This is a genomic window from Azospirillum melinis, assembly GCF_013340935.1.
Classification (GTDB): Bacteria; Pseudomonadota; Alphaproteobacteria; order Azospirillales; family Azospirillaceae; genus Azospirillum; species Azospirillum melinis.
Window position 1 is genome coordinate 225,656 of the sequence record NZ_WHOS01000001.1, and the last position, 57,671, is coordinate 283,326.

The following is a 57,671-nucleotide window of genomic DNA, read 5'->3' on the forward strand; positions in this document are numbered from 1 at the left end:
TGGGCGCGGATTGCGGCGGGGTTGAAGCGCGCCTCCTGCGCCTCGAACCGTTCCACCGCCTCGATCAGGCCCTCCGGCGTCTGCTGGTCGAAGAACAGGCCGGACAGGCCGTCCCGCACCGTCTCGGTGGCGCCGCCACGGTTCAGCGCGATCACCGGACGTCCGGCGGCCATCGCCTCCACCGGGACGATGCCGAAATCCTCGTTGGCGGTGAAGATCAGCGCCCGGCAGGAGGCATAGTGGCGGTCGAGGTCGGCTGGGGAGCAGTGGCCGACCAGTTCCACCGTCGGTCCGGCCATCTGCTTCAGGCGCCGGAACTCCTCCCCCTCGCCGACGACGACCAGCTTGCGGCCCATGCGGTTGAACGCCTCGATGGCAACGTCGGCGCGCTTGTAGGAGACGAGCTGGCTGACGAACAGGTAATGGTCGCTCCTGTCGCCGCCGTTGGGAGTGGTGACGGTGGCGAAGCGCTGCGTTTCCACCGGCGGATGGATGACGGTGGCGTCGCGGCGATAGACCCGCCAGATGCGCTGGGCAACCGTGTGCGAATTGGCGATGAAGCGGTCGACCCGCGCCGCGGTCGCCAGATCCCATTGCCGCAGGCGGTGGATGGCATAGGGCATCAGCGGCCGGACGATCGGGCCGGCCGAGTGCAGGTAATCGTGATAGCCGCTCCACACATAGCGCATCGGCGTGTGGCAGTAGCAGACATGCAGCGCGTCGGGCCGCGTCAGCACGCCCTTGGCCGGTCCGGATTCGCTGCTGATGACCAGATCGTAAGCGCTGAGGTCAAGTTGCTCCAGCGCCAGCGGCATCAGCGGCAGGTATTTCTGGTACATCCGGTGGGCCATCGGCAGCCGGTCGATGAAGGTCGTGGTGACCCGGTGGCTGCGGATGATCGGCGACATGCGTTCCGGCCGGTAGACATGGGTGAAGATGTCTGCCTCCGGATACAGCTCGCACAGGGCTTCGACGACCTTCTCGCCCCCGCGCATCCCGACGAGCCAGTAATGGACGATCGCGACTTTCATGGTGGGTTCTCCAGAAAGGGACCGGCGCTTGCCTGAGCCCAAGGGTTCGACCTCAGGCGATGCGGCGCAGGCGATAGGAGCGGCCGCTGGGCGGGCGGGCGCCATATTCGAGATTCGCGTGTTCGCGGGCGTTGACCATCGACAGCACCGCTCCGCCGATCCGTCCGCCGACCTGCCGCACCTGCTTGATGCCGGCGCTGGCGAGGCTGGAGGCGGTGCGCGCCCAGCGCACGACGTAGAGGACGCGGTCGGCCAGCGGCGCCAGGATCAGCGCGTCCGACACCGACAGAACCGGCGGCGTGTCGAGGACGACGACGTCGTAGCGTTCGGCCAGCTCGACCAGCAGCGACAGCATGGCCTTGGAGCCGAGCAGAATCTGCGGGCGGTCGACCGGCCGTCCCGCGGCGATCACCGACACACGGCGGCGGTCGTCGATGTGCAGAACCTGATCGAGCGTCGCGTCGCCCTCCAGCAGGTCGGTCAGCCCCTTCGGTGGGCGCACGCCGCCGAGAAGCCGGTGCACCGCCGGACGGCGGGTGTCGCAATCGACGATGACGACGCGCCGGCCGGTGTCGGCGAGGAAGGCGGAGAGCGCCACGGCCAGCGTCGTCTTGCCCTCTCCCGCCACCGACGAGGTCAGCATCACCACCTCGCCGCCCTTGACGCTGGCGGGCTCGGCCCCGGTGCGGACCAGATGCAGCCGGGCGCAAAGCCGCCAGACCGCCTCGGCGAAATCGCCGCCGCCAGTGTTGGAATAGGGGTCGTCGTCGGCACGCGCGGACCGCTTGGCCCGGCCCAGCAGCGGCACGATGCCGACCGCGGGCAGGCCCAGCAGCGCCTCCACCTGATGGGAGCTGTAGACGCCGCGCTGCCGCATGGTCCGCACCAGGGCGATGCCGGTGGCGATGGCACCGCAGACGACCGCGGCCAGTCCGGCAAGCACCGCCTTGCCCGGCCCGACCGGGCCACCCGGCACGGCGGCGGCCGACACGATGCGCACGTCCGGCGTCATCTCCAGCGCCTGGAGCACCTGCGTCTCCTTCAGGCGGGTGACGGCGCGGCGGTAGTTGTCGTCCGACGCGTCGGCCTGCCGCTGAAGATCGCGCAGCTTCACATCGGCCTGGAGCGTGTCGAAGGATTCCGCCCGCAGGCCTTCCAACCGGCGGGACAGATCCTGGATTTTGGCGACCTGTTGTTCCACCTCGCCCCGCAGGCTGCGGACCACGCGGTCGACCTCGGTGGCGAGGGTGGCGTTCAGCTCGCGCAGTTCTGCGGTCGGCCGGTTCAGCGCCGGGTGGCGGTCGCCGTACTGGGCCCGCAGTTCCGCGAGCTGTGCGTTCAGCGCCGCCTGACGCTGGCGCAGGGTGGTGATCAGCGGATCACCGCCGATGTCGGCGCCGGTCAGCGATTCCGGGTTGCCGGGCCTGACCGACTGCAGCTGGCGCAGCCGGGACTGGGCATTGGCATGGGCGGTGCGCGCCTCCGCCAGCTGCCCGTTCAGGGCCGACATCTCCTCGTTCACCAGCGGGGCGTCGCGGCCCTTCACCATGCCGGTCTCGGACCGCATCGCCTCGACCGCGGCGCGGCCGGTGGTGGTCATGTCCTGGCGCAGCTCGTCCAGGCGGCTTTGCAGCCATTCGCTGGCGTTCTGGGTAGCCTTGCGCTTCGCCTCCACCTGGATGGCGAGATAGGCGTCGGCGACGGCGGTGGCGGCGCGGGCGGCAAGCTGCGGGTCCTTCGCCTCCACCGTGATGCGGATCGCGCGGGACTGCACGCCGGGGCTGATGCGCAGGTTCTTCTGGAACGCCTCGGTCAGGCGGTCGGCTTCCCTCTCCTGCGCGTTGCCGGTGGGCGCGGCCGGGCGCGGGGCCGGCGTTAGCAGGGCGGCCAGAGAATCAGGCAGCATCGCCGTCACTTCGGTCAACAGGGTACGGCCTTCCTCCATCAGCGGGCTGAACAGGCCCGGCTTGTTGGTGGGGGCGGCGTATTCCGGTTCCTGCCCCAGGTTCAGCGCCTCGACCACGCGGGCGGCGAGGTCACGGGAGCGCAGGATTTCCACCTCGGTGTTGACGGTGTCGAGATAGATCCCCATCGGCTCGGAGACGGAGGGGATGTTGATGACGCGGTTGGGATGCGGGTCGATCACCACGACGGTGGAGGAGCTGTAGAGCGGGGTCATGGCGTTGATCAGAAGCACCGCCGGCAGCCACAGCACCGCGGTCAACCCGAGGATCAGCCATTTCTGGCGCCACAGCATCTGCACCAGCCGGCTGACGTCGACCTTGTCGGCGCCCGTTCCGACCGGCGGTGCGACAAAGCCGGCGGCGAGACCGGACGTGCCTGACGGCAATCGGTGTTCCGGTGCGTCCATGGGCTCAACTCCTTCATAGCGGGCGAACGGTGCGCGGCGTTGCAAGACGGCTGTGGTGGCTCAGGCGACCTCTGCCGGGTCGCGGCTGGGCTGGCGGGTTTCCGGCGCTTCATCCTGTGCCCGCGTGCCGCCGACCTCCGGCGGGAGGGCAGGGTGCGCGGGGGCGCCATGTCCGGCCTTGGCCTCGGCCAGGATGCGGGCATAACGGGCGACGGTGTTGGGGGTGACGTTGACCAGCATTCCGGTCCCACCGCCATTGGCGACGAGTTGGGCGACCTGGAACAGCGCGCGTCCCTTTTCCAGAACTTCTCCGGGCAGCATCCACAGGATGGAATCGATGTTGGAGGCCAGCCATCCCGGTTTCCCGCTGCGCGTCAGGCGGCGTTCGGCCGACCGGACCTGCGCAGTGTTGCGGATGGTGTAGAAGGGCGACCAGCCGTCCCAGTCGCCGGCGGTGAAGGGCAGCGCCACGAAGCCGTCGCTACCGGCGCCGTCCATCACCACCGCCTCGGCGGCACCGAAACCGGACTTGGTCCACATGTAGTCGAAGCCGGCGGAGCGGACGGCGGCGGCGACCTCCGGCCGCAGCGGGCCGGGGCGGGCGCTATCGTAGGGCCGCCACGCCTCGTAGAAGCGGTCGAGCCGGTAGCGGCGCAGCGCATTCCCGATCAGGCGCCGGGCGTCCATCGCCGGCGCGCCGGTCTGCGGTGCCGTGCGCGGCGTGCCTTCCGGTGCCGCCTCGACGCTGGCTGCCGGAGTTTCTGTCGGGATTTCTGCTGGGCGCGGGCGCGGGGAGATGCGCAGGACGGGGCGGCCCTCCTCCCAGTGCAGGCGCGGGGTGTGTCCGGGCACCAGGGGTGAGTCGACCAGCGGCCACCAGCCGCGCGGCATCAGGCCGGGCGGCAGCATGGTGGCGATCTCCGCACGGGCGTCCGCCAGCAGGCGGGTCAGCTCGCCGCCCTGATTTTCGAGGCCCGGCATTTCCCCCTCGGCGCAGACGCCGCGGCCGGTGCTGCCCAGCAGAAGCTCCACCCGGCCCAGCACGCCGCCGCGCTCCTCCGGCACCGACAGCAGGGCGAGGTCGGCGGGGCTGGACTGGGTCAGGCTGTCGACGGTGACCACCAGCCCGCAGCGCAGGCCGGTCGCCGCCACCAGATCGAGAATGCGCGGGATGCAGTGCAGCTCGCGGATCATGCCGGACCACAGGACCAGCGTGGTCAGCACCCTCCCCTCCGCCGCCCAGCGGCGCAGGGTGGCATCGTCGGGCTCGAAGTCGGTGAAGGGCCGTGGCGGCTCGGCGATGCGCAGCGGCACCGCGGCAGTGCTGGCGAAGGGTGGGTCGGGGTCGACGATCTGCAAACCGCGGCCCAGACGGCCGAGCGCGAAGAAGTCGTGATCGTCGAACTGCCGGCCATAGACCGGGTCCGCTCCGGCCTGGATCAGGTCAGCGGCGCGCTCGATCACGTCGGTCTGCGGCCGGCCATAGAGCGGCAGGAGCCGCTTGGCCGCCGCCAGCGGCAGCTGCGCCGCGATCAGGTCGGGATCGCCCAGCAGGGTGCCGCGGCCCCAGCCGGCATGGCGGCGGGCCAGCGCCACGCTGAAGCTGGCATAGCTCTCCCCCGCCACCTTGCCCTCGACCGCATCGAGGCCGCCGGGAAAGGCGCGGGCACGCACCGGATCGACGCAGTGGCCGGTGAAGCGGCGGGCGCCCATCGCCTCCAGCCTCTGGCGCAGCCCGGCATCGGCACTGGCGTCGATGCCCAGGCAGGGCTCCGCCATCAGACGCGGATAGAGGAACGGCGCGGCGACGATGCCGAGCGGGGTCTGTGGCGCCATGTCCAGCACCGCGACCTCGTCCGGGATCGACTGCCCCAGCAGACGGAAGGCGGCGTCATACAGGGCGGCCGGATCGGTGCTGCGCAGGGCGCATTCGCCGCCCGCCTCCACCACCGGCCAAAGCGGAGAGGCCGGGTCGCCCAGCGCCACGACGCGGAAGCAGGTGGTCAGCCAGAGCGCATGGTCCAGATGCCGGCCGCCGGCCATCAGGCTGCCGGTGCCGGTCGCCTCGGTGCGGTTGCCGTCCTCCCAGCCGCCGAAATGGCGGCCGCTGCGGCGTCCGTCATAATAGAGGTCGAAGGTCCATCCGGCACGCTCCGCCGCGGCGGCCAGCACCGGCGCCATGGCGACGCGGTGTGGATCGCCGCCATGGGCGAGGAAGAGGAGAAGGGGCGGTTTGGTCACGATGTGCGGCCCTCCGTCCCGCCGCCGCGCCGGCACCACCACAGGTGCCATTTCGCCACCCCCGGCGGGCCGAAGTGATCGGTCTTCTGCAGGGTCAGTCCGGTGGCGGCGATGGCCTTGCGCATCTCCGGCGCCCAATGGTGGCGGACCAGCGCCTTCCACTCCGGCAGCACGCCATGGCAGCGCATGGTCGCCAGCAGCCGGTCGGGCCGCCAGCGGTAATAGCGGGGATAGGCGATCACCCACAGCGGGTTGGCGTTGGTGGTGTCGCAGACGATCCGGCCGCCGGGCTTGACCACCCGCTGCAACTCCCGAACGCCGGCCTCCAGATCCGGCAGGTGGCAGAGCAAGTCCATGGCGATGACGAGGTCGAAGCTGTCGTCGGGGAAGGGCAGCTTGCGGGCGTCGGCCTGCTGGACGGTCAGGGCGGGAAAGCGCTCCTTCGCCTCCGCCAGCATCTCGTGCGAGATGTCGACCAGTGTCACGTCGTGACGGCCGGCGAAGGGGCCGGTGATGCGGCCATATCCGCCGCCGACGTCGAGGATGCGCATCCGCGGCAGCCGTTCCAGCTCCGCCGCCACCGCGCGCCGCTTCTCGTCATAGATGCGGTAGAAGGGGGTGGTGGGGTGGTCGGGGCGGAAATGGCGGCGGTAACCGTTGTTATAGATGCCGGAGCCGGCGGCCTGCGTGCGTTCCGCCTTGGCATTCTCCAGCAGGACGGCGACCTGGGCGGCGACCGTGTCGACGTCGAAGCTCTTGGCATGCTCAAGCCCCGCCGCGGCGACCGTCTTCAGCCCCTCGCGGTCGGCCAGCCGGGCGATCAGCATGTCGCGCAGCGGTTCGGCTTCCCCCGGCGGGACCAGCCAGCCGGTGCGGCCATGCTCAATGATTTCCGGAAAACCTCCGCAATCGCTGGCGACCACCGGCACGCCCAGCGCCATCGCCTCCACCACCACGAAGCCGAAGCTTTCCCACAGCGAGGGGGCGACCGCCATCTCGGCCCGCGCCACCACGGCCAGCGCGTCGTTGCGCGGCAGGGCGCCGGTGAAATGGACGCGGTCGGCGACCGGAGCGACGTCGCGGCGGAACTGGTCGATGACTGCGGCGCTCGCCGAATCCTCGCCACCGATCATCATCAGATGCAGGTCGGGGTTGGCGGCCAGAACGCCCGGAATGGCACGGCCCAGTGTGGCGATGCCCTTGCGCCCCTCCAGCCTGCCGAAGAAGGCGATGAAGCGCTTCGGCAGCGCCATCGGCGGTTCGGCCGTCCGGTTCACTGCCACCGCGGCGATGTCGATGCTGTTGGGGATGACCTGGATCAGCTCCGGCGCGATGCGCCAGTAATCGGCCACCCGCCGGGCGATGGCGCGGGTGGAGGCGTAGATCGCGGCGCTGCGCCGGGTCTGGTCGCGCTCCAGCGCATTCAGCAGATGGGTGTGCGGCACCCAGGGCTGGGTGTTGGTGTCCATCACCAGCCCGGTCGGGGTCGCCAGCCGCGTCACCACCGGGATGGTGCTGAAGCGGGTCAGCCACCATGCGTCGGCATCGAACTCCGCCGCATGAACCACGTCGGGACGGAAGGAGCTGACGGCATCGGCCAGCCGGCGGTTGGTCCGGAAGCGGTCGACCACCGCATGCCTGTGCGGACCTGGATCGACGCGCTGCACCGTGACGCCGTCTTCGATGGTGGTTCCGGCCGGCAAGCCGCCGGTCTTCCACGGTGTCACCACCTGGACGGCATGGCCCAGCCGCGTCAGCGCGCGGGCCATCGTGTGGGTGTGCGTGGCGATACCGCCGAGCTTTTCGCCGGGTGGGTATTCGGGCGTCAAGAGCGACAGTCGCATTGCGGTTTCCTCGATTCCTAAAGAATGTCCGATGGGTTCGGTCACTTGCCTGCGGGGCCCGCCGGGCTGGCAGCCGGAGTGGCTGTCACCGGGGCCGGCTTGTCGAACAGGCGCCGCGGCAAGGCTGCGAGCATTGCCGGGTCGGGAAGGAAGACGCGCCAGGACAGTCCGGTCGCGCGGCGGTAGAGCGTCGCCGCGGTAGCGAACACCAGCGTGTAGGCGACGGTGGAAACGATGGCCGCAGCCAGGATCCCGCCGCTGCGCAGGAACAGCAGCAGCCCGGCCAGCGTGACCACCATGCCCAGCAGATTGGCCAGGGTGGCGGTGAAGGGCCGGTTCTCCGCATAGAGCCCGTTCAGCAGGATCGACGCGGCGGCATAGAGGATGGCGCCCGGCAGCAGCAGCCGCAGCGGCAGCGCGCTGTCGGCGAAGGACGGGCCATAAACCAGCCCGATGGCGATGTCGGCGAAGACGAACAGCCCGCCGCCCAGGAGGCCGCCGATGGCGAAGGTCGCCTGAAGGCTGTTCAGCACCAGCTCGCGCCCCGACTGTCCCCGCCGGGTGGCGGCGGGCATGACGACGGTGGCGAGCGCGCCGGACAGGCTGACGATCAGCCAGGACAGGCTGGTTGCCAGCGCATAGAGCCCGACCTGCGTCGCCGACAGGAAGGCCGGGATGATCAGCAGGTCCAGCCGTTGCGTGATGACGCCGCCCACCACGTCGCCGTGGGTGCGCAGGGCATACCAGACGGTCTGCCGGCCGAGCGCCGGATCGGGCCGGCCGATGCCGTGGCGGCGGACCAGCACAGCGGTCGCCACCACCAGCACCAGCGTGCTCATCGCCGCCTGGACGATGACGGCGGCCTCCACCGTGAAGCGGCCGGTGGCCCACAGCGCGGCATAGACGATGGCGACGCCGGCCGGCTGAAGGAAATTCAACGCGTTGAAGCTGCGGAAATCCTGATCGCCCAGGATCAGGCCCAGCATCAGTTCGGACAGCAGGGCCATGGCGATCATCGGCAGGTAGAGCCGCGCCAGCGCCAGCGTCTCCGCCGGCTGCGCCGCCAGCAGTGTCGGCAGCAGCAGATAGCCAACGCCGATCGCCACCGCTGCAACCGGCAGCAGGATCAGGGTCCAGGTGCTCAGCAGGCGGCCACCGGCGGCATGGTCCCGCGACAGCGCATAGGTGACCGCCTTGCCGCAGCCCATGCCGAACAGCCAGCCCAGCAACTGCACGGTGGTCAGCACAGCGGTCAGCGCCCCCCGGCCATCCGGACCGACGGTGCGGGCGACCAGGATCCCCGTCAGCAGTCCCAGCGCCATCGTCGCGGCGGTGACGAGCACCGTCGCCACGCCATGCCGGGCGAAGCTGTTCCGCTTTGCCGCCGCCTTCCGTCCGGTCAAACCCTTCAGCATCGCGCCGTCACCCCCGTTGATGGCCCTGAAACCCGCGCACTGCGTACCTGCCGTTCTGGAACTCCTGTTTTGATTGCAGCTCCATTCCCGATTTGAAGCGGCTTTCATTTCCTACTCTTGCGGGCGAAAATAGTTGGCCTTGCCAACATTGTCCGATGAATTCAAAAGTTATCGGGAAGAGGAACAATCGTAAAATGCGGCCGTTATTTGATCCGACGCGCATTTTTGTTGTGCGTTGCAAACAGGACGGTAGTGGGGTGTTGGTCCAGGGTCAACGCCGCTTTCGGAACTGTTCTTCCCACACACCAGGGGAGTATTTTTCTTTGAACATCCGTTGGCGGAGATTGTCAGACCTATCGTATCTTTCGGACACCGGTTATCGGCGAAGCCCATATTCCGGCATCGGGATTAGCCCGTTGCCGGGCCGGTCGCACACGGGAGGGGAGGGGGAGGCGCCATTGTGCCCCGCCGCATGGCGTCGTCGGACCGCCGCCTGACGCCATTGATGGGTGTCTTCAGTCGGCCGCGGCCATCCGCGCGGCGGTGGAGCCGCGCACGATGCAGGTGCCGCCGAGAATGAGGCGGCGGCTGGGGCGGTCCGGCGCCTCCAACCGTTCGAACAGCAGGGCCATGGCGGACTGGCCGATGTCCTGCACTGGCTGTTCGATGACGGTCAGGCCGGGACCGACCAGTTCCGTCCAGGGTTCGTTGTCGAAGCCGGCGACCGCCAACCCGTCCGGAATCGGCAGGCGCAACCGGCGGGCGGCCTTGACCACGCCCATCAGGAACAGGCTGTTGCTGACGATGAAGGCCTCCGGCCGGTCGCGCTCCGACATCCACGCCACCACCGCCTCTTCCGCCGCATCGGCATGGGGGACGAGAAAGCGGGCCGCCGGGGCGAGTCCGCGGGCGGTCATGGCGGCACGGTAGCCCTCATGGCGCTCCTGGCCGGTGGTGCTGGTGTTGCCGAACAGGCCGGCGATGCGGCGATAGCCCTGGGCATGCAGATGCTCCACCAGCATCGCCGCGGCACGCGGGTTGTCGAGGACCACGGCATCGTGACGGCCGGTCGGCGCGTTGCGGTCGATCAGCACGACGGGGAAATCGAGGTCCAGCCCGTCCAGCCGGTCGAGCGTCGCCCGGGTGGGGGCGAAGATCAGGCCGGTGATCCGCTCCTCCTGCATCAGGCGGAGGTACAGTTCCTCCCGTTCGGGATTCTCGTCGCTGTTGCACAGGATCACGCGCATGCCGGCACGGTAGGCCGCATCCTCCACCGCGCGGCTGACGGCCGTGAAGAAGGGGTTGCGGATGTCGGACACCACCAGCCCGATGGTCTGCGAATGCTGCGAGCGCAACCGCCGCGCCGACAGGTTGGGGCGGTAGCCGGTGGCGCGCACCGCATCCTCCACCCGCTTGCGCAGGGTGTCGCTGACCGGACCGTTGCTCAGCACGCGTGACACGGTGGCGACCGACACGCCGGCAGCCAGGGCCACGTCCTTGATGCCGGCGGTTTTTCCCGAGACGCTCATGTCCAGACCGATCGTGTGGAAGGATGCCCCGATTGGGGAAGCGACCTTAGCCGCATGGGCCGAAGATGACCAGGGCGGGGTATTTTCTGAAAACGTTTCCATCGACCTCGGCAAAACATCGTTTATTTTTGTCCGCCTGACAAGCCGTTCATCCATAAAAACCCATATGTTGCAACGCAACAAGCGTTGACAGCCGGACTGTAATCGTTTTCACTCCGTTTAACAGCACATACAAAAGCCCGCGGAGGAGACGGTCGCCATGCTCACCGACACGCACCCCTTGAGCCTTCCCCCCGATCTGATCCGCCTCGGCGCCGCTCCGGCGGGCAAGGAGGCGGCGATCCGCGAGGCGGCGCAGCTGCTGATCGCGGCGGGCTGCATCGATCCCGCCTATGCCGACAGCATGATCCGGCGCGAAACGGTGGCGAACACCTTCCTCGGCCATGGCGTCGCCATCCCGCACGGCATGGTGGACGACCGCAATCTGGTCCGCCGCAACGGCATCGCGATTCTACAGGTGCCGGACGGCGTGGTGTGGAACGACGGGCAGACCGCCCGGCTGATCGTCGCCATCGCTGCCCAGTCCGATGCCCACATCGCCATCCTGCGCCGCCTGACCCGCCTGATGCAGGACGAGGCGCGGCTGGCTGCCCTGTTCACCACCGGCAACCCTGCCGACCTCGTCGCCGCGCTGTCCGACGAGACCGCATCGCCGACACCCTCCGCCGCAGACGCCGGCGATCTTGCCGAGAGCTTCGAGTGGGTGGTCGATTATCCGACCGGCCTGCATGCCCGCCCCGCCGCCGCCTGGGTCGAGAGTGCCCGTGCCGCGTCCGGCCGGGTCCGTGTCCGCCACGGCGAAGAGAGCGCCGACGGCAAGACGCTGGTGGCGCTGCTGCAACTGGGCCTGCGTCCGGGCGACCGCGTCACCGTGTCCGCCGACGGGTCAGACGCCCGCGCGGTGCTGAACCGGCTGCGCGCCACCATCACCGGTCTCAGCGCGCGGGAAAAGGCGGATGCCGCCGCCGCGGCGCGCAAGGCGAAGGCCGTGGTGCAGGGCTGGACCCCGCCGGCTGCCGTCGCAAATGGCGGCCGCGAGATGCCCGTGATTGCCGGCATCGGCGCCAGCCCGGGCCTGACCATCGGCCCTGTCCATGTGATGCCGAAGGCCGACCTGACCGTTCCCGACCGTCCGGCCCCGCTGCTGGAGGGGGGCAACCGCCTGCATGAGGCGCTGAACCTGACGCGCCAGCAGCTGAAGGCGCTGGCCGACGACACCGCCCGCCGGCTGGGTCCGGCCGAAGCCGGCATCTTCGCCGCCCAGGCGGAGCTGCTGAACGACACAGACGTCATCACGCTGGCCTGCCAGCTGATGGTCGAAGGGCATGGTCCCGGCTGGTCGTGGAACGAGGCGGTGGAGCGCAGCGCCGCCAGGCTCGCCGCCAACCCGAACCCGGTGCTGGCCGGCCGCGCCGCCGACCTGCGCGATGTCGGCCGCCGGGTGCTGACCCGCATCGATCCGGACCTGCGCGGCGGCTCGATCCGCGACCTGCCTGACACCCCCTGCATCCTGGTCGCCGACGACCTGTCGCCGTCCGACACCGCCGCCCTCGACATGGGCCGCGTCATCGGCCTTGCGACGGCACAGGGCGGCCCGACCTCCCACACCGCCATCCTGGCGCGCACGCTCGGCCTGCCGGCGATGGTCGCCGGCGGTCCGGCGCTGACCGGGCTCGCCAACGGCACCACCGCCATTCTCGACGGCCAGTCCGGCCGCCTCTATCTGGAGCCCTCCGACGCCGACATCGCCGCCGCCCATGGCTGGATCGAGGAGCAGCGCATCAGGAAGGCCCAGCAGGAGGAGCGGCGCAGCCTGCCCGCCCGCACCCGCGACGGCCACACGGTGGAGATCGGTGCCAACGTCAACCGTCCCGATCAGGTGGCGATGGCCCTGTCGCAGGGCGGCGAGGGCGTCGGCCTGATGCGCACCGAGTTCCTGTTCCTGGAACGCGGCGATGCGCCGAGCGAGGAGGAGCAGTACCAGACCTACCGCGCCATGCTGGAGGCGCTGGACGGCCGTCCGCTGATCGTCCGCGCGCTCGACATCGGCGGCGATAAGCAGGTCCCGCATTTGCAACTGCCGCATGAAGAAAACCCCTTCCTCGGCGTGCGCGGTGCCCGCCTGCTGCTGCGCCATCCCGAACTGCTGGAGCCGCAGCTGCGCGCACTCTACCGCGCCGCGAAAGAAGCAAAGCCGGGCGCGCTGCTGATCATGTTCCCAATGATCACCACGCTGCGCGAGATCGAGACGCTGCGCGCCGTCTGCGACCGCATCCGGGCCGAGCTGGACGCTCCGGCCGTGCCGCTGGGCATCATGGTCGAGGTGCCGGCCGCCGCCATCCAGGCCGACATCCTGGCTCGCCATGTCGATTTCTTCTCCATCGGTACAAACGACCTGACGCAGTACGCGCTGGCAATCGACCGCCAGCACCCCGAACTGGCGGCGGAGGCCGACAGCCTGCACCCGTCGGTGCTGCGCCTGATCCGCCTGACGGTGGAAGGGGCGGAAAAGCACGGCCGTTGGGTCGGCGTCTGCGGCGGCATCGCCGGCGACCCGTTCGGCGCCGCTTTGCTGGCGGGTCTCGGCGTGCGCGAACTGTCGATGACCCCGCGCGACATCCCCGGCGTCAAGGACAAGCTGCGCGACAGCGACCTCGCCGGCCTGCGGGCGCTGGCCCAGCGCGCGCTGGATTGCGAGTCCTCCGACGAGGTGCGGGCGCTGGAAGGGGACGCGTCATGACGAAATCCGGCTTGAAATCAGTCGTCACCGTCACGCTGAACCCGGCCATCGACCAGACCATCACGGTCGAGGCGCTGAAGCCCGGCAGCGTCCATCGCGCCAAGGCGGTTCGCCACAATGCAGGCGGCAAGGGCGTGAACGTCGCCAGCTGCCTTGCCGACTGGGGAACGCCGGTGGCTGCCGCCGGCCTGCTCGGCACCGGCAACGCCGCGCCTTTCGAGGCGCTGTTCCAGGCCAAAGGCATCGCCGACGCCTTCCTGCGGTTGCCGGGCGAGACGCGCGTCAACATCAAGATCGCCGACCTCGCGGCCAATGACACGACCGACATCAACCTGCCGGGCCTGAGCGCCGATGCGGCCGCTGTCGACCGCGTCCGCGAGACCGTGCTGGGGCTGGTGGAGCCGGGCACGCCGGTGCTTCTGGCCGGCAGCCTGCCGGAAGGCTTGCCCGCCGACGCCTACGCCGCCCTGACCGCCGATCTGGCGGCGGCCGGCGCCCGTGTCGTGCTGGACAGCAGCGGGGCGCCGCTGGCGGCGGCGCTGGCCTCCACCGGTGCGCTGCCCCACTGTATCAAGCCCAACCGGCACGAGCTGGAGGATTGGGCTGGCCGGCCGCTGCCGACGAATGCCGACCTGCTCGATGCGGCTCGCGATCTGCATCGTCGCGGCGTGTCGGTGGTGGTGGTGTCGCTGGGGGCGGACGGCGCGTTGTTCGTCGATGGCGCCCGTGCCCTGCAAGGCCGGCTGCCGCCGGTCCAGGCGCTCAGCACCGTCGGGGCGGGCGACGCGATGGTGGCCGGGCTGATCGCCGCCTTTCAGCAGGATTGCGGACTGGAGGATGTCGCCCGGCTATCGGTGGCCTTCGCCGCCGCCAAGCTCGGCTGCTTCGGTCCCAACCTGCCCGATCCGGCGACGGTGCGGTCGCTCGTGGCACAGGTGGCCCTGACCCCAATCGACTGAGATTTCCGACACCATCGGACTGAAACCAACGCAGTGACAGGCGCGGGCTCGAACCCGCCAGGAGGAAACAATGGCAACCCTGTTGGCCGTGATCGCGGCGGGCGATCTTACCACCCAGGCCGTTCTGGCGGCCGAGGCCCTGCGCAAGGCGGCGGCTAAGGCCGGCCACCGCATCCAGGTGGAGATCCGCACCAGCCTCGGCATCCAGTCTCCGCTCGACGCCGCTGCGCCGTCCACGGCCGACGGGTTGATCCTGATCGGCAGCGGCGACTTCGACGACGGGCGCTTCGCCACGCTGAAGCGCAGCACCGCCTCGCTCGACGAGGTGCTGGGCAATCCCGCCGCCGTGCTGGAGAAAGCGCTGTCCTCCGCCGCGTCCGCCCTTTCCGCGGCCGCGTCCACGGCTGCGCCCACCGCGGCCGGTCCGCGCCGGATCGTCGCCATCACCTCCTGCCCGACGGGCATCGCCCACACCTTCATGGCGGCCGAGGGCATCCAGCAGGCGGCGACCGCGCTCGGCCACAAGGTCCGGGTGGAAACCCAGGGCTCCGTCGGTGCGCGCGACACCCTGACCGACGAGGAGATCCGCGAGGCGGACGTCGTGCTCATCGCCGCCGACACCCAGATCGACCTGTCCCGCTTCGCCGGCAAGCGCGTATTCCTCAGCGGCACCAAGCCCGCCATCAATGACGGCAAGGCCCTGGTTAACCGTGCCCTGGCCGAGGCGAAGACCCATGGCGCCGCCGGCGGTGCGGTTCCGCTGGCCGATGCCGTCGCCGCCGGCAAGGCCGAGCGTTCGGCCCAGCGCACCGGCCCCTACAAGCATCTGATGACCGGCGTGTCCTTCATGCTGCCCTTCGTGGTGACGGGCGGCCTGCTGATCGCTCTGGCATTCGCGCTGGGCGGCATCTACGTCTACGAGGAATCCAACGCCGGCACGCTGGGCTATGCCCTGTTCCAGATCGGTGCCAAGGGCGCCTTTGCCCTGATGGTGCCGGCGCTGGCCGGCTACATCGCCTATTCCATCGCCGACCGTCCCGGCATCGCCCCCGGCATGGTGGGCGGCATGCTGGCCGGCAGCATCGGTGCCGGCTTCCTGGGCGGCATCGTCGCCGGCTTCATCGCCGGATACGGCACCGCCTTCCTGAACCGCCACATCAAGCTGCACCGCAACCTGGAAGGGTTGAAACCGGTGCTGATCCTGCCGCTGCTGGGCTCGCTGCTGACCGGCCTGCTGATGATCTATGTCGTCGGCACCCCGGTCGCCGAGGCACTGGCCTGGATGAGCGCCTGGCTGAAGGGCATGCAGGGCAGCAGCGCCATCCTGCTCGGCCTGCTGATCGGGGCGATGATGGCCTTCGACATGGGCGGTCCGGTCAACAAGGCGGCCTACGCCTTCTCCACCGGCCTGATCGCGTCCCAGGTCTACACGCCGATGGCCGCCGCCATGGCTGCCGGCATGGTGCCGCCGCTGGGTCTGGCGCTCGCCACCAAACTGTTCGCCGACCGCTTCACCGCGGAGGAGCGCGAGGCCGGCAATGCCGCCGCGGTGCTGGGCATCGCCTTCATCACCGAAGGCGCCATTCCTTTCGCCGCCCGCGATCCGCTGCGCGTCATTCCGGCGCTGATGATCGGCGGTGCGCTGACCGGTGCGATGTCGATGGCCGTGGGGGCGGAGCTGAAGGTTCCCCATGGCGGCGTCTTCGTCCTGCCGATCCCCAACGCGGTGACGCATCTGCTCGGCTACGTTGTGGCCCTGGTGGTCGGCACGGTGGTGACCGCCGTCGCCCTGCGCATCCTGAAGAAGCCGGTCGCCGCCGCAGCCGCGGCGCCGAAGCCGGCGGTCCAGCAGGCCGGCGCGCACGCCTGACTGTCATCCCTTTCCTCTCGGGCGTCCTCCCGAAACTGGCCCCTCTCCGCTTCCGCGGGGAGGGGCCTTTCTTTTTCCATCTATTCAAAGAATCCGCGCCAGCTTTCGCCGCCCCGTCCGTGGATCGGTCATGACATCGCCCGGAGTGACCGATCCATGCTCGACGAAAAGCCCGACGTGATGCTGGGCAACATGCTGCTGCATGTGAACCTGCTGGCCCTTGGCACGCTGATGACCAAGATGATGGCGGAGATGTTCCGCAAGGACGAGGATCCGGCCGGCAAGGCCGATGAATGGCTGCGCCTGTTCGAGGCAACCGCCGCGCAGATGACCTTCGCCAACGAGACGCCGGAATGGAGCGACCTGACGGCGCAGGAATTCCGCGACGTTCTGATGCAGCATATCCACCGCGCCCGCGCCATGGCGCTGGGGGAGGAGTGCGACCCGCGCGCCTATCTGCGCCATCACGGCTGATTGAGGCTGGCCGGAGGACGAGCGTCCGCCGTCACCGGTACTCCTGCCGACGTGCCAGCCCGTCCTTCAGGTGCCGGATCGCCGCGTGCACCTTCGCCGGCACGTGGCGCTTCTGCGGATAGACCGCCCACACCGCCGTGTTGGGCGGCCGGTGGCGGTCCAGCAGGGAAACCAGCCGTCCCTCCGCCACCGGATCTTTCACATAATAGTCCGGCAACTGGCACAGCCCGAACCCGCGCAGCGCCGCGTCCAGCACCGAGAAGCCGCTGTTGCAGCGCCAGCGGCCCCGCGGACGGAACAGCCAGTCCTGGCCGCTGTCGTCGAACAGCCAGTGGTCGGAGGTGCCGACCAGACACTGGTGGGTGGCAAGGCTGGTCAGGCTGTCCGGACAGCCGTGGCGCTCCAGATAGGATGGGGCGGCGCACAGATGCATCACGCGCGGGGCGATGCGCGTCGCCACCAGGCTCGATTCGCTGAGGCGGCCGAGCCGGATCGCCAGATCGTACCCCTCCTGCACCAGATCGAGCTGCCGGTTGGTCAGTTCCACCTCGATGCTCAGCTGCGGATGGCGCTCCATCAGGTCATTGATCAGCGGCATGACGAACTGCTCGCCATAGGCGGTTGCGCAGGTCATGCGCAGCACGCCCTTCACATCGCTGTCACTGCCCCCCTGCAACGCGCCCACCGCCAGGAAGGCGTCGTCGCGCTGCTCCGCCAGCCGCCGACAGCGGGCCAGGAAGGCACGCCCGCTCTCGGTCAGGCTGACCTTGCGGGTTGTACGGTAGAACAGGCGGGCCTGAAGCCGGTCCTCCAGCCGCGCCACGCTGCGGCTGACATGGGAGGAGGAGACGCGCAGCCGCTCCGCCGCGCGGGAAAAGCTGCCGGTTTCCGCCACCGCCACGAATTCGTCGATGCCGTCCCAGCCGCTCACGGTCATTCTCCCAGGGCCATCCGGCCATTATCCCCGTACGGCAAAAATCTATTCCCGAAATCGCCGTTCTGGCAATGACCGGTCGCGGTCTACACTGCGGAAATCAAATGCCAATCCTCATTGGCAAACCCGCCGACGGGGCAAACCCGTTCTCGGGGCCAATCCGATTTGGGGAAGGAAACCCACATGGTTCTGTCGCGCGCCGCCGTCGCCTGGGAAGCCAACCGTCCGCTGGAGATCGAAGAGGTCGAGGTTGCGGCCCCCAAGGCCGGCGAGGTGATGGTTCGCATCGTCGCCACCGGCGTCTGCCACACCGACGCCTACACCCTGTCCGGCAAGGATTCCGAAGGCGTCTTCCCCTGCATCCTCGGCCATGAGGGCGGCGGCGTGGTGGTGGAGGTAGGTCCGGGCGTCACGTCGGTGGCGGTCGGCGACCACGTCATCCCGCTCTACACGCCGGAATGCGGCAAGTGCAAATTCTGCCTGTCCGGCAAGACCAACCTGTGCCAGGCGATCCGCGCCACCCAGGGCAAGGGCCTGATGCCGGACGGCACCAGCCGCTTCTCGCTGAAGGGCAAGGAGATCGCCCACTACATGGGCACCTCGACCTTCTCCGAATACACGGTGCTGCCGGAGATCGCGCTCGCCAAGATCAACAAGGCGGCGCCGCTGGAGAAGGTCTGCCTGCTGGGCTGCGGCGTCACCACCGGCATGGGTGCGGTGATGAACACCGCGAAGGTGGAGCCGGGCTCGACCGTCGCCATCTTCGGCCTGGGCGGCATCGGCCTGTCGGCCATCATCGGCGCCACCATGGCGAAGGCCAGCCGCATCATCGGCATCGACGTCAACCCGTCGAAGTTCGAGATCGCCAAGCAGCTCGGCGCCACCGACGTCGTCAACCCGATGGATTTCGACCGCCCGATCCAGGAAGTTCTGGTCGAGATGACCGACGGCGGCGTCGATTACAGCTTCGAGTGCATCGGCAACGTCAAGGTGATGCGGGCCGCCCTGGAATGCTGCCACAAGGGCTGGGGCGAGTCGGTCATCATCGGCGTCGCCGGCGCCGGCGAGGAGATTGCCACCCGTCCGTTCCAGCTGGTCACCGGCCGCGTCTGGCGCGGCTCCGCCTTCGGCGGCGTCAAGGGCCGGTCGGAACTGCCGGAGTATGTGGAGCGTTACCTGCGCGGCGAGTTCGAGCTGGACACCTTCATCACCCACACCATGGGTCTGGAGGACATCAACCACGCCTTCGACCTGATGCATGAGGGCAAGAGCATCCGCTCGGTTATCCTGTACAACCAGTGAGGTGACGGTGGCTCCCTCTGCCGTTCCCTTTACCGGGACCGGAGGGAGCCTTTCGGCCATCGTTTTTCAAAAGGCGTATCCATGACCGATCCCCTCACCACACTGTCGGAAACCCGCGTCTTCGGCGGCCGGCTGAAGCGGGTGCGGCACCTGTCCGCGGCGGTGGACTGCGAGATGACCTTCGCAATCTTCCTGCCGCCGCAGGTGGAGGCCGGCGCCACGGTGCCGGTCTTCTACTGGCTGTCGGGACTGACCTGCACCGACGAGAATTTCACCCAGAAGGCCGGCGCCTTCCGCGTCGCGGCGGAGCTTGGCCTCGCCATCGTCGCTCCCGACACCAGCCCGCGCGGGGAGGGGGTGCCCGGCGACCCCGACAATTCCTGGGATTTCGGGCTCGGCGCCGGATTCTACGTCGATGCGACCGAGGAACCGTGGGCGCGCCATTACCGGATGCACGACTATGTGACGCGGGAATTGCCGGCGCTGATCGAGGCCAACTATCCGGTCACAGACAGGCGGTCGGTCGCCGGCCACTCGATGGGCGGACATGGCGCGCTGGTCTGCGCGCTGAAGCATCCGGGCTTCTACAAGGCGGTGTCGGCCTTCGCCCCCATCGTCAACCCGGCGGCGGTGCCCTGGGGCGAGAAGGCCTTCGGCAGCTATCTAGGGCCCGACCGCGACCGCTGGCTGGAATGGGACGCCTGCGCGCTGATTACGACCGCGACCGAGCGGTTGCCGATCCTGATCGACCAGGGCGACCGCGACGGTTTCTTGGAGGCACAGCTGAAGCCGGAGGCGCTGGTCGCCGCGGCGGAGGCAGTCGGTCACCCGGTGACGCTGCGGATGCAGCCGGGCTACGACCACAGCTACTTCTTCATCAGCACCTTCATCGAGGACCATCTGCGCCACCATGCGGCGGCACTGCTGGGGTGATGGGCCCGATAGGGCAGGGGGCGAAGCGCCCGCTGCTTCGACGCTTCGCGTCAGGCCACCCGCCGCGTCAGGTGGTTGTCCCACCGGAAGGCCGGTGCCTTGCGCTCCGGACCCGCCTCGGCGTTCGTCGACACCGGCTCGATCACACCGAGCCCGCTGGTCGCCAGATAGCCCTCGCCGTTCGGTGCCAGACCGCAGCCGTCGGCCAGCGCGGTGGAGCCCAGCCATGCTCCGCTCGACGCATCCCACAGACCGATGATCCCGCCCATCGGCGAGCTGGCCGCCACCGTTCTGCCGTCCGACGCCACGCTGCCGATATAGCCCTGCATGCGCGACAGCACATCCTCCGGCGTGTCGAACAGGCGGATCGCGCCTCCACCGGGACGGTGGGCGCCGGTCAGCGGCTGAAGCTTGCCGATGGGCCGTTCGTCCTGCACGCCAAAGGCGATCCCGCCATCGTCCAGCAGGGCGATGTGGCGCATCCCGAGATTCGCGTGCTCTTCCGGCAACCGCACTTTGTCGAGCAGCTTGCCGGTCGCCGCCTCGACATAGGTCAGCGAACTGTCCATGCTGTCGAGATTCAGCTTGGCCCGGCCGGTGTCGGGGTGGGTGATGACGCCACCATTGGCGACCGCCAGCGTCGTGCCGTCGCGCATCAGGATCAGCTCGTGCGGCCCCAGCCCATGGGTGGGGATGGCGCCGATGCGGCGGTAATTGTCGGTGGCGTCATAGATGCCGATGGCACCCTCTTCGCGCGGAACGTCGTCCTCGGCGACGAAGAGGGTGCGTCCGTCGGCGGAATAGTCGCCATGGCCGGTGAAGCGGCGGTCATCCGGCGCCCGCACCACCGGGCCGGGGGTGCCGTCCGCCAGCGACAGCGTCTGGAACCAGCGGCCGGGCCGGCGGGCGAAGACGGCGGCCTCCGCCATGCCGGGCCGGGGCATGATGCCATGGGCGCGGCCGGGGGTGGCGGTGGTGAACAGCACCTTGCCGGTCCGGTCGAGCGCCGCAACGCCGAAGCTCGGCTCCGCCCCGGCGGTGGCATAGGCGTTGAGGTAGAGCGTGCCGGCATCGGCGGCATGGGCCTTGCCTGTCAGCACGGCCAGCAGCCCGCCCGACAGGCCGGCGCCCGACAGCACACGCCCCCCGAAAACCCTCCCGGCCAGCAGGCTCAGGATGTTCCTGCGGTCGACCGCCATCGTCAGTCTCCGTCCAGTTCGTTGAAGCCCAGCGTGATGTCCAGCAACGGCGCCAGCGTACCCAGCATCTCCACCCGCGCCGCCTTGACCAGACGCAGCGCGCTCTCGGTCTTCTTGCGGGTGGCGGGGTCGGTCACCGCCTTGTTCAGCGGGCCGGGGATTGCTTCCACCGCGCTGATCGCGGCGGCGAAACTTTCATCGATGGCTTGCTTGGCGGTGGCGCCGTCGTCGTTGGCGGGCAGCAGCGAAACGAAGCCCGGACCGCCATGCTCGCCCATCAGCAGGGCGCGCAGCCCCTCCAAATTCAGCACGACATTGCGCAGCGACCGGCCGCTGCGCAGCGCCTCCACCACCGTCGGCTTGGCATCCTCGATGCTCGCGCCGAGCGGGGCCATCAGCTTCTGATCAAGCACCACCTGCATCGCGGTGATGGCGGAGGCATAGAGCGTATTCACTGCTTCGGACGCGGTCGGACCGAGTACGGTCGCCTGACCGGCGGCGAGCGGCGCCTCCAGTTCCTTCCAGCCGTCGCGCGCATCGGTGGCGATGGCGGCGATGTTGCGGGCGGCGGCGGCGGCGAGCCTGGCGCGATACAGCTTGGCATCGCTACCGGTGAATCCGTCGGCGGCGACGCCCTCGTCGAACAGCAGCCGCTCCAGCACGGTCAGCCCCTGGACGGCCGCACTCTGGCGGGCCAGCGCGCCGGGCTCCAGCAGCTTGGGGTCATGGTCGCGCAGGATCTGGCCGATCTGGCGCTGGACCACGCCGGGCCGTTCCGGCCAGAACGACATGCGGTCGGCCCGCAGATTCATGGTCAGCGGACCGGGGCGCAGATGCTGCACAGCCGCCCAACCATCGGTCACCTTGAAATGGGCGGCGCGCGCCTCCTCAAGCCCGGCGGCGGTGGGGCCGGCGGCGAAGCGGTCGAGCGTATCGACATAGGCGGTGGCTGCCGCCACCAGCGCATCGAAGCGGGGCAGGGCATGGGTGCGGACCATGCCGCCCAGGAAGGCGGCATCCTTGTCCGACTGGCGGGCGGCGAAGGCCGGCGTCCGCGGCAGCAGGGCCGCCACGGCGGCGGCGGCCGACATCAGTCCCAGCACTATGCGGCGTCGCATACGATCAAATCCCTTCTGCCTTTGACGTGGAACGAACCCCCACCCTTCCTTTACAAACCCAGCACGTAACGCACCAGCCGTTTCCGGTCCTTGCCCGGCAGAGACTTGAAGCGGTCCTTGGCCGCTTCCGCCTCGCCGCCATGCCACAGGATCGCTTCGGCGACGCTGCGGGCGCGCCCGTCATGCAAAAGCGACAGCTGGCCATCCTTGGCCGCGAGCCGGTTCAGGCCCCACAGCGGCGTGGTGCGCCAGTCCGATCCGTTCGCCTCGCCCATCGGCAGCCGGTCGCCCAATCCGGGGCCGAGGTCGTGGAGAAGCATGTCGCTGTGCGGGAAGATGTCGCGGTTGGACAGCGACGGATGCTCGGCATCCTCCCCCGTGCGCCAGGACGGACGGTGGCAGGCGGCACAGCCGGTGTCGGCGAACAGCGCGGTGCCGGCCTTGTCCTTCGCCGCCTCCAGGCTGCCGTCGGGCGGCAGGTCGCGCAGGTAGCCGTCGATCAGGCCGATGACGGTGCTGGGGATCTCAAGCCCCTCGAACTGCTTGGAATCGCCGTGCGGCGCATTGCGGCAGGCGGTCTGTGCCGGGGTGCAGTCGCCCCAGGGCTCCGGAAAGGCCGGGGTCGACATGCCGATGTCGAGGCTGAAGGCCTCCGCATCCTGGTGGTCCAGGGTGGGGTGCATCGCCTTCCAGCCGAAGCGGCCGACCTGCCGCTTGCCGTCCACCGTCACGTAATTCACCCGCCCGGCGGCCGGACCGCCGGAGGCGGCCTGTCTGGCGGCTTCGGCTTCGATGGCGTCGGCCGGGATGCGGTCGAGCAGGCCCATGCCGTGGACGCGCGGCGGCACGCGGGCGGACATCACCGTCGCTTCGGCCAGCGGGCCATAGCCGAGATCCTCGATCACCGGCGTCGGGTGGCGCAGCCGGACGGTCTCGCCGTCGGGGAAGCGGACCGTCTTCTCGCGGTAGGTGACGCGGGGACGGCCTTCGACCAGCTGGCCCGGAATGGCGTTGGACTGGATCTGCCGGCCATAGACCGGGTCGGCGTTCAGCTTGATCGCATAGCCGACGCCCTGGTCGTCCTTCACCGCCGGATCGGGTGGCCGGCCGCCGGCGCCACGCGGATGGCAGGTGGCGCAGGAGCGGGCGTTGTAGAGCGGACCGAGCCCGTCCGCCGCTTGCGTCGCGGTGGGCGCCGCCACCCACATGCGGCGGAACAGCGCCTCGCCGATGCGGTTGTCGAGGCTGTCGGCAGCGTGAGCGGCAGTGGGGGCGGCGAGGAGCAGCAGGGCGGTCAGGCTGGCAGAACGGACTACACTCTTCCAACTCGAAATGTCATCCCCGCGAAGGCGGGGATCCAGGGTCTGCATGGCGACACTCGTGGAAAAATCTGGCTCCCCGCCTTCGCGGGGATGACGGGAACTGGATGCCGTCGGATCGAGTTCTGTTTTGCCTCGGAGCATCTCAAGCAACGCGGATGTATCCCATCATGCCGGTGTCCTGATGTTCGATGATGTGACAGTGGAACATCCAGTCGCCGGGGTTATCGGCCTTGATGGCGACGCGCAGACGTTCCTTCGGCTCCAGCAGCACCGTGTCGGCATGGTGGGGCACCACCTTGCGGGCATCGGAGGACAGCACCTTGAAGGTGTAGCCGTGGATGTGGATCGGATGCAGGTGCGGCGTCAGGTTGGCCAGTTCGAAGATGTAGCTCCGGCCTTTCTCCAGCGTGACCAGCGGCGGCGGCAGGCGTTCATGGCCGCCCTCCGGCCAGCTCTGCTGGTTGATCGCCCAGAAGGTCTTCGCCGACAGGCACAGCGCGTCGGCATAGGGCAGGCCGGGCAGAGCCGCCGCGTCGAAGCTCTGTGCCACCGCTGTGGCGGAGAAGGCCATCGGGATGATCGGCGCGTCCTTCAAGTCCGGCTCCGGGATGGCGGAAGCGGGCAGGGCGCGCGGCTTGAAGCGCTTGTTGGGCAGACTCGGTCCAACGGCGCGGAAGGTGGCGAGCGGCCGGGGTTCGGCCGAATAGACGTTGGTCAGCCGCAGGGTCTGGCCGGCCTTGGCCGGTGCACGGAACAGCACGTCGATGCGCATGGCCGGCCCCATCGGCCAGCCGTCCAGCGGGCGGGGCGGCAGCGGATTGCCGTCGACCGCGACGATCCAGGCCTCGGCTCCCTCCACCCGCAGATCGACCACGCGGGTGCTGTCGATGTTGTAGAGGCGGGCGCGGATGTCGCCGTTGGCGGGGACCTCGATCACCGGTTCGATGGCGCCGTTGACGGTCGACACGCTGCCGAAGGTGCCGGCGCGGGAAGCACCGCGGTCGGTCATGAAGGTGCCGAACGTGCCGGTCTTGTCCAGTTGCCAGTCCTTGACCAGGCAGACGACGTCGGCATCGACCTTCGGCGCGTCCGGCTCCTCGACGATCAGCACGCCGGCAAGGCCGCGGCCCAGCAGCTCCACCGTGTTGCAGTGGGGATGGAAGAAGAAGGACCCGGCATCAGGCGGGGTGAATTCATAGACGTGGCGCTCGCCCGGCTTGGTCGGCGGCTGGGTCAGATAGGGCACGCCGTCTTCCAGGTTCGGCAGGCGGATGCCGTGCCAGTGGATCGAGGTGTGCTCGTCCAGCCCGTTCACCAGGGTGGCGCGCAGCCGCTGGCCCTTGCGCATACGGATGATCGGGCCGGGAAAGCTGTCGGCATAGGTGATCAGCGGCGACGGCCCGGCCGGTTCCGGCAGGATGCGCAGCATCCGCTGCTTGGCGATCAGTTCGACCTCGACCAAGTCACCGGCCGCGGTGACCGGCGCCGGGCCGGCGAGGCCGGCTTTCAGTGCCCCGACATCGGGGGCCGCAAGGCCGGTTCCGCCCAGCGCCGTCGCCGCGATGGCGGCACCCCCGGCGCGCAGGAGGGTGCGACGGGACAGGGCGGAGGCGGGGCGATGCGGCATGACGGCGGTCCAAAAAACTTCAGGCAGGATACAAGCCGGCTCCGGTCCCTTAGCCATCCCCCGCCGGGTCGGCCCGGAAGGGAAGCTCTGGGAAAACGGTCAGGCGCGGAAGGGCGCGGGGACCGGAGCCGGGTAGGCGTGCTTACTTGCCGACCTTCGACGGGTCGTCGAGGCTGTCGGAGCCCTTGACCTCGACCGAGACGCCGAGCGCGGCGACGGCGCCTTCCAGCGCCTTCTTCTGGGCGACGAGGCCGTCGATGCCGGCGGACACCAGCTTGTTGCCCTCGTCGTTGTCGGCGGCGATCATCTGGTCGTAGGCCATCTTGCCGCTGTCGGCGGTGTCCTTGATCGCCTGCATCGCCTTCATGGTGTTGGCCATGGCGGTCTTGACCGCGGCGTCTGCGTCGGCCGACTTGGCGGCGACCAGCTGCGACAGCGAGGCACCCGAAACGGTCTTGCCGTCGGTGCGCTTGTAGCTGCCGTTGTAGACGTTCACCATGCCGACTTCGTCGTAATAGTGCGAGTTGTGGGTGTTGTCGGAGAAGCAGTCATGCTCCTCTTCCGGATCGTGCAGCATGAGGCCGAGCTTCATGCGCTCGCCCGCCAGCTCGCCATAGCTCAGCGAACCCAGGCCGGTCAGCATGCGGCCGACGCCTTCGCTCTCCGGCGCCTTGGCGATGGAGGCGCGGGCCTTGCCCTTGGCGGCCCAATCGGCGGTCATTTCCGACAGGTCGTCGACCAGCATCTGGGTGGCGACCTTCAGATACTGGATGCGGCGGTCGCAATGGCCGTTGGTGCAGTCCTTGCCCTTGCCGTAGTCGGTGGCCTTGCGCTCGCCCGCACCCGGACCGGTGCCGTGCAGATCCTGGCCCCAGAGCAGGAATTCGATGGCGTGGTAGCCGGTGGCGACGTTCGCCTCGACCTTGCCGGCGCCGTGCAGCTTGTCGGTCAGCAGGTCCTTGGTGATCTTGGAGGCGTTGATGGTCTTGCCGCCGGCCGTGATCTTCGGGTTGGCGATGACGTTCGCCTTGGCGTAGGGGTTGCTCTCGCCGCCGGCATAGCCCTCGTCGACATAGTCGATCAGGCCCTCGTCCAGCGGCCAGGCATTCACCTTGCCTTCCCATTCATCGACGATCGGGTTGCCGAAGCGGAAGGCTTCCGTCTGCATGTACGGAACGCGGGCGGCCTTCCAGGCGTCGCGCGCCTTCGCCAGATTGTCCTCGGTCGGATTGGCGACCAGGGCATCCACCGCCTTCTTCAGCGCCTTGGCGCCGTTGGTGGCGTCCTCATAGGCGGCATGGGCGATGTCGGCGTAGTTCTTCGCCACGTCCTTGTAGGCCGGACCGGCAGCCTGGGCACCGTACGGCAGCAGGGCAACGACGGCTACGGCGGCGAAGCCGGCAGCGCGCTTCGACATGGAGGTCTCCTCGAACGTCGGTGGTCGGTAATGACAGCAAGTGCGACTTATTCTCAGCGAATAACGTCGCGAATCATTCTCACTGTCAAGCCCTATCCGCGTTGGGGGTACTCGGAAATGCGCAAGCTCCGCCGTGCCGCGTCGATATGTCCCGCCGCCCTGGCCTGCGGGCGGCGGGATGTGGGCCCTCTTCAGCCCTGCCCAAGCGCCTGCGACAGATCCTCATAGAGGTCGTCCGGCGACTCCAGGCCGACCGACAGACGCAGCAGGTCGCCCGGCACCGGAGAACTCGGCCCTTCGATGCTGGCGCGATGCTCGATCAGGCTCTCCACCCCGCCGAGCGAGGTGGCACGGCGCCAGATTTCGACGCGTGCGGCGGTATCGATGGCCGCCTGGGTGCCGCCCTTCACGCGGACGGACAGCATGCCGCCATAGCCGCCGCTCATCTGGCGCGATGCGATGCCATGGCCGGGGAAGCCGGGCAGGCCGGGATAGAGCACCTCGGCCACCCGCGGATGGGCGGACAGCCGCTCCGCCAGGGCCATGGCGGCGTCGCTCTGCCAGCGGACGCGGGCGAACAGGGTGCGCAGACCACGCTGCAGTAGCCATGCCTCGAAGCTGCCGAGGATGCCGCCCTGCTGGGTCTGCACCGCCTTGATGCGGGCCCAGAACTCGTCCTTGCGGGCGGCGGTCAGGGTACCGGCGACGACGTCGGAATGGCCGTTGAGATACTTGGTCGCCGAATGCATGACGATGTCGGCGCCCAGTTCCAGCGGACGGGTCAGCACCGGGGTGGCGACCGTGCTGTCCACCGCCAGCCAGGCACCCGCCTCGTGCGCCAACTCGGCCACCGCGGCGATGTCGGTGACGGTCCACAGCGGGTTGGCCGGGGTTTCCACCCACACCAGCCGGGTCTGGCCGGGGCGGAGCGCAGCGCGCACCGCATCGGTGTCGCTGGTGTCGACCCCTTCGACCTTCAGCCCCCAGCGGGTGGCGGGGCCATGCACCCAGTTGCGGAAGGCCCAGTACATCACGTCGGGCACCAGCACATGGTCGCCGGGGTCCAGCGCCTGGAACACCGCGGTCGCCGCCGCCATGCCGGAGGCGAACAGCAGCGTGTCGGTGCCCTTCTCCAGTTCGGTGATGGTTTTGGCCGGAATGTCGAAGGTCGGGTTGTCGGCGCGGGCATAGACCCGGCCACGGCCATAGCCGTTGTCTGGGTCCCGGACATAGGTGGTGGACGGGTGGATCGGCGGGATGACCGCGCCGCTGGCCGCATCCTCAAAGCCCAGGGCACCGGCGGCGATGGTTTCGGGACGGTGGGGACGGTCGGTCATTGCCGGGGCACTCCGGGATCGGTCATGAAAGGGGGGTATCAAGGATACGTCCGCCGGACGCCGGGGCGCAATGGCGCCGCGCAACCGTCAGGCGTAGCGTGCGATCAGGCGGGCCAGCGGCGGCCCCGACAGCACCACCACGAAAAGCCGAAGGGTTTGCAGGGCCAGCACCAGCGGCAAATCCACCCCGCTGCCCAGCGCGATCACCACCACGGAATCGAGCCCACCCGGGCTGGTGGCGAGGAAGGCGGTCAGCGGGTCGGTCGGGAGCAGCGTGACCAGCACCCAGGCCGACAGGCTGCACAGGGCGATCATCAGCCCGGTCGACAACAGCATCTGCGGCACGGCACGCAGGGCGTGGCTCAGCACCTCGCGGGTAAAGCGCAGGCCGATGCTCCAGCCGATGACGGTATATGTGATGGTCAGCAGCGCATGCGGCAGTTGCAGGGTCACGCCCGCACCGGTCTGGACCAGCGCGCCCAGCACCATCGGCACCAGAAGGGCGCCGGAGGGAATGCGGAAACGGTGGCCGATCCATCCGCCCGCCGCGGCAACCAGCAGCGTCGCCGCCAGCCCGCGCAGGTCCAGCGCCTCCACCGGGGCCAATGGGATGGCGGAACCCTGCGAACCGGCGGTCAGCGCATGTGTCACCAGCGAAGCGCTGAGCACCACCAGCACGACGCGCAGATATTGCATCACCGCGACCAGCCGGACGTCCGCGCCATAGTCGCCGGCCATGGCGACCATGGCGGAGGCCGCACCCGGCGACACGCCCCAGGCCGCGGTGGTGCCGGGCAGGCTGCCGTAGCGGACGAACAGCCAGCCAACGATGCCACTGACCAGCACCGTCAGCCCGACGGTTCCCAGCATCAACGGCCAGTTCTGTGCGATGGACAGCAGGATCGACGAGGTGACGGCATGGGCGACGAGGCAGCCGATGATCGCCTGCGCCATGGTGAAGCCCGAGCCCGGAACGCGGATGGTGGCGCCGCCGACGCCCAGCGCGATGGCGCCGATCATCGGCCCGATCAGCCAGGCGGCCGGCAGCCCAACCCCATCGAGACCCAGCGTCGCCGCCGCGGACAGGGCAAGCAGCCCCGCCCATTGCGCGACCGTCCGCAGGCGGAGCCACGATTCGTCGTCATTCCCGGGGCCGTTCCCGCCGCCATCCTTTGCGCTGACCACGAACCCATACCTGTACGAATGATTTGCGACCGCCCCATGCTGCCCGCCGCCACCCCCGTCCGTCCAGCAGGCGAGGGGGCGCGGCAGCCATGCGCGGCGGATCAGCGGGCAGCGCGGATGCTGGTCAGGAAATCACCGACGCCCCGATTGAGATCGTCCGCCTGCCGGTGCAGCAGTCCGGCGGCGGCCAGCACCTCCTGCGCGATCCCGCCGGTCTCCGAAGAGGACCGCGTGACCTCGCCGATGGAACCGGTGACCCGGCGGGTGCCGACCGCGACCTCCTGTACGCTGCGGGTGATCTCCTGCGTCGCGGCGGTCTGCTGCTCCACCGTCGCGGCGACCGTGGTGACGATCTCGTTGATGTGGACGATGGTGCGGCCCACGGCATGGATCGCGTCGGCAGCCTGGCCCGCGGCATTCTGCATGCCGGCGATCTGGCTGGAGATGTCCTCCGTCGCCTTGGCGGTCTGGTTGGCGAGGCTCTTCACCTCATTGGCGACGACGGCGAAGCCCTTGCCCGCTTCTCCCGCCCGCGCCGCCTCGATGGTGGCGTTCAGAGCCAGCAGGTTGGTCTGGCTGGCGATGTTGTTGATCAGGTTGACGACGTCGCCGATGCGCTGGGCCGCCTCCACCAGACCGCTGACGGTTCCCTTGGTCCGTTCCGCCTCACCGACGGCGGAGGTGGAGATGCGGGAGGATTCGTTGACGTGCCGGCTGATGTCGGTGATGGAGCTGGCAAGCTGTTCGGTCGCCGCGGCCACCGTCTGCATGCTGGACGAGGCGAATTCCGTCTCCGACGCGACATCGGCGGAGCGGCGGCTGGTGCTGGTGGCGATCTGGGACATGCGCTGGGCATGGGCCTGCATCTGGTTGGAGGCGGCGACCGTGCCCTCCACGATGCTTTTGACGCTGTCTTCGAAACTGCCGGCGAGCTGGTCGAGGGTGGCGCGCTTGCTCTCCTCTTCCGCCACCCGATAGGTCTCCAGCAGCAGTTCGATGTCGAACCACGCGATCTTGTTCAGCGTCTCCAGCTGTGCCGTCCGGTTGCGGCGGGCTGCCGCGCCGAACAGGCCGGCCCTCAGCCCCTCGTCGCCACCAGTGAGGCCGAGTTCGCGGGCGAGGTTGGAACTGACGATGTAATGGCAGATTGACACCGCATAGGCCGGGACGCCGTTCTTGTAGAACAGGGTCGCAAGCCGTTTGGCGGACTCGGCGAAGCCGGCATCGATCCGACCGGATACGGCCCGCGTCCAATGATCCAGACGGGCGGCATGCACATCAGGGCGTTGCAGCGCCGCCTGGATTTCCGGCCATGCATCGAAATACCGATGCCACTCGGTCAGCAGTGCGGGAAGACGCTGCTCCGCGAACTCCCGGTTGCCCCTTAACCGGTTCAGATCGTCGTGGGTGATCGAGAAGGTGGAAAGTCTCTTCGCCTGCACATCTGTCAGTTCGACGGTCATCTTCTGGACGATCCTCGGTTCCGGGGCCACACATGGATCGTTCTACGTCAGGAATGCTCTTCTGGATCGCACGTCGACGGCAACTCACCACCCCATTTTCATCATACCCAGATATGTATAAGAAGGAGAGCAGTGGCCGACCATACAACGCTGACGGCGGATCGACCGGCCCACTTTGGGCCTATGGTCGACAGGGGGGCGACGGCGGAATCACCCCATGTCGCGACGCGGGCGCAGGCCGTTCAGCAGCAGGGCGATGGACTGGCGGGCGATCTCCCCCGGGTCCAGATCGCCGTCCGGGCTGTACCAGCGGGCGACCCAGCTGAGCGCACCCGACAGCGTGAAGGCGGCGATCTTCGGATCGCAGGGGACGATGCTGCCCTCGGCGATGCCGCGTTCGATCAGGTTGCGGAATTTCAGGTCGATGCGGCGCTTCAGGCCGCGCAGGGTACGGCGGCTGTCCTCGGTCAGCGGTTCCTCGCCGACCCGGATCACGCACATGCCGAAATCCATGGTGACGATGTCGACATAGGTGGTCATCACCGCCACCAACTCGTCATAGGCGCTGCCGCCATGACCGGTCACGTCGTTCGAGGCGCTGTCGAGCATTTCCAGCCCGATCCGCACGCACTCGAACAGGATCTCCTCCTTGTTCTTTACATAATAATAGATCGTCGGCTTGGTCACGTTCAGCCGCCGGGCGATGTCGTCCAGCGAGGTGGCGTGATAACCAAGCTCGTTGAAGGCCTGCGCCGCCGTCCGCAGCACGGCGATCCGCTTTTCCTCCCGTTCGCTGCGGCGGTCGGCGGCGGTCTTCCATGGCGAGTCCGACATGCGGTGCTGGCTCCCTTCGCTCATTCTTCCGGCCTATCGCTTTCCCATTTGGCTGTGCCCATGTCCAGGCCGGCAAACAGTCAGTTCTCTCAGCAAACTTGTTTCGTTTCCTACTTTCAAGTAACTTAGGTTCCATACAGTAAAGAAAAGGCCGGCCGAACCCGTGACCGGTGTGTACGGCGACGGTGCCAGGACCTTGTAGAACCGGGAGGACACGCATGCCTATGGACGTTGCCAAGGACGCCATCGCCGCGGCGCGCGGCACCAGCATCGGCGGGGCTCTGGCACGGGCGGCGCGGCGCTATGGCGACCGCATCGCTTTGCGTCACGACGGGCGGGACTGGAGCTTCGCTGGCCTGCATGTGGCTGCGAAGCGGGTGGCCCGGAGGCTGCACGACATGGGTCTGCGGCCGGGCGACCGGGTGGCCGCCTTCGGGCGCAATTCCGACGCCTATGTCGTGGCCTGGCTCGGCTGCGCGGTCGGCGGCTTCATCCATGTGCCGGTCAACTACGCCCTGACGGGAGAAGAGTTGTCCTACATCCTGACGCAGTCGGGGGCGCGGATGGTGCTGCACGACGCCGATCTGGCCGGCACCCTTGCCGATGCCGGGAAAGCGGCGCGGACGGAGTGGGTCGGGACCCTGGCTGCCGATGCCGCCGGTACCGGCGATCTGGACGTGCTGGCCATCGCCCAGGATCGGGGCGCCTCGGCGGACATCGACGTGGTGGTGGATGCCGACACGGTGGTCCAGCTTCTCTACACCTCCGGCACCACCGCGGCGCCGAAGGGCGCGATGATGACCCATGGCGGCCTGCTGGCGGAGTATGAGAGCGCCATCCATGACTGCCGCTTCGCCGAGAGCGACCGGGCGTTGGCGGCGCTGCCGCTTTACCATTCGGCGCAGATGCATGTCTTCCTGATGCCGCAGCTGATGGTCGGCGCCACCACGCTGCTGATCCAGGTTCCGGCCTTGAAGCAATGCCTGGAACTGATCGAGGCGCACCGCATCACCTCCTTCTTCGCACCGCCCACGGTGTGGGTTGGGCTGTTGCGCCATCCGGATTTCGACGCGCATGATCTGGTGTCGCTGGAGAAGCTCTATTACGGCGCCTCGATCATGCCGGTCCCGGTGTTGCAGGAGCTTCGCCGGCGCCTGCCCAACGCCAAGCCCTTCAACTGTTACGGACAGAGCGAGATCGGCCCGCTCGCCACCGTGCTTGCCCCGGAAGAGCATGAGGAGCGCCCAGCCTCCGCCGGCCGCCCGGTGTTGAATGTCGAGACGCGGGTCGTCGATCTGGAGATGAACGATCTGGCGCCGGGCAGCCATGGCGAGATCGTCCACCGCTCCCCCCAGCTGATGGTCGGCTATTGGGACAAGGAGCGCGAGACGGAGGAGGCCTTCCAGGGCGGGTGGTTCCATTCCGGCGACGTCGGCTATCTCGACGAGGCCGGCTATCTCCACATCGTCGACCGCATCAAGGACGTCATCAACACCGGCGGCGTGGTGGTCGCCAGCCGCGAGGTGGAGGAGGTGATCTACACCCATCCCGCCGTCGCCGAGGTCGCGGTGGTGGCGCTGCCCGACCCGAAATGGATCGAGGCAGTAACCGCCTTCGTCGTGCTGCGCACCGGCCAGAGCGTCGATGCCGAGGGTCTGATAGCCCATTGCCGCGGTCATCTGGCGCCCTTCAAGCTGCCCAAGCAGGTGCATTTTGTCGACAGCCTGCCGCGCAACACCGCCGGCAAGCTGCTGAAGCGGGAGCTTCGCCGGGCCTACAGCGAGACCACGGCCTGAGGGCGGCGGCATGAGCGTGTATGAACCGCCGCTGCACGCCGTCCGCTTCCTCGTCAACGAGGTGCTGAAGGCTCCCGAAGCGCTCGCCGCCGCCGGGTGGGAGGAGACGACGCCCGACCTGTTCGACGCCGTGCTGGCAGAAGCGGGACGGCTGGCGGTCGAGGTGCTGTTGCCGCTCGACCGGTCGGGCGACGAAGAGGGCGCAAGGGTGGCGGATGGCGGCGTGCGCATGCCGGCGGGATTCCGCGAGGCGTGGCGGCATTGGCGCGACGGCGGCTGGAACGGGCTGTCCGGCGATCCGGCCTATGGCGGGCAGGGGATGCCGGCGCTGCTCGACACGCTGGTGACGGAGATGGTGTGTGCGGCGAACCTCGCCTTCAGCATCACCCCCGGCCTGACCCAGGGCGCCATCCGGGCGCTCGCCGCCCATGGCGACGCCGCGGTGAAGGAGCGCTGCCTGCCGCCGATGCTCGCCGGCGACTGGACCGGGGCCATGGCGCTGACCGAGCCGCAGGCGGGGACGGACCTCGGGCTGCTGCGGACGCGGGCGGAGCCGGTGGGCGACGGCACCTTCCGGCTGGCCGGGCAGAAGATGTTCATCTCGTCGGCTGACCATGACCTGACCGACAACCTCGTCCATCTGGTGCTGGCCCGCCTGCCCGACGCGCCGGAGGGCACCCGCGGCATCAGCCTGTTCGCGGTGCCGAAGCGCTTGGCCGACGGCGCCCGCAACGGCTGGTCGGTGCTGTCGGTGGAGCGCAAGATGGGGCTGCACGCCTCGCCCACCTGTGTGGTGTCCTATGAGGGGGCGGTCGGCTGGATGGTGGGAGTGCCGCACCGCGGGCTCGCCGCCATGTTCACGATGATGAATCATGAACGGCTGTTCGTCGGCGTCCAGGGCATCGGGGTGGGAGAACGCGCGGCGCAGGCGGCGCTCTCCTATGCCCGCAGCCGGGTGCAGGGCAGGGCGCCCGGCGGCAGTGGAGTCGGTGGGGCAGGCAACTCGATCCTGCATCATCCCGACGTGCGGCGGATGGTGCTGACCGCCCGCGTGCTGACCGATGCCGGGCGGGCGCTTGCGGGATGGGTGGCGCTGTGGCTCGACCGCGCCGTCGGGGATCCGTCGCTGGCCGACGAGGCGGAGGATTGGGCGGCGCTGCTGACCCCGGTGGTGAAGTCCGCCGGCACCGATTTCGGTTTCGAGGCGGCAGTGCTGGCCCAGCAGGTGATGGGCGGCCACGGCTATATCCGGGACAATGGCGTCGAGCAGCTGGTCCGCGACGTGCGGGCGACGCAGATCTACGAGGGCACCAACGGCGTCCAGGCCCTCGACCTCGTGCAGCGCAAGCTGGGCCTGCATGGCGGCCGGCCGCTGGGGCGGATGCTGGCTGCGGTGGAGGATGCGGCGCAGGCTCTGGCCGATGATCCTGCGACCATGGATCTGGCGCCCCCCCTGCGCATTGCCGCCGGCCGTCTGCACGGTCTCGCCGGCTGGCTGCGGCAGGAGGATCGCGACCTGCGCGACGGCGCGGCGGGGGCGACCGACCTGCTGCGGCTGACGGCGCTGGTCGCCTATGGCTGGATGTGGGGACTGACCGCAAGTGCCGCTGCCCGGCGGCCGGCGGGATACGACCCGGCGTTCCTCGACGCGCGCATCGGGCTGGCCCGCTTCTTCATGACCCGCCTGCTGCCGGAGACCGCCATGCTGGAAACCCGCATCCGCAGCGGCTACGCCGGGCTGGAGTCGGGGCTGTCAGACCGGCTGGAGGGCGTCGAGGGATAGCCGCCCCTCACGCGGCGGAGACGATCAGCAGAGCCGCGACCAGCGCCACCGCATCCTCCATCAGGGCAGCGGGGCGGTCACGGCCGAAGGCGGCAGCCATGCGCATGCGGGCAGCATAGCCGACCAGTGTGCCCACCACGGCGCCGATGCCGCCGGCCGCCAGACCGCCGATCCAGAATCCGGCATTCGCCCCGATGGCCGCACCGGCGATGGCGCCGCCGGCGATGCGGCTGACGAAGGGGAAGGGCAGCTTGCGGCTGGGAGTGGTCGGCAGCTTGTCGACGATCAGCTCCACCACCGCCATGGCGGTGAAGACCCAGGGCGACACCGGGTGCCCGAGAAAGAACAGCCAGCTTTCCGACACGTCTAGCCAGCCGCCATAAGCGGCCCAGCTGACGACCGCCGGGGCGATCAGGGTGCGTGAGCCGGCGACGGCGCCGATCAGAAAGGCAAGGGCCAAGGCAAGCATCCGGTCATCCATCGTCAAGTTTCGATCATTGGCGGTTGGAGGCCCTCGTCAACCGGCGGACCGTCCGCGCACTGCCTGCACCAGCCGCCGCAGCGCCCCGCCGCGGGTGCCGGGCCCGCCATGGAACAGGCGCAGCGCCGCCAGCATCAGCGCCTCGTCACCGGCGCGCGGCTGGTCGAAATGGGGGCGGAACCGCCCCTTGCGGACCGAGACGGTTTTCACCTGCGTCATCTCCAGCAGCCCCTCGGCGCCACGGGTGACGCCCCAGCCGCTGGCATGCCGCCCGCCGAAGGGCAGGCGCGGGTCGGCGGTCGGCACGATGAGGTCATTGATCGTCACGGTTCCGGCGTCGATCCATCCGGCCAATTCCCGGGCCTGCACCTCCGGCCCGAACACGGATGCCCCCAGCGCATAGGGGCTGCCGGCCGCAACCGTCAGCGCCTCGCCCATGTCCCGCACCGGCACCAGCGACAGCAGCGGGGCGAAGACCTCCGCGCGCAGCAGCGCCATGTCGGGCCTCGCGTCGGCGAGGATCAGCGGCGCCATCGCCGGACTGTCCTCCCCCGGCAAAGCGCCCAGCGCACGGGCTCCGCCCGCCACCGCATCCTGGGCAAGGGCGGCGAGCCGGCGTCCGGTCGGCGGGGACACCGGCACCGCCGGTATCGCGCCGACATGGCGGAGGAGAGCCGCCTCCAGGCCCGCCGCCATGCCATGGGTGACGAACACCCTCCGCGGCGCGATGCAGGTGGCGGAGCCGTTGAGTCGAAGGCCGAAGGCCAGGGCGCGGGCGACCTGTTCCAGGTTCGCACCCGGCAGGACGAAGACGGCGTCGTTGCCCGACAACTCCATTGTCGAAGGCACCAGATGCCGGGCCAGCTTCTCCGCCACCACCCGTCCCGTATCGGCCGATCCGGTCAGCACCAGCTTGTCGATGCCCTCCTCGATGGCCTCCGCCACCGCGGCGGCGGATTCGTCCAGCACCCGGAACAGCCCTGGCGGCAGTCCGGCCTCCTCCAGCCAGGCTCCAAGCAGGATCATCGGCGCGCTGCACGCCGGGGCCGGCTTGACCAATACCCGGTTTCCGGCCGCCAGAGCCTGGACCGCCTGAACGCCTGGCAGCAGCAGCGGGTAATTGGCCGGACCGACGATCAACACGGTGCCGACCGGCTCCCGCCGCACCTCCGACTCCACCCCGAACAGCCAGACCGGACGGCCGCGCCGGCCCAGCCTCTTCGGCGCCAGCAGCCTGGACGCTTCCCGTTCCAGAAACCGGCAAGCCTCCGCCAGCGGCAGGATTTCGGCGCTGACGCTCTCGGCAGCGGTTCGAGCCGGGCGGGTTTTCAATGCTTCGACGAGGTCTTCCGCACCGGCGGCGATCCGGTGGCGGAGTTCACGAATGGTGGAAAGGCGTAGAGAAATATCTCGTTCGGACCATGCCGTAAAGCCGACCACCTCCCGAGGGATCGCTCTTCTTATCCAAGGAGATAAGACATCAGGAGAGGGGTTTTTGTTGCGATCCATTTTCGACCTAGCTTCGTAGAGATCACGACTGAATTTTGCAGCGCAGGAGCGTTTGGCAAGCGGATGGAACGACAAGTCGTGATCATCGGCGCGGGACCGGGCGGATTGGCATCCGCAATGCTCCTGGCGCTCACCGGAGCGAAGGTGACGGTGCTGGAACGGCAGGATCGCATCGGCGGCAGGTCGGCGGGCTTCTCGCTCGACGGCTACCGGTTCGACAGCGGACCCACCTTCTTCCTCTATCCCCGCATTCTGGAGGAAATCTTCGAGGCCTGCGGACGGCGGCTGTCGGACGAGGTCGACCTGATCCGCCTCGACCCGCTTTACCGGCTGGTGTTCGAAGGCGGCGGGGAACTGCGCGTCCATGCCCAGGTGAAGGCGCTGATGGCGGAGATCGCCAGGCTCAGCCCGGGCGACGCCGACGGGCTCCCGCGCTTCCTGGCCGACAACCGGGCGAAGATGGAGCGTTTCCGCCCGGTTCTGGAATCCGATTTCTCCAGCCCCTGGGCGCTCGCCTCGCTGCCGATGCTGAAGGCCCTGGGCAGGCTGGCGCCGCACCGTTCGGTGGACCGCGACCTGTCCCGCTATTTCCAGGATCCGCGCATCCGCCTCGCCTTCTCGTTCCAGAGCAAATATCTGGGCATGTCGCCTTTCCGCTGCCCCAGCCTGTTCACCATCCTGTCCTTCCTGGAGCATGAGCACGGCATCTTCCATCCCCGCGGCGGAACGGAATCGGTGATGGAGGCGATGCGCCGGGTGGCGGAAAGCCTGGGCGTCACCGTCCGGCTGAACGAGACGGTGCGCCATATCAGGTTCCAGGGCCGACGCGCCGTCGGTGTGCGGACGGACGCCGGCGACTATCCGGCCGATGCGCTGGTCATCAACGCCGATTTCGCCCGCGCCATGACCACGCTGGTGCCAGACGATCTGCGCCGGCGCTGGAGCGACGCCCGCCTCGCCACCAAGAAATTCTCCTGCTCCACCTTCATGATGTATCTCGGCATCGAAGGCAAAGTGGACGGGCTGGACCACCACACCGTCTATCTGGCGGAGGATTACGCCCGCAACCTCGCGGAGATCGAGGAGTGCCGGGAGTTGCCGCGCCAGCCGTCGATCTATGTGCAGAACGCCTGCGTCACCGATCCCGATCTGGCGCCACCGGGCGGCAGCACGCTCTACATCCTGGTGCCCGTCGGCCATCAGCGCGGCCACATCGACTGGAAGGCGGAGGCGCCGCACTACCGCCGGCTGGTGCTCGACCGGCTGTCGGGCTTCGGCCTCGCCGATCTGGAGCGCCGCATCCGGGTGGAGCGGGTGGTGACGCCGGCCGACTGGGACAGCCAGTTCGCGGTGCATCGCGGCGCCACCTTCAATCTGGCGCACAGCCTGGACCAGATGCTTCACCGCCGTCCGCGCAACCGGTTCGAGGATCTGGACGGCGTCTATCTGGTGGGCGGCGGCACCCATCCCGGCAGCGGCCTGCCGGTCATTTTCGAAGGCGCACGCATCACGGCGCGGCTGCTGGCCCAGGAACTGGGCCTGCCGACGCCTTGGCGCACAAAGACCATGGGTTTGTCCGGCATGCTGAGGCAGGCCGTTGCAGGGGGGATGGCATGACGGATCGGATCGCGGTGATCGGTGGGGGCCTGGGCGGGCTGGCGGCAGCGGTGGTGCTGGCGGCGCGCGGGCACAAGGTGACCCTGCTGGAAAAGAACGCCTGGGTCGGCGGCAAGGCGGCCGTTCTGGAGGAAGGCGGGTTCCGCTTCGATATGGGGCCGACCATCCTGACGGTGCCGCGCGTCCTGCGCCGCATCCTGGAGGAGGCCGGCTGCGATCTGGACCAGGAGCTGGACATGGTCCGGCTGGAGCCGCAATGGCGCTGCTTCTTCGACGACGGCACGGTGCTGGACCTGTCGGAGAATGTCGGAACCATGGCGGCGGAGCTGGACAGGCTGGCGCCCGGCCGCGGGGCGGGGGAGGGCTACCGCCGCTTCCAGGCGATGTCGGAACGGCTGCACGGCATCTCCGAACGCTTCTTCTTCTGGAAGTCGGTGGAGGATCTCGGAGACACGCTGAACTTCCGCAACAGCTTCAACGCCAGCACCCTGTCGGACGTGCTGGCGCTCCGCATGGGCAGCACGGTCGCCGGCACCATCCGCGGCCATGTGCCGGATGCGCGGGCGGCGCAGATGCTGGACCATTTCACCCAGTATGTCGGATCCTCGCCCTACGGCTCTCCGGCGGTGCTGTGCGCCATCGCCCACATGCAGACCAATGACGGCGTCTGGTATCCGATGGGCGGCACCCGTGCCGTGCCGACGGCGCTGGAGCGGGTGGCGAGGCGGCTCGGCGTGGAAATCCGCACCAACACCGGTGTTCGCCGTCTTCAGGTTGAACGCGGCCGGGTGGTGGCGGTCGAGACGGACGGCGGCGAACGCATCCCGGTTTCGGCCGCCGTGTCGAACATGGATTCGGTCCGCACATATCAGGAACTGATCGGCGGACCGCCGGCCAAGCGCTTCGCCAAGCGCCGCAGCTACGAGCCGGCCTGTTCCGGCGTGGTGTTCTATCTGGGCCTGGACCGCGCCTACGATCATCTGCTGCACCATGACTTCGTCTTCTCGCGCGATCCGGAAGAGGAATTCGACTGGATCTATCGCCAGGGGGAACCGGCGCCCGACCCGACCTGCTACATCGCCGCCCCAGCCCGCACCGAGCCGGGCGTCGCACCGGCGGGCGGCGAGGCGCTGTATGTGCTGGTCCACACCCCCTATCTGCGCGAGCGTCACGACTGGAACCGCATGCTGCCGGCCTACCGCCGCGTGGTGTTCGACAAGCTGAAGCGCACCGCCGGCATGCCCGATCTGGAAGACCGCATCAGGGTCGAGCATGTGTTGACGCCGCAGGACATCAACGACCGCTACAATGTGCTGAACGGCGCCATCTATGGCTTGGCGAGCCATGGCCGCTTCATGGGCGCCTTCAAGCCCGGCAACCGTTCCCGCGATGTGGAAGGGCTTTATTTGGCCGGCGGGGCCGCCCATCCCGGACCGGGCATGCCGATGGTGCTGATGTCGGGTTGGATCGCCGCCGACAGCCTCGACCAGGATATGCGCGACGGCGTCCATGACGGTGCCGGGGCAGGCTCCGCGCGCGCCGTGGCCTGACGGAAGGCGGCAGGAGGATGACGGACGATCCGGTTGCGTTACGGTCCCGGTTGCTCTGCTGGTTCTTCGGCGGGGTCATGGCCCGGCGGCTGCGGCGCGGCTTCCATGCGGTGCGGCTGGCGCGGCCGGGCTGGCCGGCCCTGCCGCCGGGCCGTCCGGTCATCGTCTATCTCAACCATCCATCCTGGTGGGATCCGGCGCTGCTGATCGTGATGGGCACCACCCGCTTCCGCGGCCGGCCGGGCTATGGGCCGATCGATGCGGAGATGCTGCGCCGCTACCGCTTCATGCGCCGCATCGGTCTGTTCGGGCTGGAGCCCGGCCGTGCCGGAGCCGTCTCCTTCCTGCGCAACGCCGAACACATCCTGGGCGACCCGCGCGCCATGCTGTGGATCACGGCGGAAGGCGCCTTCACCGATCCGCGCCGCCGCCCGGTGACCTTGCGGCCGGGCATCGCCCATCTGGTCCGCCGCATGCCCACCGCCCTGGTGGTGCCGCTGGCGGTCGAATACCCGTTCTGGGACGAGCGCACGCCGGAGGCGCTGATGCGGTTCGGCCAACCCTTCGAAGCTGCCGCCCTTGCCGGTCTGCCGGTGCAGGACATCGCGGCGGAACTGGAAGGGCGGCTGGAGGCGGTGATGGATCAGTTGGCGCTCGATGCGCAAGGCCGCGACCCGGCGCGTTTCCTGACGCTGATCGAGGGAACGGTCGGGGTCGGCGGCATCTACGATCTGTGGCGCCGGCTGCGCGCCCTGGCCGGCGGACAGAGCTTCTCTCCGGCCCATGGCAGCCGGGAGGAAGGCGGCCGGCAAGGGAGCAGCCGGCAAGGCCCGGCGCGGCAGGAGATGCGGCAGGAGATCGAGGGCCCATGAGCGTCATCGTCCTGATCGCCGCGCTGTCGCTGATCCTGGCCCTGCTGCCGCTGGGGCAGGGGATCGTGAACCTATTGCTCTACCGCCGCCCGACCGCCGAGCCGCCTCCGGGCACCGCCGTCAGCATCCTGATCCCCGCCCGCAACGAGGAAGCCGGCATCGCAGCCGCCGTCGATGCCGCCCTGCTCAGCCGCGGTGTCGATGTCGAGGTGGTTGTGCTGGATGACCACTCCACCGACCGCACGGCGGAGATCGTCCAGGCCATCGCCGCCCGCGATCCGCGCGTCCGTCTGGAGAGCGCGCCGCCGCTGCCGCCGGGCTGGTCGGGCAAGCAGCATGCCTGTCAGATGCTCGCCGGTCTGGCGCGGTACCCGGTTCTGCTGTTCCAGGACGCCGATGTGCGGTTGTCGCCCACCGCCGCCCGCCGGGTCGGCGGCGCTCTGTTGGCGGGCGAAAACGGTCTGGTCAGCGGTTTCCCGCGCGAGGAGACCGGGACGCTGGCGGAAGCCCTGGTGATCCCGCTGATCCATTTCCTGTTGCTGGGCTATCTGCCGATGGCGGCGATGCGACGCTCGACAGACCCGCGCTTCGGCGCCGCCTGCGGCCAGTTGATCGCTGTTCGGCGGGATGCCTATCTGAAGGCCGGCGGCCATGCGGCCATAGCGACGTCGCTGCATGATGGGGTGACGCTGCCGCGCGCCTTCCGCCGGGCGGGGCAGGGCACCGACCTGTTCGACGCCACCGGTTTTGCCCGCTGCCGCATGTACCGCGGCTGGCGCGAGGTGTGGTCCGGCTTTTCCAAGAACGCGACGGAGGGAATGGCGACCCCGGCCGCCCTGCCGGTCTGGACGCTGCTGCTGTTCGGCGGCCATGTGATGCCCTGGATCCTTCTCGGCTGGGCGGCGCTTCGTCCACTGCCCATTTCGGCGGTCGTGCTGGCGGGGCTGGCGGCGGTGGCCGGGCTGCTCTTCCGCCTGCTGCTGGCCGTCCGCTTCCGCCAGAGCGTCATCGGCGCCCTGCTGCACCCGGTCGGCGTGCTGATCATGCTGGCGATCCAATGGTCGGCCCTGCTGCGCGCGCGCCATGGCAAGCCGTCGGAATGGCGCGGCAGGGCCTATCCGGCCGCGCCGGGGCCGGGACAAGGTGCTCCATGACGCCCTGGCTGCGCCGCCATGGCCACCGCATCTTCCACCCGCTGGCCGGGGCCGATACCGCCACGCTGGCAAAGGTGCTGCGCGATGGCGGCGGTGTCGGGCCGCTGCACCTGCATCGCGTCGCGACCGCGCTGGGCGCCGCCGCAATCCGCGCACCGCTCGACCTGTTGGAGCGGCGGCGGGTGACAGGGCTGGTCGGGCAGGGCAGGGCCGCCGGGCCGCCGCCGCTGTTCATCCTCGGCCATTGGCGCAGCGGCACCACCCATCTGCTGAACCTGCTGGCACAGGATGCGCGGTTCGCCGCCCCCGATCCGCTGGCGGTCGGCCTGCCCTGGGGTTTCCTCGGCCTGAATTCCTTCTGGCGCGCGCGGCTGGAGGAGTGGCTGCCGCCCGACCGCATCATCGACGCCATGCCGGTCGATCCGACCTCTCCGCAGGAGGACGAACTGGCGCTGGCCCTGATGCAGCCGCTGTCCTACTATCACGGCATCTTCTTCCCCAGGCACCTGCACCGCGCCTTCCGCCAGGGCGTGCTGTTCGAGGGGTGCCGGCCAGAGGCCATCGCGCTGTGGCGCCGCCGGATGGACCATTACCTGAACAAGATGCAGATCCAGTGCGGTGAGCGGCGGCTGCTGATCAAGAATCCGGCGCATACGCCGAAGCTGGCGGAACTGCTGGCGCTGCGGCCCGATGCCGTTTTCGTCCACATCCACCGCGACCCCTATGAGGTCTTCAGTTCGACCCGGCGCATGCTGCTGACCCTGCTGCGGGAATTCTCGCTGCAATCCTACGATCCGCGGGCGGTAGACGATCTGGTGCTGGATCTGTATCCGGCGATGATGGCCCGGTTCAACCGCGACCGGGCGCTGCTGCCTCCCGGCCGGCTGGTGGAGATCCGCTACGACCGCTTCGTCGCCGATCCGCTGGAGACGCTGACCGGGATTTATGACGGGCTCGATCTCGGCTCCTTCGCGCCGGTGCAGCCGAAAATGGAACGCTATCTGGCAAGCGTGCGCGATTATCGCCGAGCCCGGCACGATCTTGAGGATCCGGCCCGCCGCGCGGTGCGCCGCCGGTGGGCCTTCGCCTTCGACCGCTGGGGCTACTGACGCGTCAGGCTTCGCCGCGCTCCTCGCGCTTGGCCTGCTGCCACATGGCTTCCATCTCGTCCAGCGTGGCATCCTGCGGCTTGCGTCCTTCGGCGGACAGCAGCGCCTCGATCCGGTGGAATCGGCGTTCGAACTTGGCGTTGGTGCCACGGAGCGCCGTTTCCGGCTCCACCTTCATCCGGCGGGCGAGGTTGACCAGCGCGAACAGCAGGTCGCCCAACTCGTCCGCCACCCGCTCCTGCGCCGAACCGGCGTCCATCTCGGCCCGCAGTTCCCGCACCTCCTCCTCGATCTTGTCGAGGATGTCGCGGGCGTCGGTCCAATCGAAACCGACCCGCGCGGCGCGATTCTGCAGCTTCAGCGCCCGGGTCAGCGCCGGCAGCCCGGCGATGACGCCTTCCAGCGCCGACGGCGCCCGGCCTTCCTCGGCGGCCTTGGCCGCCCGCTCGGCCGCCTTGTGGTCCTCCCAGCGCGAAGTCTGCTGGTCCGACGATTTTACCTCCTCCGGCCCGAAGACGTGGGGATGGCGGCGGATCATCTTGTCGGTGATGACGCCGGCGACCTCGTCGAAATCGAACAGCCCCTCTTCGCGCGCCATCTGGCTGTAATAGACGACCTGGAACAGCAGATCGCCCAGTTCTTCGCGCAGGGCGGCCTTGTCGTCCTTCTCGATGGCGTCGGCGACCTCATAGGCTTCTTCGATCGTGTGCGGCGCGATGGTGCGATAGGTCTGCTCCAGATCCCACGGGCATCCGCCGTCGGGATTCCGCAGCCGCGCCATCACGTCGAGCAGCCGGTCGATGTTGCGGGTCATGTCGTGCCGTCTCCGATTGCCGGGAGGTGAAGGTCCGCGACGATAGCCGAGCGGAGCGGGCGGTGGAAGCGGCGAGGGTGGACGCCGTTGTAGACTGGCAACCTAGGCGGAGCCGCCGCCGACCGCATCGACCGACGCCTTAGCCGGACGCCCATGTAGGCCGATCTGCCCGCGTCCATTGCGCTTGGCGGCATACAATGCCTGGTCGGCATAGCGCAGGACCGTATCGAAATCCGTGTCGTCGACCGGCCACAGCGCCATCCCGATGCTGCACCCGATGCCGATTTCCGCCTGCTCCAGCCTTATCGGAGCCGACAGCGAGGCGATGATGCGGGCCGCGACCTCCTGTGGCGTCAGCCAGTCGGCCTGCGCAAGCGCCAGACAGACCAGAAACTCGTCGCCACCGAGCCGGATGACCTCGTCGCCGTCACGCACGCAGTTGAGCAGCCGGCGCCCGACCTCCGCCAGCACGGCATCGCCGACATGGTGCCCGTGGCGGTCGTTCACCGGCTTGAAGCCGTCCAGGTCGATGCAGAGTGCCGCAACCGCCGGGCGCCTGCCGGGCGGCAGGTCGGCCAATTCCCGAACCCTGGCTTCGAGGTACCGGCGATTCCCCAGGGCGGTGAGTTGATCCTTGTAGGCGAAGCCGTGCAGGGTGGCGCCCATGTCGTGGATCGCCTGCGCGGCGTTGCCCATCTCCCGTGTCTGGAATCCGGCTGCGGCGCTCTTCGAGACGGAATCGATCCGCCCTGCCGACAGGTCGGTGGCGGAGCGCTGGAGATCGCGCAGCCCGCGCAGGACAAGGACATCGAGCAGGAACCAGACGCCGGCAACGATCGTCGCGACGACGCCGGCCAGGATCGCGATGCCCCACATGATCTTGCCGTTCACCTCGTCGAGGACGAGATCGCGTGGCACCCCGACAGCGATCCGCCCGCCGGTGTCCGCCAGCTTCGCAAAGCCGATGATCCGCGGGTGGTCCTCGAAACCGGGACGTTCGATGATCCCGCTGTCGGCCTTGAAGATCGCGCGGGTGACCGGATGGTCGGCCATGGGCCGGCCGATCAGGGCGCTCGGCCCCGGTTCCCGCGCCAGGATGGTTCCTTGGGCGTCGAACAGGGTCACCGTGGTGCCGGGAGCCTCCGCGGCCTCTCTCGTCAGGTCGCCGAGCCATTTCAGATCCAGTCCCGTCAGCAGAACCGCCCTGACGGTTCCATCCTCATCGAGCAGGGGCAGGGCGGCGGCGAGAAGGGGTTTGCCGGATCCGCGTCCGATGCGGAAATTGCTGGTGCTGAAGGACTTCGTGGCCAGCGCCAGCATGAAGTAATCCTGATCGGCCACTGTCGTCACCGGGCTGCTGCCAAGTCCCGTCCGGCAGAGAATCCGGCCGTCAGGGGCGGCGACTGCAAAGCCGGTGCTCCAGGGCTGGAACGCCATGGCCCTGCGCAGGGGCGGGCCGCAATCCTCGGACCCGTCCCCCCGGACCTCGGGGATCAATGCCAGCGTCTGCAAGGTCTCGCGAACCCGCGCGATGGCATCGGCCTGCTGGGATGCGCCTTGCTCGGCAAGCATCAGAACACGTTGACGGGCATGCTCGATGTCGGTGTTCCACTGCTGCAGGTAGAGCGACAGAACAAGACCAATCAATGGCAAGAATGCGGTTACGATGAAAATCTCGAGTCGGACACGCAGACCCATACCGCCCCAGATATTCATTATGGATTTTCTTACAGACCCAATGAACATGTCATTTCCAGAACGGCGGGAGTATTTCGATGGTCGAGGTTCAAAACACCACAGGTAAGCGATTGAGCAAAAAGATTGGAGTTACAGTTGCACCAAAGCGTCCACTGTCCGAAGGGACGCTCCGGACCCTTCATAGAGCCGGTTGGAGAGACCGTATGCCTTCAGCATTTCGAAAATGCCAGTTCTTCTTGTTAAATCTGCTTAGGCTTGATGCAACCCGGCCATGCTGTCGGGATTTTGGCCGATCATTGACATCCGTTCGTTGCGAGGGACTGACAGTTTGACATTGCGCCTACATTGCGCCTACAGACAAAACGCACATAATGCACATTATGGAAATCATATCGATGGACCGGGCGATCTGTTGCGGGCTGCCCCCGGCGGTTGTCCCGTCACCCGTTTGAAGGCACGGCTGAAGGCGGCCTGCGAGCCGTAGCCCAAGCGGTAGGCCGCGGTCTCTATCGGCATGTTCTCGCGCCCGATCCATTGCGCTGCGAGCCGCATCCGCAGTTCGGTGACATACTGGAGCGGCGTCATGCCAGTCACCGCCAGAAAGCGTTCGGCGAAGACGGACCGCGAGCTGCCCATTTCGGCGGCCAGCTGGGCGACCGTCCAATCGCGGCCGGGATCGCGGTGAAGCGCGGCGATGACACGCCCCAGCCTGGGATCGCGCAAGGCCTCCACCCAGCCGCGGGCGTCGCCGCAGCCGCATTCCACCCAGCCGCGCACGATGAAGGCCGATACGACGTCGGCCAGCCGCGCCAGGATCCCGGCGAAACCGGCGCGCTCGGTCCGCGCCTCCCGTTCCATCGCCTCCAGCATCGGAAGGATTTCCGGATAGCGGTCGAGCAGGGTGCCGACCAGCATCATTTCCGGCATGAGGCCGATCAGCGGGTGCATGGCACCGAGGTCGAATTCCATGCAGCCGCTGAAGATCACCGTGTCCTTGCTGCGGCAGGTGTCCGCCGGGCAGGACTTGATGCTGCCGACCGTTTCACACAGCGCCGCTTCGTCGAAGCTGCCCAGATCCAGCCCCTGCCCGTCGGCATCGGAGACCAGATCGTGGACACCGCCCCGCGGCAGCAGAACCGCGTCGCCGGCATGCAATTCATGCAACAGTCCCGTTCTGCCACGCAGCACGGCGGTTCCACAGGCAATGAAATGGAACTGCGCCCTGCCCTCGTCCCCGCCGAAACGAAGACCGAATGGCGGAGCGAACTGCAACCGACGGTACTTGACCCCGTAAAGCCGCATGCCGAGCAACAGCTCGCTGACAGCATCACGCGACGGAGGTGCTGAGGATTGTCTGGGGACGGATATGGGCATGTCCAGACTTTCGATCAAAAACTTCGGACGGTATGGCATGGATCGTCCGGCTCTTCAAGTTTAGCCTGCAATGCAGCAAAAACACCTTCGAACGAGGGAAAGAGACATGAGCGATGTGACGAAGCCGGCCTGGGGCGCGGTCTTCTCGATGTCCATGGGTGTGTTCGGGCTGGTCGGAGCGGAGTTCCTGCCCGCCAGCCTGTTGACGCCGATGGCGGCCGACCTCGGCGTTTCGGAAGGGCTGGCGGGACAGGCGGTGACGGCAACCGCAGCCGTTGCGCTGGTGACCAGCCTGCTGATCGCCACGGCGACCCGTAGGGTCGACCGGCGGGTCGTGCTGCTGGCATTTTCCGTGTTGCTGATCGCCTCCAATCTCGCAGTCGCCTTCGCGCCGAATCTGCCGGTCCTCCTGGTCGGGCGCGTGCTGCTGGGCATAGCGATCGGCGGTTTCTGGACCATGGCCGCGGCGACGGCGATGCGGCTCGTTCCGCCCGATCTGGTGCCCCGCGCCCTGTCGATCATCTTCAGCGGCGTGTCGGCGGCTACGGTGTTCGCGGCTCCGCTCGGCAGCTATGTCGGCGGGTTGATCGGCTGGCGGCCCGTCTTCCTGCTCGGCGCCGTCCTCGGCCTCCTTGCCCTGGCGGCACAGGCGGCGACGCTTCCGCGCATGGCACCGAGCGGGGATGCGCGGTTGCGCACTCTGCTCGATGTGCTGACGCGGCCAGGCATCGGCATCGGCATGCTGGCCGTGGTCCTGGTCTTTACCGGGCATTTCGCCTTCTTCACCTACATCAGGCCGTTCCTCGAAACGGTGACCAGCGTCGGGCTCGACGGCGTTTCCGGCATACTCCTGGGATTCGGACTCGCCAACTTCGTCGGAACCGCACTCGGCGGCATGCTTCTGGAGCGCAACATGCGCCTGACGCTGGTTGCCATGCCCCTGTTGATGGCGCTGCTCGGCCTGGGGCTGGCAAGCATGGGCGGCTCGCCAACCATCGACACGGTGCTGGTGACGCTGTGGGGGCTCGCCTTCGGAGCGGTTCCGGTGGCATGGTCGACATGGATCACCCGTGCAGTGCCCGACGAGGCGGAGAGCGCAGGCGGCCTGATCGTCGCCGCGGTGCAACTCGCCATCGCCACGGGAGCCGCGGCGGGAGGAGCCATCTTCGGAGTCAGCGGCGTGACCGGGGTGTTCACCATGGCCGGAGCGGTGCTGCTGATCGCCGTCCTGACCATTCTGCTCGGCGTCCGCACCCGGGCGGTCGAGACCGCCTGAACATCGCTTCCCCAACCGGTACGCCCGGAGGGGAACCATCTCCCGGCCCCGCCGGTCGCCACGCAGGCGACCGGCGGGGCCGTCGTGTTTTTGCATTGCGTCAATCCAGCCATGCGGCGAACGGGGCCTCGGGACCACACCTGCCTCTTGCCGGATTTAGATAGCAAAACTATTAAATAGGAATGCTACAAGATAAGGCTCTGCGCCTTCCCCCGAATTTCGGCCTTCACCTGTTCCGCGCCTCCCATCTGTGGCGGCGGGCGGCGAACAAGGTGCTGGCGGACAGTGGTTTTTCCGCATCGGCCATCACGCCGCTGATGCTGCTGGCCGAACTTGGCGATGGGTTGCGCCAACGCGAGCTGGCGGAGGAGATGGGCGTCGAAGGCCCGTCTCTCGTCCGTGTGCTCGACGGACTGGAAAGCGCTGGGTTGCTGGAGCGGCGCGAGGATCCCTGCGACCGCCGGGCGAAAACCCTGCACATGACCGATGCCGGCCGGCACCTGCTTGTGCAGGTGAACGAAGCGCTGAACGACGTCCGCCAGCGCCTGATGGCGGAAGCGGCGGAGGCCGATGTCGAGGCCTGCTATCGCGTGCTTTCCATCATCGAAGCCAACGCCAAGCGTGAACAGACCTGATCGTGCCGTGTTCTCCGGGGATGCGCGCCATGGCCGGTGCCGGCTGCGGCGACCTCCGGTCGCATCGGTGCGGTGATTGAGGAACCAAGACCGTGACACTCTTTCCTTCCTTCCGGACGGTGGTCCGGATCGCCGTGACCCTGTTGGTGACCGTGGCGGCGGCCGGCGGCGGGCTGTGGCTGTGGGATTATTACATGAACGAGCCCTGGACCCGTGACGGCCGCGTCCGTGCCGACATCGTCCAGGTATCGCCCGACGTCGCCGGTCTGGTGACCGACGTGCGCGTGACCGACAACCAGCTGGTCCACAAGGGCGACCTGCTGTTCGTCGTCGATCCCGGCCGCTACAGGCTGGCGGTGGAACAGGCTCAGGCCAACCTCGACAGCGCCAAGGCGGAACTGGCCTACCGCACCGCCGAAGCCCGCCGGTACGAGCAGCTGGGCACCAATGTCGTCTCCACCGCCCAGAAGCAGGAGGTGGCGTCGGCCATGTCCAAGGCCGCCGCCGCAGCCAAGCAAACCGAAGCGGCGCTCGATCTCGCCCGCTTCAACCTGGAGCGGACGGAGGTCAAGGCGACGGTCGACGGCTATGTCACCAACCTCCAGATGAAAACCGGCAACTATGTCGCCGCCGGTCAGGCGGTAGTGGCGCTGATCGACAGCCATTCCTTCTATGTCATGGGCTATTTCGAAGAGACCAAGCTGCCGCGCATCCATGTCGGCGCTCCGGTTTCCGTCCGCATCATGGGGGCGGGCGCCGATCTGCGCGGCCGGGTCGACAGCATCACACGCGCCATCGTCGACCGCGACCGGGCGGAGGGCACGGGACTGGTCGCCAACGTCAACCCGACCTTCAACTGGGTCCGGCTGGCCCAGCGCATCCCCGTGCGCATCGCATTGGACGAGGTGCCGGACGGTCTGCAACTGGTCGCCGGCCGCACCGCGACCGTGTCGGTGATCGGCTCTCCGGACGGCTCGGCGAAGGTCGCACAGTTGCCAGCCGGGCAGTGAGCGCACCGCCATGCCAAAAGCATCCTCCTGGGCCCCTTCCCTCGACGAGCTGGTCTTCTCGCTGAAGTCCTTCGCCGCCTCCATGCTGGCGCTCTACATCGCCTTCGGCATGGGCTTGCCGCGGCCTTTCTGGGCGATGCTGACCGCCTATGTGGTGTCGAGCCCGCTGTCTGGAACCGTGCGATCGAAGGCGGTCTACCGCGTCGCCGGCACGGTCGTCGGCTGCATTGCCGCCATCGTCCTGACGGTCGAGCTGGTCAACGCGCCGGAACTGCTGTCGCTGGCGGTCGGGCTGTGGGTCGGCGGCTGCCTGTTCATCTCGCTGCTGGACCGCACGCCGCGCAGCTATGCCTTCATGCTGGCCGGCTACACCGCCGGCCTGATCGTCTTCCCCGGCGTCGCCAATCCGGAGGCGATCTTCGACACCGGGCTGGCCCGGGTCGAGGAGATCATCCTCGGCATCGTCTGCGCCACCGTCATCCACAGCGTCATCCTGCCGCGCGGCATGGGGCCGGTCCTGCTCGGCAAGCTCGATGCCTCGCTGCGCGATGCGGAACGCTGGACGCTCGACGCGCTGGAGCAGGTCGCCACCGACGCACGGCTGCGCGACCGCCACAAGATGGCGACCGATCTGACCGAACTGCGGGTGATGACCACCCACCTGCCCTACGACACCTCCGACCTGCGCTGGATGACCCGGCCGATGCGGGCCTTGCAGGACCGCATGGTCTATCTGCTGCCGGTGTTGACTGCCGTGCATGACCGGCTGGGCGCGTTGCGCCGCCCGGATGGCGCGATGCCGCCGGATCTCGCGCCGATGGTGGCCGCGGTCCGCGATTGGATCGCCGCCGGTGCCGCCGCCAATCCGGCGGACGCCGTCCGGCTGATCGACCGGCTCGACCGGCTGGAAGCGGCGGAGTCCTCGCAGGCGACGGACGGCTGGGAGGCCGCGACCCGCTTCAGCTTCATCCGCCGCCTGCGGTCGCTTGTGGAAATCCACCGCGATTGCCGGGACCTGCGGGCACACCTGGCCACGGGCGAGCAAGCCCTGCCCGACCATCTCGACCCGCTGGCCCGCAAGCGCTCGCACGGCGTCTTCCATCTGGATCACGGGATGGCGGCATGGTCGGCGGCAGCGGCCCTGCTGGGCATCACCAGCGTCTGCGCCTTCTGGATCCTGACCGGCTGGTCGTCCGGATCGGCGGCGGCGATGATGGTCGCGGTCTTCACCTGCTTCTTTGCGTCCTTCGACGATCCGGTGCCGGGCATCCGCCTGTTCCTGGTCTACACGATGGCCTCGCTGCCGCTGTCCGCCTTCTATCTGCTGGTGGTCCTGCCATCCTTCGACAGCTTCCCGATGCTGGCGCTCTGTCTGGCGCCGACGCTGGTGACGCTGGGCGTCTTCGTTGCGCGCCCGGCGACGATGGGCAAGGCGATGGCGCTGATCTTCGGCGTCGGCGGCTCGCTCAGCCTGCTCGACACCGGCAACGGCGATTTCGCCTCCTTCCTGAACAGCAGCATCGGACAGATCGTCGGCATCGTCGGCGCCATGCTGGTCACCCGCATGTGCCGGTCGGTCGGTGCGGCGTGGAGCGCCCGGCGCCTGCTGCACATCGGCTGGCGCGAGATCGCCGATATGGCCCGCACACGTGGGGTACCGGCCAATGACGGCTTCGAAAGCCGCATGCTGGACCGCGTCGGCCTGCTGTCCGCCCGGCTGGCGCAGGCCGGCGGCTCGGTGGATGTGGACGCCATCGATGCGGTGCGCGACCTGCGGGTCGGGTTGAACATCGTCGAGCTTCAGCGGGCGCGCCCGGTGCTGGGCCGTGCAGGCGGAGCGGCGCTGGACCGGCTTCTGCGTGGCGTCTCTGTTCATTTCCGCGCCTTGTCGGCCAAACGGCCGGACCCGGCGCCGGCCGAGCTGCTGGGCAGCATGGACGAGCTTCTGTCCGCCATCGGCACCGCCCAGCCCTGCCCCGAGCGTGACCGGGCCGTGGTGGCGCTCGCCTCGCTGCGGCGCAGCCTGTTCCCGGGCGCGGCCCTGGAACCGCCGCCTCTGGCCAACGAGGAGATCCCTCAGACGATGCATCAGGAAAGGGCACGCGCATGATCGGCGAAATCGATGTCTACGGCCTGTTCCTGCCGCCGCTGCTGATCATGGCCGTGGTTGCCTGGGCGGTGTCGGCGCTTTTGCGGCGGGGGCTGCGCGCCATCGGCGCCTATGGCTGGGTGTGGCACGCGCCGCTGTTCGACTTCGCGCTCTATGTGCTGGTGCTGAGCGGGCTTGCCGGCCTGTGGTCGGTCTGGTCGGCCTGATGCGATCCGGCGGACCCGTTCCGCCTGAAATCGTCCACACCGCGGGCTATCCGGCATGCTAGTCTTGCCGCCATGACCGCCCCCCTGTCGCAGCCCTTCTCCATCCCCGGCATCCCGTCCGATGCCGACGCCGAGAGCGCCTGGATCGACGTGATCCGGAAGATGGACGAGACCTACGCCAATCTGGTAACACAACAGGTGGAGCTGGAGCGCAAGAATGCGGAGCTTGAGGAGGCGCAGGCCTTCATCGCCAGCGTCCTGGGTTCCATGACCGACGTCCTGATCGCCTGTGACCGCGATGGCCGGATCGAGCAGACCAACCCGGCGGCCGAACGGGCGCTCGGTTGTGCCGGGCGCGACCTGACGGGGCGGCCGCTGCGCGATTTCCTCGACCCGGCTTTTCATCCTGCCTTCGCCCGGCTGTGCAGCGCCGCCCTGCAGCGCGAGGAGGTCAGCGATGTCGAGCTGTCTCTGCGCGGCCCCACCGGCCCCTTCCCGGTCGCGGTCAACAGCACGGTTCGCTACGACCAGCGCGGCCATGCCATCGGGCTGGTTCTGGTCGGCCGCCCCATCGGGGAATTGCGCCGCGCCTACCGCGACCTTGCCGCTGCCCATGAAGGGCTGAAGCAGACCCAGCAGCAGCTTGTCCATTCGGAAAAGATGGCCTCGCTCGGCCGGCTGGTGGCGGGGGTGGCGCATGAGCTGAACAACCCGATCTCCTTCGTCTACGGCAACGCCCATGCCATGCGCCGCTATGTCGACCGGATGACCGCCTATCTCGACCGCGTGCATGACGGCGCCGCGGCGGCAGAACTGGCGGGCCTGCGCAAGGACCTGCGCATCGACCGCGCCCGTGCCGATGCCGCGGCGACGCTGGACGGCATGCTGGAGGGGACGGAGCGGGTGCGCGACATCGTGGCGGAACTTCGCCGCTTCTCGTCGGAACAGAAGCACGCCTCGGAACGCTTTGATCTGACGGGACTTTTGCGTTCCGCGGTCACCTGGGTCGCCAAGGCGCAGATGCCCGACCTGACCGTCGTTTTCGACCTGCCCGACACGCTGGACATCGCCGGCCATCCCGGTCATCTGCATCAGGTCGCGATGAATCTGGTCCAGAACGCCATCGACGCCATGGCCGGTGCAGCGGTCAAGCGGCTGGAACTGCATGGGCGGGAGGAGGCCGGGAGGGTTATCGTCACCATCCGCGACACCGGCCACGGCATTCCCGAGGCGATCCTGGCCCGCATCTTCGATCCCTTCTTCACAACCAAGCCTGTTGGCAAGGGCACCGGGCTTGGCCTGTCGATCAGCTACCAGCTGGTGCACGACCATGGCGGCGCGCTGTCCGCCGCCAACCATCCGGAAGGCGGGGCTCAGTTCACCCTGACCCTGCCGGCCGCCGGTCAGCGTGAAGGAGCCGGACGATGAGAGAGCGCCCACTGTCGGTGCTGTGGCTCCAATCGGGCGGCTGCGGCGGCTGCACCATGTCGCTGCTCTGCGCCGAATCCCCGGATCTGCTGATGCTGCTGGAGACCGCTGGCATCCGGTTGCTCTGGCACCCCAGCCTGTCGGAAGAGACTGGAGCGGAGGCGGTCGGGCTGTTCGAACGCATCCTGTCGGGGGCAGAGCCGCTGGACGTGCTGTGCGTCGAGGGATCGCTGCTGCGCGGACCGAACGGCACCGGGCGCTTCCATGTTCTGGCGGGGACCGGGCGACCGACCATCGATTGGGCGCGGGATCTGGCGGCCGTCGCCGGCACCGTGGTCGCCATCGGCACCTGCGCGGCCTTCGGCGGCATCACCGCGGGCGGCGAGAACATCGCCGATGCCTGTGGCCTGCACTATGAGGGCACGCAGCGCGGCGGTGCCTTGGGCGCGGAGTTCCGGGCCCGGGGTGGCTTGCCGGTGGTCAATGTCGCGGGATGCCCGACCCATCCGAACTGGGTGACCGAAACGCTGATGCTGCTGGCCGAGAACGCGCTCACCGCCTCCGACCTCGACCTTTACCAGCGCCCGCGCTTCTATGCCGACCATCTGGTCCACCATGGCTGTCCGCGCAACGAGTATTACGAATACAAGGCCAGTGCGGAAAAGCCATCCGATCTCGGTTGCCTGATGGAACATATGGGCTGCCTCGGCACCCAGGCGCATGCCGACTGCAACACCCGCCTGTGGAATGGCGAAGGCTCCTGCACCCGTGGCGGCTATGCCTGCATCAACTGCACGGCACCGGGATTCGAAGAGCCCGGTCATCCGTTCCAGCAGACGCCGAAATTTGCCGGCATCCCCATCGGTCTGCCCACCGACATGCCGAAGGCGTGGTTCGTCGCGCTGGCCTCCCTTGCGAAGGCGGCGACGCCGGAGCGGGTGCGCCGCAACGCCGCCGCCGACCGCATCGTCGTCGCCCCCACCGTCCGCCCCACCCGGAAAGGCTGATCCGGTGAGCGAAACCCCAAACCGCCGCCTGATCGTCGGCCCGTTCAACCGCGTGGAAGGCGATCTTGAAGTCCAGCTTGAGATATCCGGCACAAGTGTCTCTTCTGCATACGTAAATTCGCCGATGTTCCGCGGGTTCGAGCGCATTCTGGAGGGGCGTGACCCGATGGATGCGCTGGTGGTGGCACCGCGGATCTGCGGCATCTGCTCCGTCTCGCAGAGCCATGCGGCGGCGCTGGCGCTGGCCGGCGTCATGGGGCTGGAGGTGCCGCGCAACGGGCTGCTCGCGACCAACCTGATGACGGCGACCGAGAATGTCGCCGACCATCTGACTCATTTTCACCTGTTCTTCATGCCCGACTTCGCCCGCCCCGCCTACCAGGGCCGACCATGGTTCGAGAAGGCGGAGGCACGGTTCAAAGCTGCCCAGGGCATTGCGGTGCGTAGCGCCACGGCGGCACGGGCGGAGCTGTTCCATGTGCTGGGCATCCTGGGCGGCAAGTGGCCGCATACCCTGACGCTTCAGCCCGGCGGCGTCACCCGTGCGGTCGACGCGCGCGACCGGGTGCGGTTGCTCGCCACCGTCCGCAGTTTCCGCCGTTTCCTGGAGGACAGCCTGTTCGGCGCGCCGCTCGACCGGGTGCTGGCCCTCGCGGGGCCGGAGGATTTGGAGCGCTGGCGCATCTCCGGTCCGGCCGGCGACTTCCGCCTGTTCCTGGAGATTGCCGACGATTTGGAACTTGCTGCGCTCGGCCGTGCCTATGGCCGGTTCCTCAGTCACGGCGCCTATGCCGACCCGGAGGGCGGACATCTCTATCGCCGCGGCACCTTTGCCGACGGTCTGGGCGGCCCCTTCGATCCGGATCGGGTGGCGGAGCATCACCGGTTCAGCCGTATGGCCGGACAGGACCGCCCGCATCCACCCTTCTCCGGTTCCACCGTTCCGGATGGCATGGACGAAGCCGGTTACAGCTGGTGCAAGGCGCCGCGGTTGGATGGCCTGCCCTATGAGACCGGAGCCATTGCCCGGCAACTGGTGGACGGCCATCCGTTGATCCGGACGCTGGCGGCACAGGATGGCGGTTCGGTGCGCAGCCGGGTGATTGCCCGTTTGCTTGAACTGGCCCGCACCACCGATGCGATGGAAGGCTGGTTGCGTGCCATCGATCCGTCGGCCCCCTGGTGTGCGGCTTCGGAAATGCCGGACAGCGCGCAGGCGGTTGGGCTGACGGAGGCCGCGCGCGGGGCATTAGGGCATTGGCTGCGGATTGAACGCGGGAAGATCGCCGGTTACCAGATCATCGCCCCGACCACTTGGAACTTCTCACCGCGCGACTTGGACGGAGTGCCCGGACCTCTGGAGCAGGCTCTTGTAGGCGCGCCGGTAGCGGAAGGAGAACGCACGCCTCTTTCTGTTCAACATATCGTAAGATCTTTCGATCCCTGCATGGTATGTACGGTTCACTGAATATTTTAACCTGCTTACACCATAGAAATCAAAAGTTATTAGAAATATTAATTGAGGGTTTACTTACGAGATGATGAAGGCAGCGTAGGACATTACACTGACAAACATCAGCAGAGAGACCATCGGGGCCATTTTCAATCTCCATCGGACTGGTGGTTCATTCCCTTCCAAAGGATCTACGCCTCGTCTGGGTTGGGATAAATACCCCGTTCCCGGATTCATCGTTCGGAGTTTTCGAACAATGGACGGCGTTTGCCGCCCCCTGTTGACAGCGTGCCGACGCTCTGTCGTCCGCTGCGCTTCCTGTTCGCCGAAGCCCGCGAAATCATGAAAAAGAAAGAATCCTGCGCCCCACAGACGGCGTCCCTGGATGGTACAGGTTTTCACCTATGCCGACTGCCTCAGATTTTTAGAGGATTCCCTTCAACATATGTTGGAACGCTAAATTGATGACCGATAAAGCGGACTTCGTTCAGAAATAAAAAGCGCCCCTTTACGCTATAGTTATTACAACTTCATAGCCTTGAAAACTTACAATAAAAAATCAGCATCGATCGAAGGCCCCGTTCCCGTGCTTCGGCAAAAGAGGGTGCAGCCATGACTGACCAGACATTCGCCGATCCTGCCTCATCGATTGAAGAGACGCCCGCAATCCCGGACCAGACGAAGGCGCGTCTGCGGCACATTCTGGCTGGGGGACAGCGTCATTCGGCCGGTGCCGTCCAACTGATCGGACTGGGCACCCTGCGCGACCGGTTGGGCAAGCGCTGGGACATCGTCAAGGAGCGCATCTACGAACAGACCGAACGACTGTTCGACCGCCATCTGCCCCCATCCGATGTCTGGCTGCGGGCCGACGACGCGAATTATCTGGTGGTTTTCGCGACGCTTGACCGGCAGGCAGCCGAACTGATCTGCGGCAGGATCGTGTCGGAACTGCATCGGCTGATGCTGGGAAACAGCGACACGAGCCAGATAACCGTGCGCAGCATCGTGACCGAACTCGACGGCAACATCGCCGTCGAAGCGATGCAACTCGATCAGTTGATTGCGAGGGCCGCCCAGCAGGGCGCCGCTTCTCCGCAAAGCGAGGCGGCCGATGCCGGCGATGCCCGGACGGTTCCCACCGCCGATGCGCACGACGGCGGCAGCTTCCACCCGACCATCTGCTATCGCCCGGTATTCGATACATCCCACAAGGTGCTGTCCACCTATGTGTGCCACGCCGATGAGGAAACGAAACGTATCCTGAATGCCCTGTCGACCGATGATGCGCGAAGCGAGGATTACAGATTCAGAACCGATATGGAACTCCTGAGCCAGTCGATAGAAATCTATGAGGAGCTGTACAAAAACAGCTTCCGCTATATCCAGAATCTAACGGTGAGCTTTTCCACACTCTCGATTGGCCGGCATCGGCGGGAATACCTCGCTCGCTGCCATTCGATCCCGTCGCATCTCATACCCTTCATCGTGTTCGTCATACAGGGGGTTCCCACCGGTGTCCCCTATAGCCGAATCTCCGAAATCACGACGATCCTGAAGCCATATTCGCGCGCCGTCCTTGTC

General features: G+C 68.2%; 44 protein-coding genes (2 of these 44 running past the window's edge). 23 read left to right on the top strand and 21 right to left on the bottom strand.

Annotation, left to right across the window (positions count from 1 at the left end; translation table 11 throughout):
* The 6 genes from GBZ48_RS01015 to GBZ48_RS01040 all read right to left on the bottom strand — a co-directional run.
* Nucleotides 1–1,031, bottom strand: partial view of a glycosyltransferase gene (locus tag GBZ48_RS01015; protein WP_174469272.1) — the 5' portion only. Its footprint begins 142 nt before the window's first position; the window shows 1,031 of its 1,173 coding nt (coding positions 1–1,031); it begins with the start codon at nucleotides 1,029–1,031; its stop codon lies beyond the left edge, outside the window.
* Between the two features lie 52 nt (nucleotides 1,032–1,083).
* Nucleotides 1,084–3,402, bottom strand: coding sequence for a GumC family protein (locus tag GBZ48_RS01020; protein WP_174469273.1), 2,319 nt, complete (start codon nucleotides 3,400–3,402; stop codon nucleotides 1,084–1,086).
* Between the two features lie 60 nt (nucleotides 3,403–3,462).
* The gene (locus tag GBZ48_RS01025) at nucleotides 3,463–5,643 is read right to left on the bottom strand and encodes a hypothetical protein (RefSeq protein WP_174469274.1); all 2,181 of its coding nucleotides are present in this window, start codon (nucleotides 5,641–5,643) and stop codon (nucleotides 3,463–3,465) included.
* Nucleotides 5,640–7,487 carry a glycosyltransferase gene (locus GBZ48_RS01030; RefSeq protein WP_174469275.1) on the bottom strand — a complete coding sequence of 616 codons (1,848 nt, stop codon included), beginning with the start codon at nucleotides 7,485–7,487 and terminating at the stop codon, nucleotides 5,640–5,642. The genes GBZ48_RS01025 and GBZ48_RS01030 overlap by 4 nt, the downstream gene beginning before the upstream one ends.
* A 41-nt stretch (nucleotides 7,488–7,528) precedes the next feature.
* Nucleotides 7,529–8,902 (bottom strand): oligosaccharide flippase family protein, encoded by a 1,374-nt coding sequence (locus tag GBZ48_RS01035; RefSeq protein WP_174469276.1) that lies wholly within the window; start codon nucleotides 8,900–8,902, stop codon nucleotides 7,529–7,531.
* A 515-nt stretch (nucleotides 8,903–9,417) separates the two neighbouring features.
* Nucleotides 9,418–10,431, bottom strand: coding sequence for a LacI family DNA-binding transcriptional regulator (locus GBZ48_RS01040; RefSeq protein WP_174469277.1), 1,014 nt, complete (start codon nucleotides 10,429–10,431; stop codon nucleotides 9,418–9,420).
* Here GBZ48_RS01040 and GBZ48_RS01045 point away from each other — a divergent pair.
* From GBZ48_RS01045 to GBZ48_RS01065, 5 genes are all read left to right on the top strand, one after another.
* On the top strand, nucleotides 10,430–10,621 hold the full coding sequence (locus GBZ48_RS01045) for a hypothetical protein (RefSeq protein WP_174469278.1): 192 nt from the start codon (nucleotides 10,430–10,432) through the stop codon (nucleotides 10,619–10,621). The genes GBZ48_RS01040 and GBZ48_RS01045 overlap by 2 nt on opposite strands.
* Nucleotides 10,622–10,690: 69 nt before the next feature.
* Nucleotides 10,691–13,231, top strand: coding sequence for a phosphoenolpyruvate--protein phosphotransferase (gene ptsP, locus GBZ48_RS01050; RefSeq protein ID WP_174469279.1), 2,541 nt, complete (start codon nucleotides 10,691–10,693; stop codon nucleotides 13,229–13,231).
* Complete coding sequence (gene pfkB / locus GBZ48_RS01055) at nucleotides 13,228–14,190, top strand: 1-phosphofructokinase (RefSeq protein WP_174469280.1); 963 nt, start codon at nucleotides 13,228–13,230, stop codon at nucleotides 14,188–14,190. Before ptsP ends, pfkB begins: the two co-directional genes overlap by 4 nt.
* Nucleotides 14,191–14,260: 70 nt before the next feature.
* Entirely contained in the window at nucleotides 14,261–16,060 is a 1,800-nt protein-coding gene (locus GBZ48_RS01060; RefSeq protein WP_174469281.1) for a fructose-specific PTS transporter subunit EIIC, read from the top strand.
* A 156-nt stretch (nucleotides 16,061–16,216) separates the two neighbouring features.
* Nucleotides 16,217–16,534, top strand: a complete 318-nt coding sequence (locus GBZ48_RS01065; RefSeq protein WP_174469282.1) for a hypothetical protein — start codon at nucleotides 16,217–16,219, stop codon at nucleotides 16,532–16,534.
* Between the two features lie 31 nt (nucleotides 16,535–16,565).
* Here GBZ48_RS01065 and GBZ48_RS01070 read toward each other — a convergent pair whose 3' ends face one another.
* Nucleotides 16,566–17,471: a LysR family transcriptional regulator gene (locus GBZ48_RS01070; protein WP_211105582.1), complete on the bottom strand. Its 906-nt coding sequence runs from the start codon at nucleotides 17,469–17,471 to the stop codon at nucleotides 16,566–16,568.
* 180 nt (nucleotides 17,472–17,651) lie between these two features.
* Here GBZ48_RS01070 and GBZ48_RS01075 point away from each other — a divergent pair, with 180 nt between their 5' ends.
* Both GBZ48_RS01075 and fghA read left to right on the top strand, forming a co-directional pair.
* Nucleotides 17,652–18,770, top strand: a complete 1,119-nt coding sequence (locus GBZ48_RS01075; protein ID WP_098738560.1) for an S-(hydroxymethyl)glutathione dehydrogenase/class III alcohol dehydrogenase — start codon at nucleotides 17,652–17,654, stop codon at nucleotides 18,768–18,770.
* A gap of 81 nt (nucleotides 18,771–18,851) precedes the next feature.
* Nucleotides 18,852–19,703 carry an S-formylglutathione hydrolase gene (gene fghA / locus GBZ48_RS01080; RefSeq protein WP_174469284.1) on the top strand — a complete coding sequence of 284 codons (852 nt, stop codon included), beginning with the start codon at nucleotides 18,852–18,854 and terminating at the stop codon, nucleotides 19,701–19,703.
* 50 nt (nucleotides 19,704–19,753) lie between these two features.
* Here the strand turns inward: fghA and GBZ48_RS01085 are convergent, their stop codons facing one another.
* From GBZ48_RS01085 to GBZ48_RS01125, 9 genes are all read right to left on the bottom strand, one after another.
* Nucleotides 19,754–20,902 (bottom strand): DUF1513 domain-containing protein, encoded by a 1,149-nt coding sequence (locus GBZ48_RS01085; protein ID WP_174469285.1) that lies wholly within the window; start codon nucleotides 20,900–20,902, stop codon nucleotides 19,754–19,756.
* Nucleotides 20,903–20,904: 2 nt separating this feature from the next.
* A complete protein-coding gene (locus GBZ48_RS01090; RefSeq protein ID WP_174469286.1) occupies nucleotides 20,905–22,020 on the bottom strand; it encodes an imelysin family protein in 1,116 nt (371 codons plus the stop codon).
* Nucleotides 22,021–22,070: 50 nt separating this feature from the next.
* Complete coding sequence (locus tag GBZ48_RS01095) at nucleotides 22,071–23,390, bottom strand: di-heme oxidoredictase family protein (RefSeq protein WP_174469287.1); 1,320 nt, start codon at nucleotides 23,388–23,390, stop codon at nucleotides 22,071–22,073.
* A 94-nt stretch (nucleotides 23,391–23,484) separates the two neighbouring features.
* Nucleotides 23,485–24,969 carry a multicopper oxidase family protein gene (locus GBZ48_RS01100; RefSeq protein WP_174469288.1) on the bottom strand — a complete coding sequence of 495 codons (1,485 nt, stop codon included), beginning with the start codon at nucleotides 24,967–24,969 and terminating at the stop codon, nucleotides 23,485–23,487.
* Nucleotides 24,970–25,111: 142 nt separating this feature from the next.
* Entirely contained in the window at nucleotides 25,112–26,386 is a 1,275-nt protein-coding gene (locus GBZ48_RS01105) for an imelysin family protein (RefSeq protein WP_174469289.1), read from the bottom strand.
* Between the two features lie 191 nt (nucleotides 26,387–26,577).
* Nucleotides 26,578–27,723 (bottom strand): trans-sulfuration enzyme family protein, encoded by a 1,146-nt coding sequence (locus GBZ48_RS01110; RefSeq protein WP_174469290.1) that lies wholly within the window; start codon nucleotides 27,721–27,723, stop codon nucleotides 26,578–26,580.
* A gap of 87 nt (nucleotides 27,724–27,810) precedes the next feature.
* A complete protein-coding gene (locus tag GBZ48_RS01115; RefSeq protein ID WP_343049070.1) occupies nucleotides 27,811–28,908 on the bottom strand; it encodes an AbrB family transcriptional regulator in 1,098 nt (365 codons plus the stop codon).
* A gap of 101 nt (nucleotides 28,909–29,009) precedes the next feature.
* Complete coding sequence (locus GBZ48_RS01120; RefSeq protein ID WP_174469291.1) at nucleotides 29,010–30,371, bottom strand: globin-coupled sensor protein; 1,362 nt, start codon at nucleotides 30,369–30,371, stop codon at nucleotides 29,010–29,012.
* Between the two features lie 210 nt (nucleotides 30,372–30,581).
* Nucleotides 30,582–31,205: a TetR/AcrR family transcriptional regulator gene (locus GBZ48_RS01125; protein ID WP_174469292.1), complete on the bottom strand. Its 624-nt coding sequence runs from the start codon at nucleotides 31,203–31,205 to the stop codon at nucleotides 30,582–30,584.
* Between the two features lie 218 nt (nucleotides 31,206–31,423).
* Between GBZ48_RS01125 and GBZ48_RS01130 the strand changes: the two genes are divergently transcribed.
* A complete protein-coding gene (locus GBZ48_RS01130; protein ID WP_246306909.1) occupies nucleotides 31,424–33,001 on the top strand; it encodes a fatty acyl-CoA synthetase in 1,578 nt (525 codons plus the stop codon).
* Between the two features lie 10 nt (nucleotides 33,002–33,011).
* Entirely contained in the window at nucleotides 33,012–34,784 is a 1,773-nt protein-coding gene (locus tag GBZ48_RS01135) for an acyl-CoA dehydrogenase family protein (protein WP_174469293.1), read from the top strand.
* A 7-nt stretch (nucleotides 34,785–34,791) separates the two neighbouring features.
* On the opposite strand, the gene GBZ48_RS01140 is transcribed toward GBZ48_RS01135, so the two are convergent.
* Together GBZ48_RS01140 and GBZ48_RS01145 are read right to left on the bottom strand one after the other, a co-directional pair.
* The gene (locus tag GBZ48_RS01140) at nucleotides 34,792–35,253 is read right to left on the bottom strand and encodes a DUF4126 family protein (protein ID WP_174469294.1); all 462 of its coding nucleotides are present in this window, start codon (nucleotides 35,251–35,253) and stop codon (nucleotides 34,792–34,794) included.
* Between the two features lie 48 nt (nucleotides 35,254–35,301).
* Nucleotides 35,302–36,774 (bottom strand): aldehyde dehydrogenase family protein, encoded by a 1,473-nt coding sequence (locus tag GBZ48_RS01145; protein ID WP_246306927.1) that lies wholly within the window; start codon nucleotides 36,772–36,774, stop codon nucleotides 35,302–35,304.
* Between the two features lie 63 nt (nucleotides 36,775–36,837).
* Between GBZ48_RS01145 and crtI the strand changes: the two genes are divergently transcribed.
* Genes crtI through GBZ48_RS01170 form a run of 5 tightly spaced genes read left to right on the top strand, consistent with a single transcriptional unit; the run spans nucleotide 36,838 to nucleotide 43,076 of the window.
* On the top strand, nucleotides 36,838–38,391 hold the full coding sequence (crtI, locus tag GBZ48_RS01150) for a phytoene desaturase family protein (RefSeq protein WP_174469296.1): 1,554 nt from the start codon (nucleotides 36,838–36,840) through the stop codon (nucleotides 38,389–38,391).
* On the top strand, nucleotides 38,388–39,941 hold the full coding sequence (locus GBZ48_RS01155; protein WP_174469297.1) for a phytoene desaturase family protein: 1,554 nt from the start codon (nucleotides 38,388–38,390) through the stop codon (nucleotides 39,939–39,941). Before crtI ends, GBZ48_RS01155 begins: the two co-directional genes overlap by 4 nt.
* 17 nt (nucleotides 39,942–39,958) lie before the next feature.
* Nucleotides 39,959–40,813, top strand: coding sequence for a lysophospholipid acyltransferase family protein (locus tag GBZ48_RS01160; RefSeq protein WP_174469298.1), 855 nt, complete (start codon nucleotides 39,959–39,961; stop codon nucleotides 40,811–40,813).
* On the top strand, nucleotides 40,810–41,967 hold the full coding sequence (locus GBZ48_RS01165) for a glycosyltransferase family 2 protein (RefSeq protein ID WP_174469299.1): 1,158 nt from the start codon (nucleotides 40,810–40,812) through the stop codon (nucleotides 41,965–41,967). The genes GBZ48_RS01160 and GBZ48_RS01165 overlap by 4 nt, the downstream gene beginning before the upstream one ends.
* The gene (locus GBZ48_RS01170; protein WP_174469300.1) at nucleotides 41,964–43,076 is read left to right on the top strand and encodes a sulfotransferase family protein; all 1,113 of its coding nucleotides are present in this window, start codon (nucleotides 41,964–41,966) and stop codon (nucleotides 43,074–43,076) included. The genes GBZ48_RS01165 and GBZ48_RS01170 overlap by 4 nt, the downstream gene beginning before the upstream one ends.
* Nucleotides 43,077–43,080: 4 nt before the next feature.
* On the opposite strand, the gene mazG is transcribed toward GBZ48_RS01170, so the two are convergent.
* From mazG to GBZ48_RS01185, 3 genes are all read right to left on the bottom strand, one after another.
* Nucleotides 43,081–43,890 carry a nucleoside triphosphate pyrophosphohydrolase gene (gene mazG / locus GBZ48_RS01175; protein ID WP_174469301.1) on the bottom strand — a complete coding sequence of 270 codons (810 nt, stop codon included), beginning with the start codon at nucleotides 43,888–43,890 and terminating at the stop codon, nucleotides 43,081–43,083.
* Between the two features lie 102 nt (nucleotides 43,891–43,992).
* Nucleotides 43,993–45,537 (bottom strand): sensor domain-containing diguanylate cyclase, encoded by a 1,545-nt coding sequence (locus GBZ48_RS01180; protein WP_246306911.1) that lies wholly within the window; start codon nucleotides 45,535–45,537, stop codon nucleotides 43,993–43,995.
* A gap of 438 nt (nucleotides 45,538–45,975) precedes the next feature.
* Nucleotides 45,976–47,001, bottom strand: a complete 1,026-nt coding sequence (locus tag GBZ48_RS01185; RefSeq protein WP_174469303.1) for an AraC family transcriptional regulator — start codon at nucleotides 46,999–47,001, stop codon at nucleotides 45,976–45,978.
* Nucleotides 47,002–47,068: 67 nt separating this feature from the next.
* On the opposite strand from GBZ48_RS01185, the gene GBZ48_RS01190 reads away from it, so the two are divergent.
* The 9 genes from GBZ48_RS01190 to GBZ48_RS01230 all read left to right on the top strand — a co-directional run.
* Complete coding sequence (locus GBZ48_RS01190) at nucleotides 47,069–48,238, top strand: MFS transporter (protein WP_174469304.1); 1,170 nt, start codon at nucleotides 47,069–47,071, stop codon at nucleotides 48,236–48,238.
* A gap of 182 nt (nucleotides 48,239–48,420) precedes the next feature.
* Entirely contained in the window at nucleotides 48,421–48,873 is a 453-nt protein-coding gene (locus tag GBZ48_RS01195) for a MarR family winged helix-turn-helix transcriptional regulator (protein ID WP_174469305.1), read from the top strand.
* A gap of 92 nt (nucleotides 48,874–48,965) precedes the next feature.
* Entirely contained in the window at nucleotides 48,966–49,883 is a 918-nt protein-coding gene (locus GBZ48_RS01200) for an efflux RND transporter periplasmic adaptor subunit (protein ID WP_174469306.1), read from the top strand.
* A gap of 10 nt (nucleotides 49,884–49,893) precedes the next feature.
* Entirely contained in the window at nucleotides 49,894–51,993 is a 2,100-nt protein-coding gene (locus tag GBZ48_RS01205; RefSeq protein ID WP_174469307.1) for an FUSC family protein, read from the top strand.
* Complete coding sequence (locus tag GBZ48_RS01210; RefSeq protein ID WP_098738583.1) at nucleotides 51,990–52,199, top strand: DUF1656 domain-containing protein; 210 nt, start codon at nucleotides 51,990–51,992, stop codon at nucleotides 52,197–52,199. Before GBZ48_RS01205 ends, GBZ48_RS01210 begins: the two co-directional genes overlap by 4 nt.
* A 72-nt stretch (nucleotides 52,200–52,271) precedes the next feature.
* A complete protein-coding gene (locus GBZ48_RS01215) occupies nucleotides 52,272–53,627 on the top strand; it encodes a sensor histidine kinase (RefSeq protein WP_174469308.1) in 1,356 nt (451 codons plus the stop codon).
* Nucleotides 53,624–54,634, top strand: a complete 1,011-nt coding sequence (locus tag GBZ48_RS01220; RefSeq protein WP_174469309.1) for an NADH-quinone oxidoreductase subunit B family protein — start codon at nucleotides 53,624–53,626, stop codon at nucleotides 54,632–54,634. Before GBZ48_RS01215 ends, GBZ48_RS01220 begins: the two co-directional genes overlap by 4 nt.
* A 124-nt stretch (nucleotides 54,635–54,758) precedes the next feature.
* Nucleotides 54,759–56,102 carry a nickel-dependent hydrogenase large subunit gene (locus GBZ48_RS01225; protein WP_246306912.1) on the top strand — a complete coding sequence of 448 codons (1,344 nt, stop codon included), beginning with the start codon at nucleotides 54,759–54,761 and terminating at the stop codon, nucleotides 56,100–56,102.
* Nucleotides 56,103–56,699: 597 nt separating this feature from the next.
* Nucleotides 56,700–57,671: the 5' portion of a hypothetical protein gene (locus GBZ48_RS01230; RefSeq protein WP_246306913.1), read on the top strand. Its footprint extends 324 nt past the window's final position; the window shows 972 of its 1,296 coding nt (coding positions 1–972); the start codon lies at nucleotides 56,700–56,702; its stop codon lies off the right edge, out of view.

Coding starts and splice junctions, on each gene's coding strand:
- GBZ48_RS01020 (WP_174469273.1), bottom strand. CDS start 3,402: ATGGACGCACCGGAACACCGATTGCCGTCAGGCACGTCCGGTCTCGCC.
- GBZ48_RS01030 (WP_174469275.1), bottom strand. CDS start 7,487: ATGCGACTGTCGCTCTTGACGCCCGAATACCCACCCGGCGAAAAGCTC.
- GBZ48_RS01035 (WP_174469276.1), bottom strand. CDS start 8,902: ATGCTGAAGGGTTTGACCGGACGGAAGGCGGCGGCAAAGCGGAACAGC.
- GBZ48_RS01045 (WP_174469278.1), top strand. CDS start 10,430: ATGTCCAGACCGATCGTGTGGAAGGATGCCCCGATTGGGGAAGCGACC.
- GBZ48_RS01040 (WP_174469277.1), bottom strand. CDS start 10,431: ATGAGCGTCTCGGGAAAAACCGCCGGCATCAAGGACGTGGCCCTGGCT.
- ptsP (WP_174469279.1), top strand. CDS start 10,691: ATGCTCACCGACACGCACCCCTTGAGCCTTCCCCCCGATCTGATCCGC.
- pfkB (WP_174469280.1), top strand. CDS start 13,228: ATGACGAAATCCGGCTTGAAATCAGTCGTCACCGTCACGCTGAACCCG.
- GBZ48_RS01060 (WP_174469281.1), top strand. CDS start 14,261: ATGGCAACCCTGTTGGCCGTGATCGCGGCGGGCGATCTTACCACCCAG.
- GBZ48_RS01065 (WP_174469282.1), top strand. CDS start 16,217: ATGCTCGACGAAAAGCCCGACGTGATGCTGGGCAACATGCTGCTGCAT.
- GBZ48_RS01070 (WP_211105582.1), bottom strand. CDS start 17,471: ATGACCGTGAGCGGCTGGGACGGCATCGACGAATTCGTGGCGGTGGCG.
- GBZ48_RS01075 (WP_098738560.1), top strand. CDS start 17,652: ATGGTTCTGTCGCGCGCCGCCGTCGCCTGGGAAGCCAACCGTCCGCTG.
- fghA (WP_174469284.1), top strand. CDS start 18,852: ATGACCGATCCCCTCACCACACTGTCGGAAACCCGCGTCTTCGGCGGC.
- GBZ48_RS01085 (WP_174469285.1), bottom strand. CDS start 20,902: ATGGCGGTCGACCGCAGGAACATCCTGAGCCTGCTGGCCGGGAGGGTT.
- GBZ48_RS01090 (WP_174469286.1), bottom strand. CDS start 22,020: ATGCGACGCCGCATAGTGCTGGGACTGATGTCGGCCGCCGCCGCCGTG.
- GBZ48_RS01095 (WP_174469287.1), bottom strand. CDS start 23,390: ATGCAGACCCTGGATCCCCGCCTTCGCGGGGATGACATTTCGAGTTGG.
- GBZ48_RS01100 (WP_174469288.1), bottom strand. CDS start 24,969: ATGCCGCATCGCCCCGCCTCCGCCCTGTCCCGTCGCACCCTCCTGCGC.
- GBZ48_RS01105 (WP_174469289.1), bottom strand. CDS start 26,386: ATGTCGAAGCGCGCTGCCGGCTTCGCCGCCGTAGCCGTCGTTGCCCTG.
- GBZ48_RS01110 (WP_174469290.1), bottom strand. CDS start 27,723: ATGACCGACCGTCCCCACCGTCCCGAAACCATCGCCGCCGGTGCCCTG.
- GBZ48_RS01120 (WP_174469291.1), bottom strand. CDS start 30,371: ATGACCGTCGAACTGACAGATGTGCAGGCGAAGAGACTTTCCACCTTC.
- GBZ48_RS01125 (WP_174469292.1), bottom strand. CDS start 31,205: ATGTCGGACTCGCCATGGAAGACCGCCGCCGACCGCCGCAGCGAACGG.
- GBZ48_RS01130 (WP_246306909.1), top strand. CDS start 31,424: ATGCCTATGGACGTTGCCAAGGACGCCATCGCCGCGGCGCGCGGCACC.
- GBZ48_RS01135 (WP_174469293.1), top strand. CDS start 33,012: ATGAGCGTGTATGAACCGCCGCTGCACGCCGTCCGCTTCCTCGTCAAC.
- GBZ48_RS01140 (WP_174469294.1), bottom strand. CDS start 35,253: ATGCTTGCCTTGGCCCTTGCCTTTCTGATCGGCGCCGTCGCCGGCTCA.
- GBZ48_RS01145 (WP_246306927.1), bottom strand. CDS start 36,774: ATGGATCGCAACAAAAACCCCTCTCCTGATGTCTTATCTCCTTGGATA.
- crtI (WP_174469296.1), top strand. CDS start 36,838: ATGGAACGACAAGTCGTGATCATCGGCGCGGGACCGGGCGGATTGGCA.
- GBZ48_RS01155 (WP_174469297.1), top strand. CDS start 38,388: ATGACGGATCGGATCGCGGTGATCGGTGGGGGCCTGGGCGGGCTGGCG.
- GBZ48_RS01160 (WP_174469298.1), top strand. CDS start 39,959: ATGACGGACGATCCGGTTGCGTTACGGTCCCGGTTGCTCTGCTGGTTC.
- GBZ48_RS01165 (WP_174469299.1), top strand. CDS start 40,810: ATGAGCGTCATCGTCCTGATCGCCGCGCTGTCGCTGATCCTGGCCCTG.
- GBZ48_RS01170 (WP_174469300.1), top strand. CDS start 41,964: ATGACGCCCTGGCTGCGCCGCCATGGCCACCGCATCTTCCACCCGCTG.
- mazG (WP_174469301.1), bottom strand. CDS start 43,890: ATGACCCGCAACATCGACCGGCTGCTCGACGTGATGGCGCGGCTGCGG.
- GBZ48_RS01185 (WP_174469303.1), bottom strand. CDS start 47,001: ATGCCATACCGTCCGAAGTTTTTGATCGAAAGTCTGGACATGCCCATA.
- GBZ48_RS01190 (WP_174469304.1), top strand. CDS start 47,069: ATGAGCGATGTGACGAAGCCGGCCTGGGGCGCGGTCTTCTCGATGTCC.
- GBZ48_RS01195 (WP_174469305.1), top strand. CDS start 48,421: ATGCTACAAGATAAGGCTCTGCGCCTTCCCCCGAATTTCGGCCTTCAC.
- GBZ48_RS01205 (WP_174469307.1), top strand. CDS start 49,894: ATGCCAAAAGCATCCTCCTGGGCCCCTTCCCTCGACGAGCTGGTCTTC.
- GBZ48_RS01210 (WP_098738583.1), top strand. CDS start 51,990: ATGATCGGCGAAATCGATGTCTACGGCCTGTTCCTGCCGCCGCTGCTG.
- GBZ48_RS01215 (WP_174469308.1), top strand. CDS start 52,272: ATGACCGCCCCCCTGTCGCAGCCCTTCTCCATCCCCGGCATCCCGTCC.
- GBZ48_RS01220 (WP_174469309.1), top strand. CDS start 53,624: ATGAGAGAGCGCCCACTGTCGGTGCTGTGGCTCCAATCGGGCGGCTGC.
- GBZ48_RS01225 (WP_246306912.1), top strand. CDS start 54,759: ATGTTCCGCGGGTTCGAGCGCATTCTGGAGGGGCGTGACCCGATGGAT.